Below are 55384 nucleotides of genomic sequence, written 5' to 3' on the forward strand. Positions count from 1 at the left end.
GCCTGGACGGCCTGCTGATCTTCCGGCAGGAGTCGATGTACTACCTGACCGGCTACGATACCTTCGGCTACGTCTTCTTCCAGTGTCTGGTTCTGGAGGCGGATGGCCGTACCACCTTGCTGACCCGCGCGCCCGATCTGCGTCAAGCAGAGCAGACCAGCGATATAACCGACATCCGCATCTGGGTGGACCTGCCCGAGGCGAACCCGGCCGAAGCCCTGCGCGCTCTTCTGGAAGAGCGTGGCTTGAAAAATGCGAAACTGGGTGTTGAATACGAGGCCTACGGGCTGACGGCCGCCAACGGCAAGCGGCTGGAAACAGCACTGGCCGGCTGCGCCGACCTGACCGACACGTCTTTGCTGGTCAGCCGCCAGCGCCTGGTGAAGTCGCCGGCCGAGATCCTTTATCTACGGCGCGGCGCAGAGCTTGCCGACGCCGCCCTTTCCGCGGCCGAGCGGCTGACGGAGCCCGGCGCCTACGAGGGCGACATCCTGGCCGAAATGCAGGGGGCGATCTATCGCGGCGGCGGCGACGATCCGGCCAATGAGTTTATCATCGGGTCCGGTCCACAGGCCCTGCTCTGCCGCTATCACACCGGCCGGCGGCACATTGAGGCGAACGATCAGCTCACGCTGGAATGGGCCGGTGTCTACCGGCACTATCACGCGGCCATGATGCGAACGCTGCTGGTCGGCCGTTGCCCCGAGAAGCAGCGCGAGATGCATGCGGCCGCGCGGGACGCGTTGCTGGCGGTCGAGGAGAAGCTGCGGCCGGGCAACACGGTCGGCGAAGCCTTCGACGCCCATGCCCAAACCCTCGACAAGGCCGGTTACCGGGAAGCTCGAATGAACGCCTGCGGCTATGCCATGGGCACCACCTTCGCGCCGAACTGGATGGACTGGCCGATGCTCTATCACGCCAACCCGGTGATGTTGCGTCCGGGCATGGTCTTTTTCGTCCACATCATTATCTTCGACAGTGAGGCTGGGCTGGCCATGACGCTGGGTCGCAGCTCGCTGATCGGCGAGACCGCTGCGGAACCCTTGTCGCAGGCGTCGCTCGACCTTTCCGTAAACTGACTTTCTGTAAACTGCGGTTTGACGCTGACGAGAGCGTTCCCTACAGCGAGGCCAGAAGCGCCGTGCCCCACATCATCCTCTTCGCCGCTTTCCTCATGCTCGGGATGCTCGCCACCTGCGTGATGCTCTGACGATGCGGCCGCCGCGACTCACCCTGTGCGGGCAGCTGTTGCGCCTGCTGATCGCAATCGCCCTGACAGGCCTGCTGTCGGCCTGCGGACAGCTCCCACGGCCGTTCCAGCCGGAGGGCAAGGCCGTCGACCTCAGGGCTCTGGCGGAGCGACAGACCCTATACGTCCTGCCGGCCAGTGGTGTGGGGCCGAGCGGCGGAGACTTCGCAGAGGCGCTCGCCACCGCGCTCGAAGCCCAAGGTTTGCGCGCAACCACCAGCGGGGCGCCGGGGAACCGGGTGATCAGCACCAGCGGGCGGCTCGATCCGATGGGCGGTCAGGCGCAGTTGGCACTGATCGCCGACGTCAGCGAGCCGGATGGCACGCCGCTGGTCAGCACCTTGAGCGAGCAACGAGTTCCCACAGGCGCTTGGGAGGCAAGTGATCGGGAACTGTTGGCCGCCGTGGCCGACGCCCTGGCAGCGGATCTCGCACGTCAGCTGGCGCCTGCCCCGATCGAACAGGTCGCCCTGCCCGGCTTTCCAGGCGCGCGGGTGGTCGTCTTGCCGATTTCCGGTGCGCCCGGCGACGGCGCCGACAGCCTGCCGACCGCCCTCCGCGCGGAATTGGAGGACCGCGACGTACCGCTCGCGCGCGACCCGGAGCCGCAGGATCTTCTGATCGCGGGGCGCGTCGAGGTACAACCGGACGGCCCCGGCGCAGAGCGCGCCACCATAACATGGCGCCTGTTGGAGGCAGCCGCCCCAGCAGACCGGGGGGCAGCCGCCGGAGCAACGGACAGTGAGACTGAACAGGAAATCGGCCAGGAAATTGGACGTGTCGCCCAGAGCAATCGCATTCCAGCCGGTCAGTTGGACGGGCGCTGGGGCCAGATCGCCCGTCAAGTGGCCGACTATGCGGCCGACGGCCTGCTGCAGTTGATCGAACAGGCCGCCGGCGGGCGACCCTGAGCTTCTGCACCGGCGCGGCGCTTGGGTCAGCCGATAGATTCGGAAAATCGTATCCCGTAACAGCCACAGCTCGTTTACAGCTTCGTGACTGATTGATATTGTCCGCCGCGCACGGGTCGGGGCAGGAAGCCGTGGCGGCCGTGCGGCAAGCGCCCAGCTGGACCGTGGACCCGATGAGAATTCTAACCGGTAACTCCAATCGGCCACTGGCCGAAGCCATTTCCGCGTATCTCAACCTGCCGCTAACCAAGGCCTCGATGAAGCGCTTCTCCGATATGGAGATCTTCGTCGAGATCGAGGAGAACGTGCGCGGCGAGGATGTCTTCGTCATCCAGTCGACGTCTTACCCGGCGAACGACAACTTGATGGAGCTGCTGGTCGCGCTGGACGCGCTGCGGCGCGGCTCGGCCCGGCGCGTGACGGCGGTGATTCCCTACTACGGCTATGCACGGCAGGACCGGAAATCAGGTCCGCGCACGCCGATTTCGGCCAAGCTGGTGGCCAACCTCATCACCACCGCTGGCGCCAACCGGGTTTTGACCCTCGATCTTCACGCCGGACAGATCCAGGGCTTCTTCGACATTCCGACCGACAACCTGTTCGCCGCTCCGGTCTTTACCAACGACATCCTGCGCAAGTACGACGGACAGGCGCTGACCATCGTCTCGCCGGATGTCGGCGGCGTGGTCCGCGCACGGGCGATCGCCCGTCGCCTGGACGCAGATCTGGCGATCATCGACAAGCGGCGCGAGCGCGCCGGCGTCTCCGAAGTGATGAATATCATCGGCGATGTGGAGGGCCGCGCCTGCGTTCTGGTGGACGACATCGTCGATTCCGCCGGCACCCTTTGTAATGCGGCGGTCGCCTTGATGAACGCCGGAGCCAGTTCGGTCTCAGCCTACGTTACCCATGGCGTTCTCTCGGGCGGCGCGGTGGCGCGCGTTTCGGCTTCGCCCTTGACCGAATTGGTGACCACCGACAGCATTCCGGCGACGGAGGCCGTTCGCGTAGCTCAGAACATCCGACAGCTCACCATTGCACCGCTGTTGGGAGAGGCGATGCGCCGAATCAGCGACGAACGCTCGGTGTCGAGCCTGTTCGACGAACCGCCGGCACGCAAGTTCGCTTGAAATCGCGGCTCAGCCGCTTATACACACCCTCTTTCACCGCGTCAGGCACCCCTGGAGGCCGGGCGCAATTCCTGCGGTGGGCTGGAGCCTGCCGAACAGCTTGCAAAGCTATCTGAGGAGACAAAGCGATGAGCGACGCGCATACGATGCCGGCTCAGCCGCGCGACCGGGCCGGAAAGGGGACCGCCCGAGCCGCCCGGCGTGACGGGATGGTACCGGCCGTGATCTACGGCGGCAAAAAGACCCCCGCGATGATCCTGATCGAGGATCGGGTGTTGAGAAAGCAGGCCTCGCGTGCCGCCTTCTTCGGCACGGTTTACGATATCAAGGTCGAAGGCGGCGGCACCGAGAAGGTGCTGCCCCGTGATCTGCAGCTCGATCCGATCACCGACGTCCCGGTCCACGCGGACTTTCTGCGCGTCACCGGCGCCTCTCGCGTCGCCGTCGCCGTGCCCGTCAACTTCGTCAACGAGGACGCCTCTCCCGGACTGAAGCAGGGCGGTGTGCTTAACGTGGTGCGCCACGAGGTCGAGCTGAGCTGCCGGGCGGACACCATCCCCGACACCATCGAGGTCGACCTGACCGGCAAGGAGATCAACGACTCCCTGCATATCAGCGAAGTCACGCTGCCGGAGGGCGTCGAGCCGACCATAACCGACCGCGACTTCACCATCGCCACGATCGCCGCTCCCAACGTGGTTGAGGAGCAGCCGGCGGAGGAGCAGGCCGAAGGCGGAGGCGAGAGCGGCGAGGCGGAAGAGGCGAAGGCCGAGGAGTAGGACCCTCGCTCCGCTCCGACCGCACGGACGGAACGGCACGCGGGGACAGGAGGCACCATGCTGCTACTAGTCGGCCTGGGCAATCCCGGTCCCCGCTATGCCGGCAATCGCCACAATATCGGCTTCATGGCGCTGGACGAGATCGTCCGGCGCCATGGCTTTTCCGGCTGGCGCAAAGGCTTCCAAGGTGAAGTTGCCGAGGGCCGGCTGGGCGGCGAGAAGGTGCTGGCGCTCAAGCCTCTCACCTACATGAACGAGTCCGGTCGGGCCGTGGGCGAAGCCCTGCGCTTCTACAAGCTGACACCGGCCGCCGTGACGGTTCTGCACGACGAACTGGACCTCGCGCCGGGCAAGGTGCGGGTGAAGCTGGGCGGCGGCGCGGCGGGCCACAACGGCTTGCGCTCGATCACCCAGCACATCGGGCCCGACTTCAAGCGCGTGCGCCTGGGGATCGGCCATCCCGGACGCAAGGAGGCGGTTCACGGCTGGGTCCTCAGCGACTTTCCCAAAACCGACGGCGACTGGCTGGAACCTTTGCTAGAGGCGCTCGTGCGGCATGCCGAGTTGCTGGTCGCCGGCGAGGACGGCCCCTTCATGAGCCGGGTGAACCAAGAGGTGGGCCCACAGAAGCCGAAGGCTGAGGTCATCAAGCCGGAGCCGAAGGCCGAGCTTACCAAGCAGAGGCCGAAGGCCGAGCTTACCAAGCAGAGGCCGAAGGCCGAGACGACGGAGCTGAAGCAGCCGACGAAGCAGGCAGAACCGCAACTCGAAAAGCCGGAGCAGGTGGCCGCACCAGAGAGCAACCCGAAGCGCGACGGCTTGCTCGCCCAGGCGCTGAAACGTGCCCTGGGTCAGCTCGGCGGCAAGACCAAGACTTAACGACGGGACAGGACAGAGCGAGAGTATGGGCTTCAAATGCGGGATCGTCGGCCTGCCGAACGTCGGCAAGTCGACGCTGTTCAATGCACTGACCGAAACGCAGGCAGCCGAGGCCGCCAACTATCCCTTCTGCACCATCGAGCCGAACATTGGCCGAGTCGCCGTGCCGGACCCGCGGCTGGACGAACTGGCCAAGCTGGCCAAGTCGGCCAAGACGATCCACACACAACTGGAATTCGTCGATATCGCCGGTTTGGTCGCGGGCGCCAGCAAAGGCGAGGGTCTTGGCAATCAGTTTCTCGCCAACATCCGCGAGGTCGACGCCATCGTCCAGGTGCTGCGCTGCTTCGGCGGCGAGACGACCCATGTCGCGGGCTCCGTCGACCCGATCCGCGATGCCGAAACCGTTGAGACGGAGCTGTTGCTGGCAGATCTGGACTCATGCGAGCGTCAGCGCGACGCGGCCGTCAAACGAGCACGAGGTGGAGACAAAGAGGCCAAGGATCGACTGGCCGTCCTGGAGCCGACCATCGCCGCCCTTTCCGAGGGTGAGCCGGCACGGCGCGTCTCGGTTCCGCAGGAGCTGCAACCGGTTTTCAAACAGCTTCAGCTCCTGACCGCCAAGCCGTTGCTCTACATCGCCAACGTCGACGAGGAGGCTGCCGCGACCGGCAATGCCGAAGCCGAGCGGGTCCGCGACCGAGCGGCGGCGGAGGGTGCCGGCTTCGTGATCGTTTCGGCCGCGATCGAGGCCGAAGTCGCCGGACTGAGCGACGCCGAGGAAAAACAGGAGTTCCTCGAGACGCTCGGGCTGGAGACCACGGGTCTGGCCCGCGTCATCCGCGCGGGCTACGCGCTGCTGGACCTCATCACCTTCTTCACCGTGGGACCGAAGGAAGCGCGCGCTTGGACGGTAGCGCGCGGAGCATCAGCGCCGGAGGCAGCCGGTGCGATTCATACGGATTTTCAGCGCGGCTTCATCCGCGCCGAAACCATCGCCTATGCGGACTTCGTCGCCTTGGGAGGCGAGGCTGCCGCCAAGGAGGCCGGCAAGATGCGGGCCGAGGGCAAGGACTACGGCGTTCACGATGGCGATGTATTCCACTTTCGTTTCAACGTTTAAGCGAATCTCTGAGCTGGCCTCTCGATCCGACCGCGTCTTCACCGCAGCTTAAGCTACCCCGCCTAAGCTCTCCCTGCTTCGGGACCTGGGGACGACGCCGGATCTAAAGGGATGCCGCAAACTACCGCTATCGACGCCGTAAAGCTGCAGCGGCACCGTTTTCTGGGCTTCAGTTTCGCCCTGGCAGATCTGTTGATCGAGCTTGACGCGGAGGGCCGCGTCACTTTTGCGGCAGGGGCCTCTCAGCACCTGTTCGGCCAGAACGACGCCAGCCTGATCGGCGAAGTTTTCCTTGAGCGCATCGCCCCGGAGCATCGGCCGCTGGTCAAACAGCTTCTCCGGCAACTCGACGTCAGCCCCCGCATTCCACCCGTCGAAATTGCCGTCGAACGGGTCGACGGCGCCAGTGAAGAGGTGGTTTTCTGCGGCTATGCGCTTCCGCATGAGCCGAGCAGATATCTCGTCCTGAGCGCCTTGGAACGCTTTCGCGCCCTGATCGAACAAGGCGAAGGCCGAGATCCTGAAACAGGACTGCACACAGCGACCGGTTTCGCAGACAGGCTCCGTGATCTGATCCACTCCGAAGAGGAGTCGGCGGGTGAGCTGACCATGACGATCATGGAACTCGAAGGCATTGATCAACTCGAGAACTCTGCAAAACCAGGCGCTTACCAGGATGTCATAAACGGGGTGGCAGCCTTTCTTCGTCTCAGATCCTTCGGTGGCGACTCCGCAGGGGTTCTCGAGGAAGGCCGCTTCGGCGTCGTCACGGCCGCTGACATCGACCATGCCGAACTCACCAACGGCTTGCTGGAGGCGGTACCTGAAACACGAGGTCTCACGACGAATCTCCACAGTCAGACCCTTCGGCCGGTCGGGATGTCGCCGGATACCTCGGCCCGCACGCTGATCTACGCGCTGCAACGCTTTCAGAGGGAGGGCCTGAACGCCGAGGTGCGGGCCGACCCTGGCACGCAGTTCCGCAATCTGTTGAAGGAAACACTGGAGGCGATCGAGCGTTTCCAGGGAATCATCGACACCGATCAGATCGCGCTCGCCTATCAGCCCATCGTCGAGTTGGAAAGCGGCCGGATCCATCACTACGAGGTTCTGGCACGGCTGCCGGAGGGGGAGTCGCCCTTCGAAAGCGTTTCGCTGGGCGAATCGATCGGTCTGATCCCCGCGTTCGACCTGACGGTCTGCCGCAAGGCCTTGGCTGATCTCGATACCGAGGGCGTTGACGAGAATCTGCAGCTTGCCGTGAATCTGTCAGCTGAATCGCTGCAGGAGGAAGTCTTCGTCGACGCGCTGGATCTACTGCTTCGACGCTACGACAAACTGCGACGGCGACTGTCCTTCGAAGTCACCGAGTCGGCGGAAATCAAGGATTTCACAGCCGTCAACGCTGCCATTCAAAGGTTGCGCGGCCTGGGCTGCGGAGTCGCCTTGGACGACTTCGGCGCCGGCCATGCCACCTTTCGCTATCTCCAGGCCTTCGAGGTCGACTATGTCAAGATGGATGGCGCCTATGTGCACGCCATGGCCGACTCTCCACGCGACTACGCCGTCATCAAGGGCATGGCAAATATCTGTCGCGAACTGGATCTGGTCATGATCGCGGAAATGATCGAGACGGAACAGCAGGTCGAACTCTTGAAAGCGCTGGGAGTCAAGCTGGGGCAGGGTTACCTCTTCGGAGGTCCGGCGATCGGGCGGCCTGAGATCGCAATGCAAAGTCGTCAGCTCCCTGGTGTCGGCTCCTCCTCTCCGACCCTCGCCCTTCTGCGCAGCCGCAGACAAGGCGTCCGCGAGACCTGGATGTAGCTCTCACATCGGTAAAGGGGATCGCAAAGTGCCGGCCGAGTCCCCGGCGAGGCTCCCTTGCGTTGCTTTTGACCGAATTGGGGCGAAGGCGTCAGAATTCGAACATACGCAGCCGGCAAACTACCGAAGGCGCCTGTCGGCCGGAAATCCGGCTGATCGCAAGTGGCGGTTCTGACGTAAACTCTGACGAGCGTGGGCTACCCGGCTTTTGGGGACACGAGATTCATGACGGTGTTAGGACGGCTTCGTTCGGGCAGCAACAGTTCGCTCGACCGTCGGGTCAAAGCGGCGATCGCCCGAGAAGAACAGGCGGGCTGGCGTTTCGCACTCTTCGTGCGGCTGGGCGCACTGGCTCTGGTTTTCGCATGGCTGGCCTATTCGGTTCCTTTTCCGCGGGTCGGCTGGTGGTTGGGCTTGGTCGCGCTCTTCGCTCTGTCGGGCCTTGTACCCTACTGGCTTCGACACCGCCGGCGCTGGCGATTCTGGGTCGCGGCTTTCATTGGCGTCGACGCGATCCTTTTGACGCTCGCGCTGCTGGCACCCAACCCCCTCGCCAGCGAAACCTGGCCGATCCAGATGACGCTGAGGCTCCACAACAACCTGTATCTCTTCGTCTTCTTGGCCGGTGCGGCCCTCAGCTATGCACCTTCGATGGTGCTCTGGACCGGACTCGCAGCCGCCAGCGCCTGGAGCGTCGGCGTCTATCTGATCCTGACGCTACCGGCAACGCAGCAGGAATTCGTGGTCACGGCGCCCCCGAACACACCGGAGGCACTGGACCAGGCGCTGGCAGGCTTCCTCGATCCCTTCTTCGTTAACGTCAGCGGCTGGCTGAACGAAGTTGTCTTGCTGAGCATCACCGCTTTGATCGTCGCAGCGGCCGTCTGGCGTTCGCGCCGGTTGCTCGCCCGGCAAGTATCGGCCGAACGCGCAAGGGCAAGCTTGGCGCGCTACTTTTCCCCGGACGTTGTCGAACGCCTGGCTGTCGAGAGCGGAGCCTTCGACAAACCGAATCAGCGTCAAGCCGCTGTCTTGTTCGTCGACGTCGTCGGCTTCACTAGGATCTGCGAGCGGATTTCACCGGAGAGCTGCATCTCGCTGCTGCGCAGCTTTCATGCCCGCATGGGTCGTTGCGTTTTTGCCCACGGCGGGACCCTGGACAAGTTCATCGGCGACGGCATGATGGCCACCTTCGGCACGCTCGAGTCACGCGATGACGACGCACGGAGGGCGCTTGCCGCAGCACGCGCCATGCTTGAGGAGGTCAAGCGCTGGAATGCGAAGCGGGCGCGCCGCGGCGCCGAACCCATTTCCGTCGGCATCGGGCTGCACTACGGAACGGTAACCGTCGGCAACGTCGGCAGCGACCGCCAACTGGAATTCACGGCCATCGGCGACACAGTCAATATCGCCAGCCGCCTGGAGCGGCTCACACGCGACCTGCAAGTCCGGCTCGTGGCCAGCGGCGCTCTGGTCACGGCGGCCGAGGCGGCAGCCGAGCCCGATGGCGGAAACAGCGGGCTTCTAAAGGACTTGGTACCGGCAGGTGAGACCCACCTGCGCGGACGGGAAACCCCAGTCCCGGTCTTTGCCCTTCGCGAAGAGTCGGCTCCGAGTGAGGTTTCGGATGAGGTTTCTGGTCAATCCGAGCAGGGTGAAGCTGCGTTCCTACCGTCGCACCCGGTCGAGCGGGCCGCCGGAGGATAACCTGATGCGACGACTTTTGCCGCTGACCTTGATGATCGCTCTGACCGGCTGTCTCGACCCTGTACCGCCGACTCCCTATCAAGCCGCCCCTGCGAGCGGGGGATCCGGATACTCGGAGGTTTGGAAGGACGAACGCCGCGCCGAAGTGCGTTTCGCCGGCAACTGGCGGACCGATCGCCAAACGGTGGAAGACGGGCTGCTGTTCCGCGCCGCGGAATTGGCCGACCAACGTGAAGCTCCGCGCTTCGCCGTTCATGACAAGACGATCGAACGCAATGTCTACGAGACCGTCGAGACACCGCCCTTTCCTTCGTGGTGGTATCGGGACCGCTACCGCAGTCGCGGTGCCTACGGCCGCTTCCCACCGCGAGTCAGGAGCTGGACCGTCTACACGGCTGTCATGCAGATAGAAATTCTGCCCGAGGGCGTAGATCAGCCGGAGAACGTCCAGGTCCGAGAGACCGAAGCCGTTCTCGAGGAACTCGATCCCAGAATCCGTCGGCCGTCACAGAGCCCGCAGTCTTAGTTCGCCCGCAGTCTTAAAGCGAACTCACTGCGCGTGGTTGGTCGCGATGTCCTGACGACTCAGGGCCGGGAGCCCCCCAGCTAAGTCGCGGCGCTGCCAGGCTCTTCCACCTTCGTGTCGCCCTTGTCCTGGGCTTCGTCTTTGGCAGCCTCGTCCTGCTGCGCATCCCCGGTGCCCTTCGCCTTGCTCGCTTTGGCTTCTCCGTTTCCGGTAGCCGTGGTGCGGCGGCGGCGCGGTGCCCGGCGCGGGCGGTCGCTGAGGATCTTGCGCAGGCCATCGTCGGCATCCTCTTCGGAGGATGACTGTGCCGGCTCGGCCTTCTTCTGGCTTTCGGTCTCGTCGCCCGCTGTATCGTCGCTCCGCGGCGTCGTCAGCCGATTGGCCGGTTCATCGCTACGCGACACGGTCTCGCGGCTCTGACGGCGCGCTCGACGTTCGCTAAGAGGCGGCGCGGTCTCGAAAGGCTTGCCAGCGCTCTCTCCGCTGGACATCTCAGGCAGTTCTGTCTGCGGATCGCGACCTTCGTCACCGGTTTCAACAGCCTCAGCGGGTTCAGACGAACGGTCGCCCCTGGCGCCACGGCGGTCCTGTGCGCGCGGACGCTCGTCCCGGCGCTGCTCGCGGGAGCGTTGCTCATCCGGGCGCTGCTGGTCATCTCGGCGCTGCTGATCCCGGCGCTGCGGCCGTTCACGCACACCGCCATTGGCCGGCGCGGACTGGTCGTCGCCGTAGGAGGCCTCGTCCTCCTCCTCGGACTCTCCGATGTCGCCTTCGTCATACCCCCGGGCCTGACGACCGTCGCCGTTCTGACGTTGACGATCACGGTTTTCGTCCGGATCCGTCGAGTCGTTCAGGACACGGAAATAGTGCTCCGCGAATTGCAGGAAATTCTCCGCCAGAATGCGGTCGCCGGAGACCTGAGCGTCACGAGCCAGCGCCAGGTACTTGTCGTAGACCTGCTGCGCCGTTCCGCGCACGCGCCCCTCGGGCCCGTTGCTGTCGAAGGTTTGGTTGCGGTTGGGCACATTAGGTCTGCGCCCGGAGCGACCGCGGCCACGCCGTTGATTATTACCTTGTCTCATCCGTCGCTTACGTCATGAAGCCAATTGTTGACGGTGTCGCCTCACAAGACCATCGGCCCTTGCCGCTGGCTTATACGCTCACACTCCCAACCCTTCGGGAAAAGCGCTTTTGCTGTGAGACTTGATCGGCGTCCGGACCTTTTGCCCCCACGGACGCTCTGTGGCCGCGCACGGCTCACACCGACGAAGGTAGAGACAGACGCGGCGTATTCCAACAGTTTTTTTATCGCGACAATGCAAGGCAACGCGGCGTTCCCGACAGGTCGGCCCTGATTTCGGCCTTCGGGAAGCCCGCGGCCCTGCCAAGAGCCGTCACGGCGGCTGCCTGACCGGCACCCAGTTCCAGCAGCACGCAGCCATCCGGCGCCAGCAGCGACGGCAAACTCGGTATCAGCCGGCGGTAGGCCGCAAGTCCGTCCGATCCCGCGTAAAGGGCATCAGGCGGATCGTAGATCGCGACTTCAGGGGCCAGAACAGCGTCCTCCTCGACATAAGGCGGGTTGCAGAGAATGAGGTCGAAGGGTCCGGCGACGCCGGCCGTCCAGTCGGCCACGTCAAAGACCGCTCGAGACGCTAGCCCCAACTCTGTCGCGTTGGCGCGCGCGGTGGCGATGGCCTCCGTCGACAGATCGACTCCAACCCCTCGCGCAGCGGACAGCTCGCTCAGCAGAGCCAGCAAGAGGCAACCGCTGCCGGTTCCCAGATCGAGCAACCGCCAGGAGGCCCGACGGTCGGTCAGGTGGGCCAATGCCGCCTCGATCAAGGTTTCGCTGTCAGGGCGCGGATCCAGGGTTTGGGCGGAGAGGCGAAAGGTCAGCCCCCAAAACTCCCGCCGGCCTAGAATGCGCGACACCGGCTCGCGCATGGCGCGGCGCGTCACGAAGGCCTCGAAGGCCGTCGCTTCTCCCCTCTTGATCATCCGCTCCGGCTCGACGAGCAGGCGCTCCGGCGCAAGCCCCACGACCTCGCTCAGCAGCAAACGCGCGTCCCGCCGTGGCTGCTCCACACCGGCCGCCTTGAGACGACGCGTCGCGGCCGAGAGCGCCAGATCGACTGTCTGCGCCTGCAGGCCTGCGCTCACTGCATCACCGCAAGCCGCGCCGCCTGGTCTTCGGAGACCAGCGCGTCGATCACCTCACCCAGCGCCTCACCGGCGATCACCTTGTCAAGCTTGTAGAGCGTCAGGTTGATGCGATGATCGGTGACACGCCCCTGCGGGAAGTTGTAGGTCCGAATTCGCTCGGAACGGTCGCCGGAGCCGACCTGGCTCTTCCGTGCGGCGGCGTATTCGGCCTCGCGGCGCTGGCGTTCGGCGTCGTAGATGCGGGCCCGCAGCATCTTCATCGCTTTGGCCTTGTTCTTGTGCTGGGACTTCTCGTCCTGGCACTGTGCGACGATCCCGGTCGGCAAGTGGGTGATCCGCACCGCCGAATCGGTGGTGTTGACGTGCTGACCACCAGCGCCTTGAGAACGGTAGGTGTCGATTCGAAGGTCCTTGTCCTCGACTTGCAGATCCACCTCCTCGGCCTCGGGCAGGACGGCCACGGTCGCCGCCGAGGTGTGAATCCGGCCTCCCGACTCGGTGACCGGTACGCGCTGTACCCGGTGCACACCGGATTCGTACTTCAGCTTGGCAAAAACATCCTGGCCCGCGATCTCGGCACTGCCGTTCTTGAGGCCGCCCAGGTCGGTTTCCTCGATATCCAACGGATTGAATCGGAAGCCCGTGAGTTCGGCCCAGCGCTGGTACATACCGAACAGCTCCATGGCGAAAAGCGCCGCCTCCTCGCCGCCCGTACCGGCGCGCACCTCCAGGATCGCATTGCGCGCGTCGGCTTCGTCCTTGGGCAGCAACAGGATTTTAACCTGCTGCTCCAGCTCGGGAAGGCGTTGCTTGACGTCGCGGTACTCCTGATCCGCCAAATCTCGCAAGGCCGCGTCGCCTTCTGCGTCGTGGCGCAAGGCATCGAGATCGTCCAGCTCGTCGCAGATGCTGCGATAGGCCCTGATGCCTTCCACGACCGGCGTCAGGCTGGAGTACTCCTTCAGCTTCTCGGTGTAGTCCGCCGAGCCAGGATCAGCATGTTCGGCGATCAGGGCCTGCAGTTCCTCGAAACGCGAGACCACCCGCGCCAACTTCTCGTCCAAACTCACGTTTTATCCTCATTTTCAGGCGTGCCGAGCCGAAACAGCCGGGCCAGCAACGCCTCCAACTCGCTGGTATCTCGCCCCTCGGCCGCGGCCTGGCGCAGGGCCTCGCTCGGACCGTGCAACAGCCGTTTGACCAACAGCCGCGTCGCCTCGTCGGAATCGCGCGGCCCGCTGCTAAGCACTTCGGCGCGAAGGCTTTCGAAACGCTCGCGCAAGGCCGTCACCGCCGGCACGGCGGCCCGCTCCGCATACTGGCGCAGAAAAGCGCCGAGTTCCCCCTCCAGAATCGACCAGGCAGCCCCGGCGACGGCCTCCCGCTCCTCCTTGCCACGCAGGGCTAGTCCTTCCAGGTCATGGAGATCGTAAAGGAAGACGTCGTCCAACTCCGCCGCATCGGGCGCGACATCCCCCGGGATCGCGGCATCGACTAGGAAAATCGGTCGGCGCCGCCGTGCCTTCAAGGCGGCGGCAAGGTGGTTGCGATCCAGAACGTAGTCGCTGCCGCCGAAAGCCGAAATCACGATGTCAGCGCCGGCCAGCGCGGGCGCCAACTCCGTCCAGCTCCGGCGGTGGCAGCCGATGCGTTGTGCCGCCCGCTTGGCACGCCGCTCGATCGGATGGGTCACCGCCAGCTCCGCCACGCCGGCAAGCTGCAGTTCCTCGGCCAACAGCTCTCCCATCTCTCCAAAGCCCAGCAAGAGCGCGCGACAGCGCTTGAGATCGCCGTGAATCTGCCTGGCAACCTGTAAGGCCGACGCCGCAAGCGTGACTGGCCGCTCGCCGATATCGGTTTCGCTGCGCACCCGCTTGGCGGACGCATAGGCGGCCTGGAGCGTACGCTCCAGAATACCGCCAAACTGGCCGCCGGCGACGGCGCGTTTGTGTGCCGCCTTGACCTGCCCCAGGACTTGAGGCTCCCCCACGATCTGGCTGTCGAGCGAGGCTGCGACCGCAAAAAGATGGCGAACCGCCGCAGCACCGCGTCGCGTGGCAACCAAGTCGCTCAAGGCCTCCGGGCTGGTATCGCCCCAGTCGGCGAGTCGCGCGATCAGAGCCTCTGGGTCCGCAGCGGGCCGAGAGGTGGCGATCTCCACACGATCGCAGGTACAGAGCAGAAGCGCCGGCGCGACTCCGGCTGCAGCCAACTCGGCCAGACGCGCCGCTTGATCCTCCTCGTCAACGTAAAGGCGGTGGCGCAGATCGGCAGAGGCCGTCCGGTGATTGACGCTGACGATCAGGAGGTCATCGAGCGGCGATACGGAAACGACGGTCGAGGATGGCGGCGGAGCAGACGCGGAGGCGGCCACGACACGACCTCCCCGCTAAGCGCGGGGGGCGTGCCGGTCGTGCCCTTGTGATGCCTTGGCAGACCCTGGCGCGCGCCCCATGGCAAAGATCGCGAAAGACGACACCGCGAAAGACGGCAAACGTCTCACTCGGCCGCCTCAGCTTCCGAGCTGGCCTTTTCGGCTTCGATCGCGGCGGCCTTTTCCTCGACCAGCCCGACCAGGTGATCGACGATGCTCTCGTCCTTCAGTCGATGGTTCGGAAGGCCCCCGATGTAGACTTGGTGGGTCCCCTTGCCGCCACCTGTGAAACCGATATCGGTCATGGTCGCTTCACCTGGCCCATTGACCACACACCCGATCACGGAGACCGTCAAAGGCGTGGAAATGTGGGCCAATCGCTGCTCGAGCACCTTCACCGTCTCGATCACGTCGAACTGTTGGCGCGCGCAGGAGGGACAGGAGATCACGTTGACGCCGCGGTGACGCAGGCCCAGCGTCTTCAGCATCTCGAAGCCGACGCGAATTTCCTCTTCCGGCTCGGCCGAAAGCGAGACACGGACGGTATCGCCGATGCCCGACCAGAGCAGCATCCCCAGACCGATCGAGGATTTGACCGTACCGGAGCGCAACCCTCCCGCTTCGGTAATCCCGATGTGCAAAGGATAGTCGCAGGCTTCGGCCAGAGCTTGGTAAGCCGCCACCGAGAGGAACACGTCAGACGCCTTGACGGAGATTTTGAACTCGAAGAAATCCTCATCTTCCAGATACTTGGCATGATTGAGCGCACTCTCGACCATGGCCTCTGGACAGGGCTCCCCATAGCGCTCCAACAACTCGCGCTCCAGCGAACCGCCATTGACTCCGATGCGAATGGCGCAATTGTGGTCGCGCGCCGCCTTGACCACTTCGCGCACACGGTCGCGGCTGCCGATGTTACCCGGATTGATCCGCAGACAGGCGGCACCAGCTTCGGCCGCCTCGATCGCGCGCTTATAGTGGAAGTGGATGTCGGCCACGATCGGCACGGTCACTTCCGGGACGATTTCCTTGAGCGCCGCGCTCGATTCGGGATCAGGTACGGAAACGCGAACAATATCGGCGCCGGCGACCTCCAGACGACGAATTTGGGCGATGGTCGCGGCAACGTCCGTGGTCAGCGTATTGGTCATCGACTGCACCGTGATCGGCGCGTCGCCGCCAACCGGTACAGAGCCGACATGGATCTGACGCGACTTGCGCCGAAGGACTTCCCGGTAGGGCCGGACCGCGGACATCGCCTGCTCCTCGATAGTCGCGCGGTTCCAAATCCGCGCCGTTCCTGTGCAAAATGCCGTTCTCCGCGACATTCTTCAAGGCGCGATGGTCGTAGAGTGATTTGCGAAAATCCGACGACGGTTACGGGCGACTGGGCCTGACGATGGCGGCGCCCCCTCGCGGAACGTGGAAAACGCTAGAGCAGACAGCGATCAGTTGGAACTGCTTGGCGACTCCGGCGCTGGCGCGAAATCTGCTCTACAAACGAGTCATCGGAGCGAATTCATTGCGATCGGAGGAACCACCTTGCGATTCCAGGCTATCGCAATTCGCTCTAGGGTGCGGCACGCCCGGACAGTAAAGCCTGAGGTTCGAGCGAAACGCCGCGCAAGACGTCACCCGACCGGCCCAGCGCCGGTGCCGTCCGGCCGTCCACGGTAATGGTCAAGCCTCCGGCATTACCGGTCTCGAGAGTCAGACCCTGCTGATCGGGAACACGATAGACGTCACCGGCACGCAACACCCGGGTGATCAAGAGGTTGTCGTCGGCGCTTCGAACCTGGACCCAGGAATCCGACGTCGCGGTGACGACGACCCGAGATTCGCCGTTGGCCACACCGTAAACCCGGCCGCTGCCCTCGCTTACCTCCGTGGGTAGATCGGGAGCCGCCGGAATGTCGGCCTCCATCGTCTCCGTCGCGGCCGTCGCGATCCCAGTCTCCACCTCGGCAGCATCCGTCGCCTCGGCCGCCGAAAGATCGGACTCAGAAAGATCTTCCGCGGCAACCGGCTCTGCCGCGGCACTCTGGGCAGCGACTTCCGGCTCCACAGAACCCGCTTGCACACCCGGAGCCTGAAGGGCTTGCTCCGGCGCGGTCTCCGCGGCCGGCTCAGCCGAGGTGCCCGTTGTTGGTTCCGGCGAGGCATCCGCTGCCGGTTCCGGTGGCGGCAATAAGGTGGCCGTCTCCGCCGGCGGGACGTCAGCTCTCCCGGCCTCCGGTCTGCTGTCCGGCTGCGGAGAACTTCCGAGAGTTCCGCCAAGCGGCGGGCGCGGTGTGCGAACGGTCGGCTGATCTTCGGCCTCGGCCTCATCTGCGGCAGGGGACTCGGCGCCGGCATTCGCTGCCGGAGTCGCAGTGTCTGCCGACCCATCGACGGCAGGAGCCGCTGTGTCGGCTTCATCCTCCGGCGCATCGGGGACCGCAGCCGTTAAGCTGTCGGTTTCCTGCCGTAAGAGATCATCGAGAAGATTGTTTTGATTCGCATAGTACCAACCGCCATAGGTCAGCGCGATTAGCAGGACGGAGATCACCACCAGTGCACCGCCGGGAACCCTGCCCTCCGGCTTGGGGGCCGGAAAATGCAGGCTTGGCTTTCCCTCAAGGCCGGCAATCTCCGACTTGAAGCGCTCGACGAGAAACTCAGAGTCCAGATGAAGGTATTCCGCGTAAGAGCGGACAAAGCCGACGGCGTAGGTCGTGCCCGGCAGTTCGGCGTAGCGTCCATCTTCGATGGCTTGAAGGTAGACCCGGCGAATACGGAGGTTGGCCGCAACGTCGGCGACCTCCTGACCAAGGTCGCGACGCGCACGCGCCAACAGGACGCCGACGCTGTCCCGCTCCGCCTTCAGCTCATTGACGTCGCCTTCGCGGATCTCCTCCTCGCGAATACGTTGGGCCATGATCATTTCCTTTGCCGCGACGTCGCCGACATCTGCGCATGCCCTGCAAATCCGACAGGAGCGTTGCCGGCCACCCCTTCACTTAGCGCATTGGCGTGCAAGCTACTTCTCTCCAACCCTTGGTGGGGCCTGAGCGGACCCGCCTATTAAAATCTTGCGCTAGTGTCGCGTGCAAAGGGTTAGCAAATTCTACGCCTTTGCAAGAAATCACGCGAAATCGCATTATTTTTCTTCTCGCGAGGCGATTTTCTCGGCTCAGAGGTCGTTGGGGACCGGTCGTAGAACCCAGCCATCGGCCTTCAGACCGTCTCACGGAGACCCGAATGGCCCGCAATAGACACGCAAAAGTTGGTTAACTTCTTCGGTCTACAACACCGCGACAATGCTTGCAAGACGGCGGTCCGGTCTAGGTCACGACGCCACGGTCGCGGGCATAGGCGCGCAGCGAACCGCGAACACTGGCGTGCGGCAAACGGCACAGATGCTGCAGATAGGCCTGCAAGGGCGCCAACTCGAGCGATCGCAGCATTAATTTGACCGGCCCAATACCCGTCGGCGGCATGGACAGAATGCGAAAACCGGCGGCGATCAGGGCCATGGCTTCCAGGGGATGGCCCGCGGCTTCGCCGCAGAGTGACAGACGCACCCCCGCCTGATCGGCCTGGCGCGCCAAGCTTAGGAGGAATGAAAGCGCCGGCGGCGACAGGATATCGTAGCGCCGGGCCAAGCGCGGATTCCCTCGGTCGGAGGCGAAGAGAAACTGCAGAAGATCGTTGGAGCCGACGGAGACGAAGTCGACGAGATCGAACAGGGTCGGAAGCTGCCAGGCCAGCGCCGGAACCTCAAGCATCACCCCGGTCTCGACGCTTGTCGGAGCTTCGCCGCCCTCTGCCAGGTGACGTGCGACCTCGCGCTCGAGCAAATGCTTTGCGCGAACGAACTCGCTAACCTCCGCGATCATCGGGAACATAACCCGCAGCTGGCGGCCCGCCGCGGACCGCACCAGGGCGCGGAGCTGTTGGCGCAGCATCGCCGGGCGGTCCAGGCCGATGCGGATCGCCCGCCAGCCCATCGAGGGATTGTCATCTTTGGTATCGGCCCAGTAGGGCAAGGACTTATCGCCACCGACATCCAACGTACGGAAGGTAACGGGTTTGCCCTCGGCCTGATCGAGCACCCGCTGATAAAGCTCCACCTGCGCCGCAACGTCAGGGAAGGAGTCGCGCACCATGAAGGGAACCTCGGTGCGGTAGAGCCCGATGCCGTCGGCACCGCTGGCATGCAGCTGCGGGAGATCGACCAGCAGTCCGGCATTCACCTGCAGGCTGATCTTCACTCCGTCTCGCGTGACGGCCGGAAGGTCGCGGGTCGCCGCGAAGAGCTGACGCCGCTCTTCACCGGCGCGAATCGCCTCGACAAAGGACTCGCGGATGCCCGAGCGTGGGCGAAGCAAGACCTGTCCGGTCACGCCATCGACCACCACGATGTCGTCCGCACGCGCCCGCGCGAGGACATCGCGACAGCGTCCCACCATGGGAATCCCAAGAGCTCGCGCCACGATCGCGACATGGGCCGTGGGCGACCCCTCCTCGAGAACGACCGCCTTCAACTTGGCTGCGTCGTAGTCGAGCAGATCGGCGGGACCGAGACTGCGCGCCAGCAGGACGGTATTGTCCGGAAGTCCGCGGTCCTCAGCGGAACCGGCACTGCCGAGAAGATGATGCAGCAGTCGGTTGCCGAGGTCTTCGAAATCGGCGTAGCGCTCACGCAGATAGGGGTCCTTGACCCGGTTCATGCGGTTGCGCAGGTCGATTTGCACGCGCTGAACCGCCGCCTCGGCCGAGAGGCCGCCCCGCAGCTGCTCGCGAATGCGCTCAACCCAGCCACGGTCTTCGGCGAACATGCGGAAGGTTTCCAGCACCTCCTGGTGCTCGCCGCCGTCAGACAACTCGTCGCGCGCCATGAGGTTGTCGAGCTGACCGAGCATGGCCTTCAGAGCCAGATCCAAACGCTGGAGCTCGACGGCGGGATCCTCCGCCACGACTTGGCGAATGACGATGCCACGGTCGTGCATGACGGCTTGGCCGATGGCCAAGCCTTCGTTCAGCACGATGCCGCCGAAACGTGCCGGCATGGCGTCCGACGTGTTGAACGACCCGCTACCCATGGTGCCGGCCAGTTCGCCGGAGCTGAGCAACTCCGCCAGTACCATGGCGACGGTTTCCAGCGTTTCCACCTCTTCATCGCCGTAGTGACGGGAGGCCCGGTTCTGGACCGCCAACACGCCTTGAACGCGGCCGTCGCGCATCACCGGCACGCCGAGCATGGAATGGTAGACCTCTTCACCGGTTTCCGGCCGGTAGGCGAAGTTCGGATGCACCTGGGCATCGGGGAGATTGAGCGGACGTGCGTGGGCGGCGATGTCGCCGACGATGCCTTCGCCGAGCCGCAGACGGGTGCGATGGACAGCTTCGGGGCTAAGGCCTTTGGTGGCGAAGAGTTCCAGCATCTCGCCGGCGCGTAACAGGTAAAAAGAGCAGACCTCCGCGACCATGTCGTCGGCGATCAGCGCAACCGTGTGATTCAAACGGTCCTGCACCGAACCGCCACCCTTCATGAGGTCGCGCAACTGGCGCAACAGGCGGCGCGAGCCAACCCAACCGAGGGTCTGCGGCGGCGTCATTCCCAAACTCGCTCCTTCACGGCCCAGCCCCGTCGAACGGCTCCGTCAATCGACGCCGGTGGTCGGCACCCGCGATGGGCACTGGCGATCGGCCACCATCCGACCGCCGCAGCCCCGGCATACCCTCAGGCGGCGTCCAGGCCGTAAGCGGTATGCAGACTTCGCAACGCCAGCTCGGTGTAGGCTTCGGAAATCAACACGCTGACCTTGATCTCGGAGGTCGAGATCACCTGGATGTTGATGCCTTTCTCGGCAAGCGTCTTGAACATCTTCTGCGCGACGCCGGCATGGCTTCGCATACCAACACCGATCACCGAGACCTTAACGACGTCCGAAGCCTGCCGCAGGTCGCCGAACCCGAGTTCGGCCTCCCGTTCGGTCAGAAGATGAACGGCACGCGCCAAGTCCTGTTTGGTCACGGTGAAAGTCATATCGGTGCGCTCGCCGTCGCCGGACACGGACTGCACGATCATATCGACGTTGATGGCAGCCTCCGCCAAGGGGCCAAAGATGGAGGCCGCGAAGCCAGGTCGATCGGGAACGCCCATCAAGGTGATCTTCGCCTCGTCGCGACTGTAGGTGACGCCGCTCACCACTGCCTGTTCCACAATTTCGTCCTCGTCTACAACCAGCGTTCCGGGCGTGTCCGCGAAGGAGGAGCGGACCTGCACTCTGACCCGGTGTTTCATGGCCATCTCGACCGAGCGGGTCTGAAGCACCTTCGCTCCGAGAGACGCCATTTCCAGCATTTCTTCGTAAGTGATCTTGTCGAGTTTACGCGCCTTTGCGACGATTCGCGGATCGCTTGTGTAGACGCCGTCGACGTCAGTGTAGATATCGCAACGCTCGGCGCCCAGCGCCGCGGCCAAGGCCACACCCGACGTGTCGGTACCGCCGCGACCAAGCGTGGTGACGCGGTTGCGCTCAGGCTCCAAGCCCTGGAAACCGGCCATCACCGCAACTTGCCCTTCGGCCAGACGCCGTTCCAACTCTTCCGTCTCGATACGCTGGATACGGGCGGACCCATGCGCGGCATCGGTGATCACCGGCACCTGCCAGCCCTGCCAGGAGCGGGCGGGGACACCATCCGCCTGGAGCACAAGCGCCAGCAGGCCAGCCGTGACATTTTCACCTGAAGAGACCACCGCGTCATATTCGCGCAAGTCAGCCAGCGCCGCGGCCTCGCGAACCCAGCCCACCAGCTTGTTGGTCTCCCCCGCCATGGCGGAGACTGCGACGGCGACTTGGTGGCCAGCTTCCACCTCGCAGCGGACGCGACGCGCCACATTGCGAATGCAGTCCAAGTCGGCAACCGAAGTGCCGCCGAATTTCATGACGATCCGAGCCATCGCGAAGTCCGACCAGCGGTTCAGGAAACGCCCCGCCGCCCCGGCAGTTCGCGCGCCGAACCCGGACAGGCGGCAGGTTGCCGCGAAGAGGCACGCTATCCATACTTGGGAAGTTGCCGAGAAAGCAAGCATACCCCAAGGCCGATGTGTCTATTTGCACAGCAGCTGCGCCTTGCAGAGGGCAGTTTCATCTCCTTCCCGACACCCACCACGACAGGACAACGGATGGCAAGCAACAGTCCGAAGGCGCAAGACGCAAAGCCGCAGGCGGGCAGCAGCTCCGTGCTCGCGGAGGAAGTGGAGAAGTTCGGGCAACTGGCTGCCACCTGGTGGGATCCGGAGGGCGAGATGCGCCCCTTGCATCGCCTTAACCCGACTCGCCTAGCCTACCTGCGCGACACGGCATGCCGCAGGTTCGGACGCGATCCACGCAGCGACAAACCGTTGAAGGAATTGAAGGTCCTCGACATCGGTTGCGGCGGCGGTTTGATCAGCGAACCGCTCGTCCGCCTCGGCGCCGACGTGCTGGGCATCGACGCGACGGCACAGTCGTTGGAAGTCGCCCGCCGGCATGCCGTCGATGCAGGCTTGATTGGGAACGGCGAAGCAATCGGTGGCCATAGGCTTTCCTACCGGCAGACAACGGCGGAAGACCTTTTGGCTCAGGGCGCGACCTTCGATCTCGTGGTGACGCTCGAAGTCGTCGAGCACGTGGCCGATTCAACGGCTTTTCTCGAAACCTGCGGCCACCTGGTGGACGAGGGCGGGCTCTTGGTGCTCTCGACTCTGAGCCGCACGCTCAAAGCCCTCGCGCTTGCCAAGATCGGCGCCGAGTACCTTCTGCGCTGGCTGCCCGCCGGCACCCACGATTGGCGCAAGTTCGTGCGCCCCCATGAAGCCGCTGGGGCGCTGCGCCGCGCCGGCCTGACGGTGAGCGACGCAACCGGTCTCGCCTACAATCCCTTGACTGACGGCTGGCGCCTCGCCAAGCGCGACCTCGACGTGAACTACATGATGACCGCCGTACGGGACTAGAAGCCGTCTCCGCCGTAGATGGCCAACCGCAAATAGCTAAACGTGAAGGCCCAATCGGACTTTCCGTAAGATCGCTTGCCCAATCAGACGAGAATCCATAGCTTCCGATACGCGGATAGGACGTAGCGATAGGTCGTTTTTCTTGGATACGCTCGGGCCCAACACAATCGGCGACGAAAAATTGCACTGGCTTTACCGGCACTGGCGAGCCAAGGGCCGAGAACGCGCCGCAACCCTGGCGGAAACGCCCTCCGCAGAGACAGACGAAACAGGCAGTTCGATCGAGGCATCCGCAGCCAGCGGTTCGCAGCCGGCTTGGCTTTTGCCACGGCGCAATCAAATCGACCCTTTGGAATTAAGGCCCGGCATCCTTCCCCACATTCTACTGGCCGAGTTGGTCGCTGTCGGAGCTTCGAGTGACGGCGGTTTCACAACGGAGTCGACGGCAGCGGAGATCGGCCGAAGCCAGATCGACCGGCCGCAGCCAGACGTCACCGCTGCATATTCCCGGTGGCGCTTTCGCTTGGTCGGGACAACGGTGGCCCAAGCTGCCGGCTTCGACCCGACGTGGCATTACCTGGACGAAGCGCTACTCGGCACCTACGGCGACTACGTGCTCGGGCTCTACGAGACGCTGCGACGCAATCGCAAACCTGTCTACTCGGAGAGCACCTATCGGGCTCCGCACAACGCCAAGTCCGTCGAACGCGCCACCTTTCGTCTGATGCTGCCTCTGGCGGGTGTCGCGGGAACGCCAGAAGCGGAAGGCTTACAGCGCCTCGAGGCAAAAAGCGCGGACCTCTACGAAATCATCGTCGACGATGACCCAACACCTGCCCGAAGCGAGCACCTGCTGACTGGGGCTGGCGATCTGACTGGAGTGGGCGATCCGGTCCGCTTCGTGCTATCAGGTCAGGTCTTCATCGACCATACGACCAGCGAGAAGCGCGGCGTCCTCGATGAAGGCCCCTTCGATCAAGGCCTAAGCGTCTTCATTGAAGGGGATTGAAGCGGAGTTGCCCGGACCGACGTCTATGATGTTCGGACCGGACCGGTCGATCCGGCTCCAGATCTCAGCCGACGGGATCAACGGCGCGATCGTAGTCGGCGCTCGGATCTCTGTCGTCGCCGTCGCTGGGAAACTCGCCACCTGTACCTGGAACGATGCGTCGGAGCGGCAGGCGAACGACCACGTCCGTTCCCTGCCCAACTTCAGAACTCATGACGAAGCTGGCGCCATGCAACTCCGCCAGCGACTTGGCTAGGGGCAAACCCAGCCCGGTACCCTGGTCCGTTTTGCGAGTCCGGCTATCGACCTGCACGAAGGGCTCCAAGGCTTGACGGATCTGCTCGCGGGACATCCCGATGCCGCTGTCCCGCACCGAAACGGCCACGCGCCCGTCGGGCTCCCAACCCGCGGATATTGTCACTTCACCGCCGGTGTCGGTGAACTTGCAGGCGTTCGACAGGAGGTTCAGCAGAATCTGACGCAACGCCCGTTCGTCGGCCAAAAGCAACGGCAAGGCCTTAGGGCCGTCCGGATCGGGCAACGCGACCTTCAGGGTCAAGCCTTTGCGTTCGGCCAGCGGCTGGACCAAGCGAAGCGCGGCTTCGACCGTTTCGCTGAGATCCAATTCCTCCTCGCAGAGCTGATATTTGTTGGCCTCGATCTTTGAGAGGTCGAGCAGATCGTTGATCAGGCTCAAGAGATGATTCGCACTCCCGTGGATGTCGCCGATGTACTCGCGGTAGCGCTGATTGCCGAGCGGGCCGAAGGTTTGCTCGCGCATGACTTCGGAGAATCCGATAACGGCGTTGAGCGGCGTCCGTAATTCATGGCTCATGGACGCCAGGAAATTGGACTTCGCCGCATTTGCGCTCTCGGCCTGCTCTTTGGCCTTATGGACGGCGCGCACGGCCTGCTCGCGCTTCGCCGTCTCGGTGCGGAACTTCTCCAGCACCATGTTGTACTGAGCTGCGATCTCGCCGGCTTCAGTTCCCTCGTCCACCGGTACGTTGCGCGCGAAGTCGCCCGAGGTCGACTGCCGATGCATTTGCGCCAGAAGCGTTGTCAGCGTCGAACTGGCTCCATGCTCCGCAACGTTCAGGCCGACCAGTTCGTCTTCGCGGGAAACCCGCAGCGGTCGAACCCGGTCGATCAGCAAGAGCAGCGCGAATGCCAGGCCGAAAGCAAAGACGCCGGCCACGGTCACGCCCAAGACCTGGCTACCGAACTGCTCGAAGCGCGTCGCGCCGTCGAAATCCGCCGAATCACCGAACAGGGCCACGGCCAAAGTGCCCCAGATTCCGGCGGCCAGATGCACCGGCACGGCGTGCACCGCATCATCGATCCGCAGCCGTTCAAGCAAGGCTACGGCGGCCATGCAGGCCGCGCTGCCCAGCGCACCGACCAGCAGAGCATCGAGCGGCGAGAAGCTATGGGCTCCGCCCGTCACCGCCACCAGACCAGCGAGGATTCCCTCCATCATGACCTGAACATCGGGACGTCCACGACGATGCCAGGACCAGGCCATTGCGATCAGGCAACCGCCCACTGGCCCCAGCATGGTGTTCACCGCGATGCCGGCAATCGAGGGTTCGAGCGCCAAGGTAGAGCCGCCGTTGAAGCCGAACCACCCGACCCAGAGAAGCAGCACGCCAAGCATGGAGAGAGGGAGATTGTGGCCCTCGATCGGCCGCCCACCCGGGCCGTAGCGACCGATGCGCGGACCTATCACCAATACGGCGGCCAAAGCGACCCAGCCGCCGATCGAATGCACCACGGTGGAGCCGGCAAAGTCGATGAAACCGGCTTCCGCCAGCCAGCCGCGACCCTCGGCAACCATGCCACCCCAGGCCCAATGGCCGTAGATGGGGTAGATCAGACCGGCAACCAGCGCCGCGACGATCAGATAGCCGGCGAAGCGCATGCGTTCGGCTACGGCGCCCGAGACGATCGTCACGGCGGTGCCGCAAAAAACCAGTTGAAAGAAGAAGAAGGCGAGCAGCCAGGCGCCAACACCTTCGCCCGGCACGAAACCTCCGAAGCCCATCCAACCACCCAGGCTCGGCCCGAACATCAGCGCAAAACCGAACAGCCAGAAGAGAATGCCCGTCAGGGAGATATCGACAACGTTCTTCACCACCACGTTGATGGTGTTCTTGGCCCGTACGAGTCCGCTTTCCAGACAAGCGAAGCCGCCCTGCATCATCAACACGAGCACCGCGCTAATGATCAGCCAGAGGATGTCCTGGATGTCACCTTCGCCGTGAATAGCAGGCCCCCGGTCTAAACCATTGTCGCCGAGATGCGGCAGACTGGCCGTCTCGAGCGAAGAGCACGACCAAGGCTTGCATCTGACGTCCGCACTGTAGCTTTGGATTTCACCCAGTCAGGCCTCGATATCAAAGCGCGAAAGCACGCCGAGTTACACAAGCCGAACGTGAAGAATTTACTCTATCGCTGAAAGCGAGAGAACTGGATACAGCGGATTCGCTATAAACGATAGCAGGCTCAGGCGTCGCCGCGAGAAATCCAGGGAATCCGCGCCACCTCAATCCCTTCTTCGCTCAGAGCCTCCGCTTCCTCGCGGCTGGTCTCACCGTAGATTCCACGCGGTTCCGTCTCGCCATAGTGGATTTTGCGCGCTTCTTCGGCAAAGTCGGAGCCGACATGACTGCAGGAGGCCTCAACGATCTCGCGGAGTTCGAGCAGTTTGCCGCGGAGCTTCGCTTCGTCAGGACCCGCCTTGGAGACGGCTTGGACCTCGCCCCTGTCGGTGGCCAGAACATCGGGTTCGCCGGGGGATGTTTTGCCATCCGCCGGCATGACCTCTCGGGACGCGCCGATTCTCGGGGCCATCACCGCCTTGCGCACGCTCGCCGAACCGCAAAATGGGCAGACAAGCTCCCCGTTGCCAGCCTGCGCATCGAAGGCAGCGCTGTTCTGAAACCAACCCTCGAACCCGTGGTCCCGGTCGCACTGAAGGGCATACTTGATCATTGAACCGAACCCGATTGGCGCTTGCAACTCTTGGCTGCTAAAGCATAGATGCTGCCATCGGTGCAATCGACAAGTCCAAAGACGTCAGGCCCGTCGGCGGCAGAGCTGGGCTCAAAACCACCAATATAGGATAGGAAGATACTCTCTCCGCATCACTCCGGCCTTTCACCATCGGCCTGGATCTGCCGCTTCGCTTCCTCCGTGCCACGCGGCGGCCCCGTGCTCGACCTCGCCTGCGGTGGCGGCCGGCATGTCCGTCTTTTTCTGGCACGCGGTCACGCCGTCACGGCAGTCGACAAGGACCTTTCGGGTCTATCGGATCTTCGGCAGGCGACGGCCCTGGAGATGCTGGAGATCGATCTGGAAGATGGCCGTCCCTTTCCACTGGCCGGCCGGCACTTCGCGGCCGTTGTGGTCACGAACTATCTTCACCGTCCGCTGTTGCCCACCCTGGTCGAGGCCGTCTCTCCCGGTGGTCTGCTCCTCTACGAAACCTTCACGGCCGGCAACGAGCGCTTCGGCCGGCCGAGTAATCCTGACTTTCTCCTGGAGCCCGGCGAACTACTCCGGATCGCCCGAGGCCGTCTGCGGGTTCTATCCTACGAAGACTTGGAGGTCACCGCACCGAAGCCGGCTTGCATACAAAGGATTGCGGCGCTTCGAGAGGTGTGACACGAGGCTCAAGCGTGCGTACCACGGTGCCTGTCTACTCCCCCGCCTGCCGTAGCAGTCGCGCATCCGGCAGCGCGAAGTCGCGGTCGTGGTCGAGAGAAGGAACCATGCCGCGCGCCTCGACCACCTTGGCCAGGTCGACCTCGGCCGTCACAACACCCGGTGCGTCACCGCCATCCGCGAGAACTTCGCCCCAGGGCGCGACGATCAGGCTGTGGCCGTAGGTACGGCGCCCGCCTGCGTGCTCGCCGCATTGGGCGGGCGCGATCACGAAGCAGCCGGTCTCGATCGCCCGGGCGCGCAACAAAACGTGCCAGTGAGCCCGACCGGTGAAGTCGGTGAAGGCGGCAGGGACGGTCAGGACCCCGGCTCCGGCCTGAGCCAATCCGCGGTAGAGCCGTGCGAAGCGCAGATCGTAGCAGACTGTCATACCCAGCTTGCCCCAGGGCAGATCGGCCAGAACTGCCTGTGCACCAGGACGGAAGGTCGCCGACTCCCGGTAACTCTGGCCATCCGGGATATCGACATCGAACATATGGATTTTGTCGTAGCGTGCCGCGATCTCGCCCGATGGCGCGAAAAGCAGGGAGCGATTGGCGCAGAGGCTGTCGGTCAGTTTGACGGTCAGCGAACCGATCAGCAGCCAGATCCCCTGCTTGACGGCGATCTCGGCGAAGGCGGGGATGGCCGGGTGGCTCGCCTCAGGGCGAGCCTCCGCCAGCACACGCGCCTTGTCCGGCTCGATCTGGGTCGTATTCTCGGGCGTCGCGACGAAGCTCGCGCCTTCGCCGGCAGCCTGGGCGATCAGCGCACCGGCATCCGCGATATTCGAGTGCAGGTCCCGGCCGGACGTCATCTGCACGCAGGCGGCGCGAAAAACCGCGGTCATGTGGCCTGCCCGAGCAGAAGCGGGTCGAGCTTACCCTCGGCCTCCAAAGCATAGAGCTCGTCGCAACCGCCGACATGATGGCCGTCGATAAAGATCTGCGGCACGGAGGTACGCCCGCCGGCGCGCTCGACCATCTCGGCCTTACGCTTGGGATGAGTCAGCACGTCGATCTCGTTGAACTGCTGCTCCTTCTGCTTCAGCAGCTTCTTGGCCCGATAGCAGAAGGGGCAGAAGAGATTGGAGTAGACCTCGATTTTCGCCATGGGACCTCCAAAATTCCCGGAAGCACCATGATATGGGTAATCGACGGCAATTGTCAGGGCGCTGTGGGTCAAAGGTGAATTTCACCGGCCTTGTGAGGTGAATCACCCCTGTTGCGGGCGCACCGCCCGCGCCAAGGTCAGCACCTCGACACGCGCCGCGCCGGCCCGCTTGAGGGCACGGGCACAGGCCTCGAGCGTGGCGCCGGTGGTCAGCACATCGTCGATCAGCAGGATACTGGCACCCACCACCTGACCGGAGCGGCGCGGTGCGACCGCGAAGGCACCGCGCACGTTGAGACGCCGCTGCCCACGGCTGAGCCGGCCCTGGCTTGGCGTGTTGCGCCGGCGCAGCAGCAGATCGGGCACCACCGCTTTACCGCTCAGCCGCCCGAGCTGGTGCGCCAGAAGAGCGGCCTGATTGTAGCGGCGGCGCAACAGCCGCCAGCGGTGCAGCGGAACCGGAGCGATCACATCGCAAGCTTCGAGTTGTACCGCCCCGGCCCGCGCCATCCAGCGTGCGAAGGCCGGTGTCGCTTCGGTTCGATCCGCATGTTTGAAGCGCAGCACCAACGAGCGCGACCCCTCGTCGTAGCGCATCACCGCGCGGGCACGGTCGTAAGCCGGCTGTTTCCGAGCGCAGGCGCCGCAGACTGCATCCGGTCCCGGGTCAACTTCGAAAGGCAATCCGCAACTAGCACAGAGCGGCGGCGCGATGAAATCTACTGCCCGCCAAGCCGCAGGGCTCAGTTGACCGGGCCGGTCGACCGCTTCGTTGGTGACCAGGCAGCGTGGCGGCAGCAGGGCATCCAATACCAGCCGGCCCAAGGCCTTCGCAGGGATCGCCGCCGCCTGCACCAGCCGGGACAAGCGCTCCCCGCCTTTCACGCTTGGCCTCCGGCACATCCTGAGCCATATCCGGTTCCATGACAGACACGATGCAGGTCTTCGACCGGGCGGCGGTGCGGGCCCACCGCGAACGCAGTGCGGCGCGCTGGCCAGACCATGACTTCCTGAAGCGTGAAGTCGCCACGCGGCTGCTCGACCGGCTGCGCGACGTCAACCGTGACTTCGCCTCCGCGCTGGATCTCGGTTGTCACGGTGGCACCTTGGCGGAACTTCTGCCCAGTATCGGCAAGGTGGAGCGGCTGGTGCAATGCGACGTCGCACCGGCGATGGCGCGACGCGCGTCGACCGCTGGCTGGCCGGCCCTGGCAGCCGACGAGGAAGCCTTGCCCTTTGCGCCGCGAAGCTTCGACTTGGCGCTTTCGGTTCTGAATCTGCACTGGGTCAACGATCTGCCCGGCAGCTTGCTTCAGCTCAATCGCTGCCTCAAGCCGGACGGTCTCTTTCTCGGCGCCTTGCTGGGTGGAGAGAGCCTGCACGAGTTGCGGGTTGCGCTGATGGAGGCGGAACTGGAGCTGACCGGCGGCCTCTCGCCGCGGATCAGCCCCTTTGCCGAAGTGCGTGATTGCGGCGGCTTGCTGCAGCGCGCCGGCTTCGCTTTGCCGGTGGTCGATCAGGACGAGATCACGGTGACCTATGCCGACCCTTTCTCCTTGCTGCGCGAACTGCGCGGCATGGCCGAAACCAATGCCGTTCGCGAGCGGCGGCGTGGTCTTGCGAGTCGAGCGCTCTTTGCTCGCATGGCGGAGGTCTACGCTGAACGCTTCGCTCGGCCGGACGGCCGTATCCCGATCACGTTCCAGGTTCTCTATCTGACCGCCTGGGCACCGCATGAGACCCAGCAGCAGCCGCTGCGCCCGGGAAGCGCCAAGACACGTCTGGCAGAGGCCTTGAACACCGTCGAAAAACCGGCCGGCGACAAGGCAAATCCCGGAACCAAAGCAGGATCTTAGCCGCTTCGGCGTGCAGACAGTCAACGATGCGGCCAACTGGGAGGCGGCCGACTAGAAGGACGAGGAGGCATGGCTGGCCTCGCGATGTCCCTGTTCGGTGGCAGCTTCCCGAAAGTAGGCAAGCAGGAAGACGCGAACCGCGGCGGTCAGAGAGCCCTCGGGACGGCGCGTGCGATCGATTTCGCTGCAGAGGACAGACGGGGTCATCGTCTCGCGGTTGCAAACCTCCGCGAAGGCGTCCCACATCGCCGGCTCAAGCCGCAGCGAAGTGCGCCGACCGCGCACCGTCACGTTACGGCTGACCAACGTGCTGTCGGTTCGTGGCTCTGTGCGCGTTTCATCGCGGTACCGTTGCATGCACGCCTACCGCCCTCTGCTATCCGAGATAGCGTTAGCCTTGCGCGCTCGTCCTATGCGAGCAAGCGACCGATAGCTGCATAAAGTTAAATATTTTTCACTTAAAGCGATAACACGAAAACAGTCTCACAAGAGGTCGCGCAACAGCGGAATCAGCGGTAGATCGGCAGGCGGCATCGGGTAATCCGCGAGCCGTACCGGGACGACCCAGGCAAGCTGCTGTCCCTCGCGCGCCTCTGGCCGCCCCTTCCAGACCCGGCAAGCGAACAGCGGCATAAGCAAATGAAAGTCGTCGTAGCCGTGGCTGGCGAAGGCAACCGGAGCAAGACAGGAGTTTTGCGTCTCGATCGCCAATTCTTCCCGGAGTTCGCGCACCAGCGCAGCTTCCGGAGTTTCGCCAGGATCGACCTTGCCGCCGGGGAATTCCCACAGCCCGGCCATCGACTTGCCGGGGGGGCGCCGGGCGATCAGCACCCGGCCATCCGGATCGACCAAGGCGGCCGCAGCGACCAGAATGATCGGTTTGCCTACGGACTGCGGCGTCTGCGCCTGCCAGCAGCCGACCAGGTCCTCCTGCGCCTCCATCGCCTTCAGCTCCGATAGTCGGCGTTGATGTCGATGTAGCCATGGGTGAGATCGCAGGTCCAAACCCGCGCCGCGCCCTCGCCAAGGCCGATCTCGATCCCGATCTCGATTTCCCGGCCCTTCATGTGGTCGGCGACGGGTGCTTCGTCGTAGTCGGGTACGCGCTCCCCTTCGCGGGCAATGGTGATACCGCCGATGGAGATTGCCAAGCGGTCGCGATCGACCGCCTCGCCCGACTTGCCCAGAGCCATGACGATACGCCCCCAGTTGGCGTCCTCTCCCGCGATGGCGGTCTTGACCAGAGGCGAATTGGCAACCGCCAGGCCGATACGCCGGGCCGCGGCATCGTCCGTCGCGCCCTGCAGGGAAATAGTGATGAACTTCTGCGCACCCTCGCCGTCCCGGGCGACGAGCTGGGCCAACTCGGTCATGAGAGCCTCCAGCGCCACGGCGAAGCCGGCAAGACGCGGGTCGTCGGCGTCGGTCGCGTCGCAAGCACCGGCCGCGCCGGTGGCGAAGAGCAGAACGGTATCGCTGGTCGAAGTGTCACCATCGACGGTGACGCAGTTGAAGGAGCGATCCGTCGCGCGAACCAGCAGAGACTGCAGGACGTCCGGCCGCAGACCCGCATCGGTCGCGACGAAAGACAGCATAGTCGCCATGTCCGGTGCGATCATGCCGGATCCCTTTGCGATCCCGACCAGAGCGATCGGGTGGCCGTCGATCTCGCAGCGCCGCGTCGCCGCTTTGGGAAAGGTGTCGGTGGTCGTGATGGCGCCGGCCGCTCTGGCCCAGTCCAGCTTGCCCAAATCGGCCGCCGCCGTGCCGATGGCCGCGACCAGACGGTCGTCCTGCATGGGCTCGCCGATCACCCCGGTCGAGGCGAGAAAGACCTCGCCTGGAGGGCAGTTCAAGGCTTGGGCAACCGCTTCGGCGGCGCGCTCGACACTGACCCGGCCGCGACGCCCTGTGAAGGCATTGGCATTGCCGGCGTTGACCAGCAGCGCCGTCGCGCGTCCCGCCGGGAGATGAGCCTTGCACCACTCGACGGGCGCGCCCGGAGTCTTCGAACGCGTCAGCACGCCGGCGACGCTGGCGCCTTGCGGAAAGTGAAGCAGCAGAAGGTCGTCCCGCCCCCGATAGCGCAGCCCGGCAGCCTGGGCGACGCCACGCACCCCGGCAACGGACGGAAGCTCAGGCAGACGGTCCGGCGCGAGCGGAGATCGGGCCAGCTTCATCGGCCTTCTCTTGGACGCCGACTACTCAGCAGGCGGCGTATCGCCGGGCCCGGCCGGCGCCTCCGGCTCGACCACCTCGATCTCGGCGCCACTGCGCAACTCGGCCAGATGCGCCTGGATCGCCTCCTGTTCGAGCTGCTGGCGCAGCTGCGGCTCCAGGTCTTCCATGCTCGGGGGTTCGTTGGTTCTCTTGTCCTCGACCAGAATCACGTGCCAGCCGAACTGAGTCTGGACCGGTTCCGGCGTATAAGCCCCCGACTCCAGGCCGAAAGCGGCATCGGCAAAGGGGGCCACCATCTGCCCGCGCTGGAAGTAGCCGAGATCGCCGCCGTTCTCGCCGGTCGGACCAGTCGACTTCTCACGCGCCAATTCAGCAAAATCGGCACCGCCGTCCAGCTGGCCGATGATCTCTTCGGCCTCGGTCTCGCTCTCGACCAGAATGTGGCGCGCCCGCAATTCCTCCGGCGGATTTTCTTCCAGGTAGGTATCGTAAGCCTGCTGGAGTTCTGTCTCGGTCACGGCGTCTGCGGCCAGCCGTTCGAGGTAGGTCTGACGCATCACGTCACGCGCGATGACTTCGACCTGCTGCTCCACCTCTGGATCCTCACGGAGCCCCGCCTGCTCCGACGCCTCGAGAATCAGCTCCAGGTCGATGGTGCGCTCGATCATCGCGGGCATGTTGGAATAGGCCTGCATCTGCACGTTCTGCGGCAAGCGGCCGATCATCTCCAACACATCGGAGACCCGGATCTCGGCGCCGTTTACCACGGCAACGACCTGATTTTCATCGTCGCCGGACTGCGCCTGCGCAGCCGAAGTAAGGGCAAGCTGAGCGGTAGCGGCGAGAAGCACGGCAATGGCGGAGACCGCGACGCAGCGAAAGACAGACATTCGGAACTCCCGATTCGGGTCGATTGAGCCTCCCTAGCGAGGCCCAAGTCTGGCAATGCCGGCAAAATGGCCCCTTTAAGGGAGTGCGGCACCATACAGCAGCGCCTTTGCGGCGCAAGTGCGGCCGTTCGCCGAGGCCTCGGGGCATGCCCAGCGCCGCCTGTTACCCTGGGCCTTTCGTTGACAGGCCAAGCGGTGGCGCATATCTGTCAGCAGCGGACAGCCGCGCCAGTGCCAGGGCCTTTTCACGCGCGCCTTGCCGGACCGGCGGCCCGTTTGTTGCGCGTAATCAAGGACCCCCGACCGAATGCTCCAATCGTTCGCCAAGCGGCTCTTCGGGTCCGCCAACGACCGCCTCGTCAAGTCTTTGCGGAAAGAGGTCGAGCGGATCAACGCGCTCGAGCCCGAGTACGAGGGACTCAACGACGAACAGCTCGCCGCCAAAACCGTCGAGTTTCGCTCGCGTCTGGAAAAGGGCGAAAGCCTGGATGCCCTGCTGAGCGAAGCCTTCGCGGCCGTGCGCGAGGCTGCCAAGCGTACCCTCGGTCAGCGTCATTTCGATGTGCAGCTGATCGGCGGCATGGTGTTGCACCAGGGTGACATCGCCGAGATGAAAACCGGCGAGGGCAAGACCCTGGTCGCCACTCTGGCGGTCTATCTGAATGCGCTGGCCGGCAAGGGTGTTCATGTCGTCACGGTCAACGACTACCTAGCTCAACGCGACAGCCAGTGGATGGGAGCGATCTATCGTTTCCTTGGCCTCGACGTCGGCTGCATCGTGCATGGCCTGACCGACGTGGAACGCCGCGCCGCCTACGCGGCCGACGTAACCTACGGCACCAACAACGAATTCGGCTTCGACTACCTGCGCGACAACATGAAGTTCAGGCTGGAGGACATGGTCCAGCGCGACTTCAATTTCGCCATCGTCGACGAAGTCGACTCCATTCTGATCGACGAGGCGCGCACGCCGCTGATCATCTCCGGCCCGGCCGAGGACTCGAGCGAGCTCTACCGGGCGACCGACAAAGTCGTACCGCGACTTGAGGAAGAGCACTGGGAAAAGGATGAGAAGGCGCGCTCCGTGACGCTGACGGACAGCGGGACCGAGCGAGTCGAGGAGATTCTGACCGAGCTCGGGATGATGGAAAGCGGCTCGCTCTACGATGTTCACAACATCGGCTTGCTGCACCACGTCAATCAGGCGCTGCGCGCGCACAAGCTCTTCAGCCGCGATACCGACTACATCGTCAAGAACGACAAAGTCGTGATCATCGATGAATTCACCGGCCGCATGATGGAGGGCCGACGCTACTCCGACGGTCTTCACCAAGCCCTGGAGGCCAAGGAAGGTGTCACGGTTCAGATGGAGAACCAGACGCTGGCCTCCATCACCTTCCAGAATCTGTTCCGGGCCTATCCCAAGCTGGCCGGCATGACCGGCACGGCCATGACCGAGGCCGACGAGTTCCGCGAAATCTATGACCTCGAGGTGATCGAGATCCCGACCAACAGGGCCGTCGCACGGCTGGACAACGACGACGAGGTCTATCGCTCGGCCCGCGAAAAGTACGAGGCAATCTCCAAGCAGATCGAGGAGTGCCGCGCCCGCAAACAGCCGGTGCTGGTGGGAACCGTCTCGATCGAGAAGTCGGAGTATCTGGCCGACCTGCTGAAGAAGAAGCGCATTCCGCACAATGTCCTGAATGCCCGCTACCACGAGCAGGAGGCTTTTATCATCGCCCAGGCCGGCGCGCCCGGCGCGGTGACCATCGCGACCAACATGGCGGGCCGCGGCACCGACATCCAGCTGGGCGGCAACGTCGAGATGAGGATTCGGCAGGAAGCCGAACCCATCGAAGACGAAGCCAAGCGGCAGAAGAAAATCAAGGAGATCGAGGCCGAAGTCGAAGCCAATCGCGAGGTCGTCAAGCAGGGCGGTGGACTGTTCGTGCTGGCCACCGAGCGGCACGAAAGCCGACGTATCGACAACCAGCTGCGCGGCCGTTCCGGCCGCCAGGGCGATCCCGGCGCCTCCAGCTTCTTTCTGTCCCTGGAAGACGACCTGATGCGCATCTTCGGTTCGGAGCGCATGGAATCGATGCTCAAGCGCCTGGGGCTTGAGGAAGGCGAGGCCATCACTCACACCTGGGTGAACAAGGCACTGGAAAAAGCGCAGTCGAAGGTCGAGGCGCGGAACTTCGAGATTCGCAAGAACCTGCTCAAGTTCGACAACGTGATGAACGACCAGCGCAAGGTCGTCTTCGAACAGCGCCGCGACCTGATGCGCGCCGAGGATGTTCAGGAAGCCGTCTCGGAAATGCGCCAGCAGGTGGTCGACGACCTGGTAAAGCGCTGTATCCCCAAGGAAGCCTACGCCGAGCAGTGGGATATCAACCTGCTGCATGAGGAGGGTCTGCGCCTATTCGGTCTGGACCTTCCGGTGCACGACTGGGCCGCCGAAGAAGGTATCGCCGATCAGGAAATCCGGGAACGTCTGAGCAGAACGGTCGACGAGAAGATGGCGGCCAAGACCGCCAACCTGGGACCGCAGATCATGCGTACTGCGGAGAAGCACGTTCTCCTGACCGTGCTGGACAAACAGTGGAAAGACCACTTGCTGTCGCTCGACCATCTGCGTCAGGCCGTCGGACTGCGCGCCTACGCACAGCGCGATCCGCTCAACGAATACAAACGCGAAGCCTTCGAACTGTTCGAAGAGATGCTCTCGCAAGTTCGCGAGGAGACGGTATCCCTTCTCGCACGTATCGAAATTCGTCCGCAAACGGCCATCGAGCAGCTTACGCCGCCGCGCCCTTCGACCAAGATGGTCGAGGGACGGCAAGATCCGGCACTGGCGGGTACGGCACCGGGTGCCGAAGCGGAGATGGCGCTCGCCGGCAATGCGCCTGGCGGCAGGGCCGCAGACGTGGCTGAAGCGCCGCGCCCGCAACAGGCCGCGACCCGCTCGGATCCGAACGACCCCGGGACCTGGGGCAAGGTACAGCGCAACGCGCCCTGCCCCTGCGGATCCGGCAGGAAGTACAAGCACTGCCACGGCAAGATTTCCTAGTGTGCGTCACGCTTCGCCTCTCGGAGCAAGAGAGACCCAAGGCACTGAAAAGACGTCCCGAAGACAACTCCAGCGCTTGCCCTTCGCCGGTCGGCCGGGGGATGATACGACTGGGAACGTCATAGAGACGCCCAAGCGCACGGCGTTCGGCGAGACGGGGCAGCGAACCGCAAAGTATGTCGATCTGGGGTAAGATTATCGGGGCTGGAGCCGGTTTCGCGGTCGGTGGCCCCTTAGGCGCGCTGATCGGCGGGTTGGCCGGTCATGCCGTCGACGTGATGCGAAACCAGACAGCCGAACAGGCCGAGGGGCAGCCACCAGTCGACGGCACCAAATCGATCGCCTTCACGATGGGCGTGATCGTCCTCGGCGCGAAGATGGCCAAGGCCGACGGCCGTGTCACACCCGACGAGGTCGCAGCCTTCAAGGAAGTCTTCCGAGTACCCGCCGACGAGATGAAGAACGTGGGCCGGATCTTCAATCGCGCGCGCAAGGACTCGGGCGGCTTCGAACCCTACGCCCGGCAATTGGGCGGCATGTTCCGCGAGAATCCGGCCGTGCTGGAGGAACTGCTCGACGGACTGTTCCACATTGCCCGAGCCGACGGACAGGTCTCAACCGAGGAGGTCAGCTATCTCGCGGCGGTTTCCCGCGAGTTCGGCCTTTCCGAAACGACCTGGAACCGCATCCGCGAAGCCAACATGGGCCCGGATCAGGGCGATCCCTATACCATTCTGGGCGTCGCGCACGAGGCCGGCGAGGACGAGATCAAGGCCGCCTATCGACAGTTGGTGCGCGAGAATCACCCCGACCGCCTGGTTGCCCAGGGCTTGCCCGCCGAGTTCGTGGAGCTGGCGAACGAGAAGCTGGCCACCATCAATCAGGCCTACGAAAAGATTCGGAAGGCCAGAGGCTTCTAGACCGGAGAGTGATCAGTCGGACCGACGTTGTGGGTCCGGGGCTTGCGTGAGGTCTGGTCTCGAGTCCGTTAATGAGAGTGTATCGACCGCGATCGCCGGAGTCGCTCGGCGATTCCAGACGATCGCAATTCGCTCTAGAAAAACCCGGCGCAACCGCGCCATGCGGAAAGCCGACTGGCCGAAGATGCGGCCAGGTTGCTATCTCTGCGGACGATGGCCGTACAACCTCCTCTCATTGCCCTGAAAGGTGCCCGCCTGGGATTCGGCGGGCGACCCTTGTTCGAGGGCCTGGACTTGGCGTTGGCGCGGGGCGAGCGCGCAGCGCTGGTCGGGCGTAACGGCAGCGGTAAGTCGACGCTTCTGAAGGTCCTCGCCGGGCTGGTCGAGCTGGACCGCGGCGGGCGCAGCCTGCAGGCGGGCACGCGCATCGGCTATTTGCCCCAGGCTCCCGCACTGCCGGCCGAGGAGAGTCTTCTCGACTACGTCGCGGGAGGCTTGTCACAGGACGATCCGGCCGGCCGCGCGCTTGCCGAGGCGGCGTTGGACCGTCTGTCTCTGGATGGCGCAGCCAGGCTGGGAACCCTGTCGGGCGGCGAAGGCCGGCGGGCAGCTTTGGCCCGCGCTCTGGTAACCGAGCCGGACCTGCTGCTGCTGGATGAGCCGACCAACCATCTCGACCTGCCGACGATCGCCTGGCTGGAAGGTGAGTTGGCTCGTTTTCGCGGCGCACTGCTGGTCATCAGCCACGACCGCACCTTCCTGGCGAACCTCTCCAATCGCACGCTTTGGCTGGACCGCGGCAAGGCACATCGGCTGGACAAGGGTTTCGCGGCCTTCGAAGCCTGGGCCGACGAGATCCGCGAGGCGGAGGCCCGGGATCTGGCCCGTCTGGGCAAGAGCATCGAGCGTGAGGAGCATTGGCTCCATCGCGGCGTGACCGCCCGCCGCAAGCGCAACATGGGCCGCCTCGCGCGCCTGAAGGATCTGCGCGCGAACCGCGCCAGCCTGTTGAAGGCGCAAACCGGTCAGGTGGCGATGGCCGCCGCGCAAGCCGGCAGCAGCGGCAAGCTGGTGATCGAAGCCGCGCATCTCGGCAAGGCCTACAGCCAGCCGGACGGCACGGTCCGTCCGATCCTCCGTGATTTCTCGACCCGCATCCTGCGCGGCGACCGAATCGGCGTGGTCGGCCGCAACGGCGCCGGCAAGACCACCCTGATCAACTTGCTGCTCGGCCGTCTCGATCCCGATAGCGGAAGCCTGCGCCTGGGTACCAACCTGGAGATCGCGATCTTCGACCAGCGCCGTCAGAGCCTCGACCCCGAGAAGACGCTCTGGCAGACGCTGGCGCCCGATGGCGGCGACTCTCTGATGGTCGGCGGGCGGCAACGTCACGTCGTCGCTTACCTGCGCGATTTCCTGTTCGAGGAAAGCCAGGTCAAACAACCGGTCAAGGCGCTTTCCGGCGGGGAAGCCAACCGTCTGCTACTGGCGCGCCTGCTGGCCCGGCCGTCCAATCTGCTGGTCTTGGACGAGCCGACTAACGACCTGGACATGGACACGCTCGACCTGCTCGAGGAGGTGCTGAGCGACTACCAGGGCACGCTGATCCTCGTCAGCCACGACCGGGATTTCCTGGATCGGCTTTGCACCTCAGTGATTCTGTTGGATGGCGCCGGCGGCGCCGGAGAATATCCCGGGGGGTTCAGCGACGCCGTCCGTCAGGCCGGCGGTCTGCCGGATGCGCGCCCTGGAGCGCAGATCGGGTCAGGGGCACCGGCCAAAACCGCCAAGCCTAAACCCTCAAGCAAACCGAAAAGCAGTGCCGGCGGAAAGCTTTCCTATAAGGAGCAACGCGAGCTCGACGGCTTGCCGACCCGCATCGCGGCCTTGGAAACCGAAATCGCCCGGCTCCAGACGGCCCTGGCCGATCCGGAGCTCTACGGCCGCGACCCCGAGGGCTTTCGCAAGGCCAGCGATGCGCTGGCGACGACAAGCGAGGACTTGGCCAGCGCTGAAGAACGGTGGTTGGAGCTGGAGCACAAGCGCGAAGTCTTGGCGGCGGGCCCGGCATGATCCACTTTGCCATCGCGCCGCGCGATGTGGCGGCCTTCGTGTTGGTCATGGCGATCTGGGGCTTCAACTTCGCCGTCGTCAAAACGGCGCTGGAGACTTTCCCGCCGATCTTCATGACGGCCCTGCGCTTCGCCATGGTGGCCGCCGTGCTGCTGCCCTTCGTCGCGATACCGCGCGGTCACTTCCTCGGCGTCTTCCTGGTTTCGGTAACCCTCGGCTTTCTGCACTTCTCGCTGATGTTCACGGGACTGGACGGCATCGACGCCTCGACAGCAGCCATCGCGATCCAGTTGCAGGTTCCTTTTGCAGCCTTGTTGGCCGCCTTCGTATTCGGCGACAAGCTCGGCTGGCGGCGGGCTCTCGGGATGGCAACCGCCTTCGCGGGAGTCGCCGTGATCGCCGGCGAACCGCGGATGGCGGGAAGCTACCTGTCGCTCGGCCTGGTCGTCACGGCCGCCATGATCTTCGCCATCTCCAACATTCAGGTTAAGAAGCTCGGTACCCTGAACGGCTGGACCGTCGCCGGATGGATGAGCTTTTTCGCGGTACCTCAGCTGTTCGCCGCTTCCCTCCTGTTGGAGGACGGCCAGATCGAAGCCTTGCGAGCAGCCGACTGGTTAGCCTGGGGCTGCATCGTCTACAATGCCATTGTGGTCATGGTCATCGGCTACGGCCTTTGGTACCGGCTGCTGCGCCGCTACGAAGTCAACACAGCCATGCCCTTTACCCTGCTGGTGCCGCTGTTCGGCGTGATGACCGGGGTGCTGGTGCTTGGCGAGACGCTGGACCTGAGCTTGATCCTTGGCGGGCTGCTGACGATCGTCGGTGTCGGTATCATCATTCTGCGCCGACCGAAGGTCGTCGCACCGGAAGCGGATCGCGTTTGATGGTCGCGCTGATCGACCGCCCCTCACCCAACCACGATGCCCGCCCGGAGCGTGGTGGGGAGCCCTGCCCGCCCGACTTGCTGCTGCTCCACTACACCGGCATGCAGACGGGGGAGGCGGCGCTGGAGCGGCTCTGCGACCCGGCTGCCAAGGTCTCCGCCCACTACCTTGTCGAGGAGGACGGGCGCGTTTTCCGCTTGGTCCCCGAACATCGCAGAGCCTGGCATGCCGGCCTGGCAGCCTGGGCCGGCGAGACCGATGTCAACGGCCTCTCTCTGGGCATCGAACTTGTCAATCCCGGCCACGAGTTCGGCTACCGCCCCTTCCCGGAACGACAGATGGCGGCCCTGATCGAGCTTCTTCACGTGCTGAAGGCAAAGTACAGCATTTCCCCTGCCCGCGTGATCGGGCACTCCGACGTCGCGCCGCGGCGCAAGACCGATCCGGGCGAGCTGTTCGATTGGCCCCGGTTGGCGAAGGAAGGCCTGGCCCGGCCGGTTCCAGCGCCACATCAGGTAAGACCGGACCCAGCCGTGGCTCAGATACAGTTCACGGAATTGGGCTACGGCTTCCTGGACGAAGACTTCGAAGCCGTGGTGACGGCGTTCCAGCGGCGCTTTCGTCCTGCCGCGGTGACCGGCGCGTTCGACAGCGAAACCGCCGGAATCCTGGCAGCCCTGGCCGACAGCTAAGGCCGGACCTCTCTGCTGCATCGCAACATGCTTATATGCTGATTTGCTGCGCCGCTTGCCTTAGATTGTACGCAATCCGGGAGCCAAGGGCAGTGTAGAGCGGTGAACGAGACCCTCAATCTCGAAGGCATGATGCGCGAAGCGCGGGCGCTGGCGGACTCGACCCGTCTGCGCATCGCAAACCTGCTGGCCCGCGCTCAACTCAACGTCACCGAGCTCTGTTCGATCGTCGGGCAGTCCCAACCGGGCATCTCCCGCCATCTCAAGATTCTCGTCGAAGCCGGCTTGATCAGTCGCCAACGCGACGGAAACTGGGCTCTCTATCACCTACCGCCACAGCAACTCCGGCGCACCCTGGCCGGCGACCTGATCGCGCGGCTCGATCCGGCGGACACGCAGATCGCGCTCGACCTCGCGCGGCTGGCTGAGGTGCAAAGTCAGCGGGCGGCGCAGGCACAGGCTTACTTCCGCCGGGCCGCTGGCGAATGGGATTCAATTCGTCGACTCTACATCGACGAGGCCAAGGTCGAGGCGGCGTTGCAGAGGCAACTCCCAGCCGGCCCCCTAGGCGAGATCGTGGACATCGGAACCGGGACCGGTCGCATCCTCGGGCTCTTGGCCGAACGCGCCGAGCGCGGGATCGGTATCGACACCAGTCGCGAGATGCTGTCGGTCGCTCGTGCCAACCTGGAACGCCAAGGACTGCGCAACGTCGAAGTTCGGCACGGGGACATGGCACAGCTGCCGCTGCCGAGCAACGCCTTCGATCTGGCAACCCTGCACATGGTACTTCACTACGCCGCCGACCCGGCCCGGGCTATCTCGGAAGCCGCCCGCGTCCTACGGCCAGGCGGTCGCCTGCTGATCGTGGATTTCGCTCCTCACAAGGAAGAACGGCTGCGCGCCGAGCATGCACACCGTTGGCTCGGCTTCGCCGACGGCGCAATTTCCGAATGGCTGGCTGGCGCACATCTCGGAGGGACCCGGAGCGAACAGCTACCAGCCGATCCCCTCACGGTGATCGTCTATCTCGCGACCAAAGACAGTGTCGCCATGGCGCAAGCTTCCTGACGCTCGCAAGACCGCTCAAAAACGAGTCAAAAGCGAACGGTTTTAGCTCGCAACACGCAGATCGTTGCGCTCACCAGCCCACCAGTGGACGAGGTAAATCGCTTCATCCGCCGCCAGATCCGGATGCGCGCGCAACAAGGCATCCGTCATACGACGCAAGCGCGTCCGGACGTCAGGCGCATTTGCCAGCCTTGCATCGAGTTCGCCCAACTCGGCCGCGTAGTCGGTCATCCGTACCATCAGCCTATCCCCATTCAGTGACCCGCATCCCTGCGCTTCATGCGCCGGACCGAAACTCCCCGACATAAAGTTATCTTACGAAAGCACTAAAGCTTACCAATAAAAACATCGACATACCTCATAAGCTGCAGCGCCCGCCGATGGAACTAACATTTTTGAGGTATTAACCTGCAATCCAGACAAGGCTCTGATTCCAGACGAAAAAAAGATCCACAGGCTGATAACGCCGCGCAGACATACGGGAAAGCTTCCGGGCGACCCGGCCCTCAGGTCGGCGCAGAAAAGCGGCACGATCCCCCGCCTCACAGCCGACGCAGTGCCGGATCAAAGCCGATTTGGTCGGTTGCAGCCGAGTCGCGCGCGCCACCGCGACCGCCCACGGACTGCCCATTTTCCCGTCTTTCGCCCTATCCGGTCCAATGCCGGATGGACGGGACTGTCGTTGCCGCTGATGTAAATCCGCTTTACATGAAGCGACAATCGCAAGCTCGGAGTCGGAAGGGCGCATGCCACGTCGGAGCTATCACCACGGCAACCTGCGGGAAGCGCTGGTTCAGGCGGCGCTCGGCTTGATCGCGTCCAAAGGGCCGGCCGGCTTTACCTTCGCCGAAGCGGCCCGCTCCGCCGGCGTCAGCCCGGCCGCTCCCTACCGTCATTTTCGCGACCGGGACGCCTTGCTCGCGGATGTCGCACATCAGGGCTTCGAACGCTTCGAAGCCTTTCTCGCGACTGCCTGGAACGACGGGCGACCCGACGTGCGCACGGCCTTCAGCAATCTGGGCAAGGCTTACCTGGCTTTTGCGCGCACGGAGCCCGCTTACTACTCGGCGATGTTCGAAGCCGGCATTTCGACCGCCGAGCATCCCGAGTTGCGCAAGGCGTCGGATCATGCCTTCGCCATCGTTCGCACAGCCTCCGAGGCCCTCTGTGCCAGCCTGCCCAGGGAGAGCCGTCCGCCGGCATTGATGATGGCGCTGCACGTCTGGGCCACGTCGCATGGCATCGCCTCGCTGTTCGCGCGCGGCGATACGAGCCGACGCAGCCTGCCGATGACCCCGGAAGACCTGCTCGAGGCCGCGATGCTGATCTACTTGCAGGGTCTCGGTCTCGATAGCGCTGCCTCTTGAGGCACCCGCCGCGGGTTTAGCCCTGAGCGAAAAAAGCCGGGCAAAAGGAAAAACCGAAGCGCTGATCTCTTGAAACGTTTGCGCGCCCCTCCAATCTATGTGAATGTCAATAACATTAACATTAACTCTACCTGGAGCATGCGGCATGGATATCGCAGCGAAGCTCGACGGCTTCGGGAAGCCCGCTTGGATCGCCGTAATGGTGCTGGGCTTCATTCTTTTCTGGCCAATCGGATTGGCCCTTCTCGCATATATGATCTGGAGCGGACGCATGGGCTGTTGGAAACGAAACGGGTTTGGGGAATTCGGCAAGGCCCGCGGCCGCTGGTATGGACTCGACAGCCGCAAGGGTTCGAGCGGCAATAGAGCCTTCGACGAATACCGCGAAGAGACTCTGCGGCGGCTCGAAGACGAGCAGCAGGAGTTCCAAGACTTCCTCGAACGCCTGCGTCATGCGCGCGACAAGGCGGAATTCGATCAGTTCATGGCCGACCGCCGCAGCCAAGGCGACCAAGGCTCCGGAGAGGCGCGGCCGCAAGAGGGCTGAGCAGGAGACTGCAAATCGGAGCGGCGACAGAAAAAGGGGCCGAGCGGCACTGCCGCCCGGCCCCAGGTCATTGCCGCAACGGTCTGCCGGACCCGCTGCGAAAAAGGCTAAAAGACGCTACTGACTGCTGGCGTCCTGCCAGGACTTGACCAGTTCGTCGTAGTTGATGGTGATCGGCTCGGGATCTTCGTTCTCGAGCTGCGGCTTGGGCGCACCGGCTTCGGCGAACCACTCCTCGGGGTCGCGCGGCTCGTTCATCCGCGGACCGAGATCGCCCAAGACCCCGGAGCGCTCTAGGCGCTCCAGCACCCGCTCCTGTTCGGCACAAAGCCGATCCATGGCTTCCTGCGCCGTGGCGGAACCGGAAGAAGCATCGCCGATGGACTGCCACCAGAGCTGCGCCAAACGCGGATAGTCAGGCACATTGGTACCGGTCGGAGTCCACTGCACGCGCGCCGGCGAACGATAGAACTCGACCAGACCGCCGAGCCTCGGAGCACGCTCGGTGAAGCTCTCGTGCCTGATGGTCGATTCACGCACGAAGGTCAGTCCGACGTGCGACTTCTTCACATCGACGGTCTTCGCAGCGATGAACTGGGCGTAAAGCCAGGCGGCCTGGGCCCGGTCGACCGGGGTCGACTGCAGCAGGGTGATGGAGCCGGCGTCCTGATAGCCCAGCTTCATGCCGTCTTCCCAGTAGGCGCCCCGCGGAGAAGGAGCCATGCGCCAGCGCGGCGTGCCGTCCTCGTTCACCACCGGCAAACCCTCGGCGACCATGTCGGCCGTGAAGGCGGTGTACCAGAAGATCTGTTGAGCGACGTTGCCCTGGGCCGGAACCGGTCCCGCTTCGGAGAAGGTCATGCCTGCCGCTTCGGGCGGTGCGAAGTTACGCAGCCACTCGACGTACTTATCGACGGAATAGACCGCCGCCGGGCCGTTTGTCGCACCGCCGCGCTCGACACAGGAACCGACCGGGCGCGACTGCTCGTCGACGCGCAGACCCCACTCGTCAACCGGCAGGCCGTTGGGAATGCCCTGGTCCCCGGCTCCGGCCATCGAGAGCCAGGCGTCGGTGAAGCGCCAGCCCAGGGACGGGTCGCGCCGGCCGTAATCCATGTGGCCGTAGACTTCCTCCCCTTCGATCTCGCGACCGGTGAAGAACTCGGCGATATCCTCGTAGGCCGACCAATTGACCGGCACGCCCAGTTCGTAGCCGTACTGCTCACGGAAATCGGCCATGATCTCGGGATCGGTGAACCAGTCGTAGCGGAACCAGTAAAGGTTCGCGAACTGCTGGATCGGCAGTTGGTAGATCTTCCCGTCCGGGGCGGTGGTGAAGCTGATTCCGACGAAATCCTCGATGTCGAGGTCTGGGTTCGTCACCTCGGCGCCGTCTTCCATCATCCAGTCGGTCAGGTTGCGAACCTGCTGGTAGCGCCAGTGCGTTCCGATCAAGTCGGAATCGTTGACGTACATGTCGTAGATGTTTTCGCCGGTCTGCATCTGCGTCTGCAGCCGCTCGATCACATCGCCTTCACCAATCAGGTCATGGGTGACCCGGATCCCGGTAATAGCGCTGAAAGCCGGAGCCAGAACCTCGGCCTCGTACTTGTGCGTGGTAATGGTTTCGGACACCACGCTGATCTCCATCCCGCGGAAGGGGGATGCAGCGTCGATGAACCACTGCATCTCCGCTTCCTGTTCCGCCCGCGACAGAGTGGAGAGATCGCCGATCTCGGCATCGAGAAAGGCGCGTGCCGCCTCCATATCGGCATGGCCGGGCGTGGCCAGCGCCATCAGCGCCGCCGCGGCAGCCGCCGTGGTCAGATGTCGTCTCATCACTGTTCCTCCCAAGTTGAACGCTTCTTTGCATTCCCTCCGTGGCCCCAGCGCCTACGGAAAGGTTCCGGACCCGATCAGGCGAAGCGGAAGACTGCCCCCGCGTAGATCAGGCAAACGATCAGCGCACCCCAGACGGGTGGGCCGAAAAGTCCCAGCCATGCCAGCGAGATGACGGCCGAGCCGAGTAGACTGATGAACAACCGGTCGCCGCGCGTCGTCTCGAAACCCAGGACGCCGACGCGCGGACCGCCACCCGGCCGCACGCACTCCCAGGCGCCCATGCCGAGCAACAGCAGAGCGATCGTCACGAAGAAAATTGCCGTTGGCCAGGTCCAGGCCATCCAGGAGAGATCCATCGGCGCAGCCCCCTTGTCGTTCGCCTAGACCCGCCCCAGGGCGAAACCTTTGGCGATGTAGTTGCGTACGAAGTAGATGACGAGCGCACCGGGCACGATGGTGAGGATGCCCGCCGCGGCGAGCACACCCCAGTCCATACCGGCGGCACTGACGGTTCGAGTCATGGTCGCGGCGATCGGCTTGGCGTCGACCGAAGTCAAGGTGCGGCTCAGCAGAAGTTCGACCCAGGAAAACATGAAGCAGAAGAAGGCTGCGACGCCGATCCCGCTGGCGATCAGCGGCATGAAGATCTTCACGAAAAACTTTGGAAAGGAGTAGCCGTCGATATAGGCCGTCTCATCGATCTCTTTTGGGACACTCGACATGAAGCCTTCGAGAATCCAGACCGCCAGAGGCACGTTGAAGAGACAGTGAGCCAGCGCCACCGCGATGTGAGTATCGAACAGGCCGACCGAGGAGTAGAGCTGGAAGAACGGCAGGGCAAAGACCGCGGGCGGCGCCATGCGGTTGGTCAAGAGCCAGAAGAAGAGATGTTTGTCGCCGAGGAAGCGATAGCGCGAGAAGGCGTAGGCCGCCGGCAACGCCACCGCGACCGAAATGGCCGTGTTCATCACCACGTAGGTGATAGAGTTGATATAGCCCGTGTACCAGGCGGGATTGGTGAAGATCTCTATATAGTTCTCGAGCGTCGGCTCCTGCGGCCACAAGGTGAAGGAAGAGAGAATCTCCGCGTTCGTCTGGAGCGACATGTTGAACAGCCAGTAGATCGGCAGCAGCAGGAAGACGATGTAAAGCGTCGGCACCAGCCAGCTGAGCGGGATCATGCGGCGCTGAGGCAGCGCGGCGAAACGGGCGCCGGCGTTGACTGACGTGCCCGTGGCTCGCCGCGCGGCGGCTGGAGACGTGGTTTCGGCCATCCGTCCTACCGCTCCCGATCTATGTTGGTCATGACGGTGTAGAAGACGTAGGACAGCGCCAGGATAATCAGGAAATAGATGATCGACATGGCGGCTGCCGGGCCAAGATCGAACTGTCCGATCGCCATCTTCACCAGGTCGATCGACAGGAAGCTGGTCGCGCTGCCCGGACCGCCTCCGGTCACCACGAAGGGTTCGGTATAGATCATAAAGCTGTCCATGAAGCGCAACAGGATGGCGATCAGCAGCACCCGATGCATCTTCGGCAATTGGATGTAGCGGAACACGGCCCAGCGCGAGGCTCCGTCGATCTTGGCGGCCTGATAGTAGGCATCGGGAATCGACACCAGGCCGGCGTAGCACAGCAGCACGACAAGACTGGTCCAGTGCCAGACATCCATGACCACCACGGTGATCCAGGCGTCCAGCGGGTCCTGGGTGTAGTTGTAGTCGATCCCCAGATTGAACAGCGTGTGACCGAGCAAGCCGATGTCGACGCGTCCGAAGATCTGCCAGATCGTACCGACCACGTTCCAGGGTATCAGCAGCGGCAGTGCCATCAGCACCAAGCAGACCGGTACGCCCCAGCCCTTGCGCGGCATGGCCAGCGCCACGGCGATCCCCAGCGGGATCTGAATCGCGAGAATCGTGCCGGTGAAGAGGAACTGCCGCCAGAGCGCGGCATGAAAGCGCTCGGATTCCAGAACCTGCACATACCATTCCAGGCCAGCCCAGAAGAAGACGTTGTTCCCGAAGGTGTCCTGGAACGAGTAGTTGACCACGGTCATCAGCGGAATGACGGCCGAGAAGGCGACCAGCACCAGCACCGGTAGGACGAAAAGCCAGGCCTTGTTGTTCTGCGTCTTCTCCATGGCGCCGCTCAGACCTCCCCCTCGACGCGGTGGCCGTCCGCGTAGACGTTGACCCGCTGAGGATCGAAGACGATATGCAGACCGTCGGCCGGGATCTCATCCTGCTCACCGCACATCACCGCGACCTCACGGTCGCCCAGACGCGCGCGCGCAATCCGGTAGCGGCCGACATCCTCCACCGACTGCAGGGAGGCGGGTACGCCGCCTGGTTCGCCGGCGCGCGCGATCCGCAGAAACTCCGGACGGATCCCAATCTCGAGCTTGGCCGCGACGGCCGGGCGCGCGAAGCGGCCGGCCAATGCAATTTCATGGCCTGCGATGCGGGCGCGATCGCCCTCTATCTCAGCCGGCAGAATGTTCATGCCCGGCGAGCCGATGAAGTAGCCGACGAACGTATGAGCCGGCCGCTCGAACAGCTCCTCCGGCGTGCCGACCTGCACCACTTCGCCCTCGTACATCACCACGACCTTGTCGGCGAAGGTGAGAGCCTCCGTCTGATCGTGGGTCACGTAGATCATGGTGAAATCGAAACGCCGATGCAGATGCTTCAATTGGGAGCGCAGCAGCCACTTGAGATGAGGATCGATCACCGTCAGCGGTTCGTCGAACAGGATCGCCGACGTATCGGCGCGCACGAGGCCACGGCCGAGCGAGATCTTCTGCTTGGCGTCGGCTGTCAGCCTTCGCGCCTTGCGGGTCAGGGACTGGCTCAAATCCAGCATCTCGGCGATCTCGCGCACCCGCGCATCGATCTCGGCCTCGGGCAACTTCCGGTTCTTCAAGGGGAAGGCCAGATTCTCATAGACCGTCATGGTGTCGTATATGACGGGAAACTGAAAAACCTGGGCGATGTTGCGCTGTTGAGTCGGCAGCGTCGTCACGTCCTCACCGTCGAAGAGGATGCGTCCCTCGGTCGGTGTAATCAGACCGGAGATGATGTTGAGCAACGTGGTCTTGCCGCAGCCGGACGGCCCGAGCAGCGCATAGGCGCCGCCATCCTGCCAAACGTGATCGAGCCGCTTGAGGGCGAAGTCCTGCCCGCCTTTCGGGTTCGGCTTGTAAGCGTGGGCAAGACCCTGGAGATCGATACGTGCCATCTTGCCCTCAGGCTGCCTCTGCGCGTGTCGGCGCGACGATCAAGCGCTCGTCGAGACCGAAGACGAAAACCCGCGCCGGATCGATCCAGACCTCGACCTCGCTGTCGACGGGCAACTCGTGGACGCCATGCCAGATCGCCACCCATCGCTCCGCCCCGAAGTCGACGTGAACGAAGCTCTCCGACCCGGTGATCTCGGAAACGGCGACGGACGCGGTGACCGACACCGCGTCGGCGTGCGGTGCGTCGATGTGGAGATGATGGGGGCGGAAGCCGAGACTGTAGGTGCCGTCCGGCAGATCGGCCAACCCCTGAGCCGCCGCGAAGTCCAGCAGGCCGTCCGGCGAGCACACCCGGCCATCGCGTTTCTGGACCCGTACCACGTTCAGCGGCGGGTCGGAGAAGGCGCGCGCCGTGGTCAAGTCGCGGGGTTGGCGGTAGACCTCGGCCGTCGGTCCGAACTGGGTAACGCGACCCTCGTGAAGGGCGGCCGTCTTGCCGCCCAAGAGCAGAGCCTCGCTCGGCTCGGTCGTGGCATAGACGAAGACGGCACCGGACTCGCGGAAGATCCGCGGCAGCTCCGCGCGCAGTTCCTCACGCAACTTGTAGTCCAGGTTGGCCAGAGGTTCGTCGAGCAGGACCAGCTCGGCGCCCTTGACGAGGGCGCGGGCAATCGCAGTGCGCTGCTGCTGACCGCCGGACAGCTCCAAGGGCTTACGCTCCAGCATCGGGGTCAGGCGCAGCAACTCGGCCGCTTCCTGCACCTTGCGATCGATCGTCTTTTTGTCGGTGCCGGCCACCTTCAGGGGCGAGGCGATGTTTTCGTAGACGCTCAAAGTCGGGTAATTGATGAACTGCTGGTAGACCATGGCAACGTTGCGCCGGCGTACCGGCACGCCCGTCAGGTCGCGCCCTTCCATCATCAGCTTGCCGCCGGTCGGCTTATCGAGCCCAGCCATCAAGCGCATGAGACTCGTTTTGCCGGACAGTGTCGGGCCGAGCAGCACATTGAGACTGCCCCGCTCCAGCCGTAGAGAAACGTCCGTGATATGCGGCTGCCCTGCGACGGTCTTGCCAATCTCAATGAGTTCCAGCGCCATGACCGCTTTCTCTCTAACCTGCCGCCTGCAGGCCGCGGTTCAGATCCCGCGCCCGCTCGGCCATCCAATCGTCGAGGGCCGCGATCTCCGGTTGCGTCATGCGCAGACCCAGCTTACTGCGGCGCCAGACCACATCGGCCGCGCGGCGTGCCCATTCCGCGCGCATCAGATACTCCACCTCCATCTCCGTCAGATCGGCACCGAAGGTCCGTCCTAGATCGGAACTCGAACTCGCCTGACCGAGAATCTGCCAACTGCGCGTGCCATATGCGCGCACAAGGCGCTGGGCCGTCTTCGGCTCGAGGAAAGGGTAGTCGCTTGCCAGACGCCCGGCCAGCGCTTCGAAGCCCTCGACCGCAAAGTCACCGCCCGGCAGGGTCGTACCAGCCGTCCAGGGCCGACCCTTGGCCGGAAGCGCTTCCTGAAGTTTGGTCAGGGCCGCCTCGGCGAGCCGCCGATAGGTGGTGATCTTGCCGCCGAAGACATTCAGCAGCGCCGGCCCGGACCCGCCGTCGGGACCACGCTCGAGAGTCAGCACGTAGTCGCGAGTCGCTTCTTGAGCCTTGGATGCGCCGTCGTCGTAGAGCGGCCGGACCCCGGAATAGGTCCAGACCACCTGCTCCGGCGTGACCGCTTCGCGCAGATAGTCGCTCACCGCCGCGCAGAGGTAGGCCACCTCCTCGGCGCTGATCTCGACCTCGCCGGGGTCACCGTCCCAGTCCCGGTCCGTAGTGCCGACCAAGGTGAAGTCGCGCTCGTAGGGAATGGCAAAGACGATGCGGCCGTCGGCGTTCTGGAAGATATAGGCCTTATCGTGCGCGAACAGGCGGGGCAGCACGATATGGCTGCCCTGAACCAGGCGGACCTTGCGCGGCGCGTTCGACCCCAGTGCGACGCTGAGTACCTTATCGACCCATGGGCCAGCGGCATTCACCAGCAGACGCGTGGCAACCGTCTCGCGCCTGCCCTCGGTGTCCTGCAGGACGACATGCCAGAGCGCATCCTCGCGCCGCGCTTCGGCACAGCGGCTGCCGACCCGGATCTCCGCACCCCGCTCGGCCGCATCCATGGCATTGAGGACCACAAGGCGCGAGTCCTCGACCCAACAATCCGAATACTCGAACCCCTTGCTGTAGGCGGCCGCCAAGGGCTCGCCTTCAGGATCGCGACGGAGATCGCGCACCTCGGTCGGCGGCAACAGCTTTCGGCCGCCCAGATGATCGTAGAGGAACAGTCCCAGCCGCAAGAGCCAGGCCGGACGCAGACCCTGGTGGTGAGGCAGCACGAAGCGGAGCGGCCAAATGATGTGCGGCGCCATGCGCAGCAGCACCTCCCGCTCGATCAGAGATTCGCGCACCAGGCGAAATTCATAATGCTCGAGATAGCGCAGGCCGCCGTGAACCAGCTTGGTCGAAGCCGCCGACGTCCCCCCGCCAAGATCGCTTTGTTCGCAAAGCAGCACGGAGTAGCCGCGCCCGGCGGCATCGCGCGCGATGCCGCAGCCGTTCACACCGCCACCGACGACAAGGATATCGTAGGTCTTCAAGCGTCCATTCCCCGGCCCATGAGTCTTACACGCGCTGTCGTTTCACAGGCGCAGCGGGTTTCGCTTCATGCGCAAACATTAGCCTATGTTTTCGAAAACCGAAAATCAATTGGCGAAATAACTTTCGATTTTTTACGAAACGAAAGTAAATTCGCAATCATCCAACCCACGACTCTTGACTTTCGAGCAGCGGGACGCCTAGGGCTAAACTACTTTAGCGCGTTGATAGAGAATGGTTATTTTCTCACTCAAAGGCCGCTAGTCGCTGATGGCGGCGACCGGAGCCCGGGCCTCGATCAGCGTCACCCCGGCTTCGGCGAGACTTGCGCGTATCGCGGGCCCGGGCAGGTAATCCGTAACGAAGACGTCGACGGCTGAAATCGGCGCGATGCGGACCGGCGCGGTACGCTCGAACTTACTGGCATCGGCAACCAGGATGACCTTTCGGGCGTTCTCCATGATGGTGCGGGCGACACTGACCTCCCGGTAGTCGTAGTCCATCAGATCTCCGTTCGTCTCAATCGCCGAGACACCGATGACCGCATAGTCGACCTTGAAGCGACGGATGAATTCCACCGCGGCGTCGCCTACAATACCTCCGTCGGAGTGTCGTACGACCCCCGATGCAATGATCACTTCGTGTTTCGGATGAGCACGCAGAATGTTCGCGACATTGATGTTGTTGGTGATCGCCAAGATCCCGACATGCTCTCTCAAGGACTTCGCCACCTCTTCGGTGGTGGTGCCGATGTTGATCAGAATCGAGGACTCGTCGGGAATCAACTTGGCGGCAGCTTGGCCGATCGCGCGTTTGGCGTCGCGTGCGATCAGACGTCTGGCTTCGTAGCCGACGTTTTCGACGGTCGAACCGATGATGGCGCCGCCGTGCACGCGGTCGAGCAGGCCGCGTTCGCAAAGTTCGTTGAGATCCTTGCGGATGGTTTGGGCCGACACGCCGAACTGGGCGGAGAGTCCTTCTACGCTGACCCGGCCGCTGTGCTTGGCGATCTCGAGAATCTGGTTCTGCCGCTCGATGAGCATAAGCCCTTTGCCGGTATGGGCGGGGTCCAGCCCCCGTCCCGTTCGATTCCCCTTTAGCATAGGACGACCGACCTGTTTGAAAACGAAAAAGGAAGATGCCCCCATGACTCTGCCGTTCCGCAAGGACCTTTTCTCCGAGCACCGGGCTCTGGTGACCGGCGCCGGCCGCGGAATCGGCCAGGCCGTGGCGCGCGCTCTTCTCGCCTGCGGTGCTACGGTGCTGGCACATTCCGGCGTCACGGCACGCAAGGTGGAGGAGGTCTTTCCCGATCTCAGTCCGGACGAAGCCGGACGCGTCACGCTCGTCTCAGCTGACCTGACGCGACCTGAGAGCGCCGCCGAACTGATCGGAGCGGCTGGCGCGACACTGGGCGGATTGGACCTGCTGATCAACAACGCCGGGACCATGCTGGGTCGGATGCCGGCGGTGGAGACGACGGCAGCGCACTACGACGCCGTCACCGACCTCAACGCGCGATCGGTCGTGCTGCTCTCGGCAGCGGCCATTCCGCTGCTGCGTGCCTCCACAGCCGCCGCGATCGTCAATACGGTATCGATCTCCGCACGCACGGGGGGCAGCCCCGGCTCGTCCGTCTACTCGGCTGCCAAGGCCTTCGTCTCGACGCATACCCGAGCTCTGGCACGCGAGCTCGCCGCTGACGGCATCCGGGTCAACGCGGTCTCACCCGGCACGATCATGACCGACTTCCACCGCCGCTACTCCAGTCCGGAGAAACTCGAGGCCACGGCTGCGGCAATCCCCGTGAAACGGTTGGGCACGGCAGCCGACTGCGTCGGGACCTATCTGTTTCTCGCGTCACCTGAGACGTCGGCTTACATCACCGGCCAGATCATCGAAGTGAATGGCGGACAGCTTATGGCATAGCATGCAATCGGCCTTGGCCCACGTGACCTCGGAACGCTTCGCGCGGCTCACAGCTACTTGCTGACGACGAGATCGCTGCGTCCATAGAGGTCGGCGAGCCGGACGATGTCATCCTCTCCAAGGTAGGTGCCGCACTGAACCTCGATAATGACGAGCGGGGCGCGGCCCGGGTTGTAGAGTTGGTGGCGAGTGCCCTGCGGCACATAGGTGGAGCGGTCGGCACCGAGCGCAAAAACCTCCTCGCCCAGCGTCACCTCGGCCTCGCCGGAGACCACAACCCAATGCTCCGAGCGGTGATGGTGGTATTGCAGCGACAATCGTCCGGCTGGCCGCACCACGATTCTTTTGACCTTGAAACCCTCGGCCTCCACCAGCGTCTCGTAGCTGCCCCAGGGCCGCCGGATCACCTTCGGATCCGTCGCTTCCGGGCGCCCAGCTGCGGTCAGCGTCTTCGCCAAATCGCCGATTTCCGCTGCCCGCGCCCGCGGCGCCACGAGCAGCGCGTCGTGGGTGGAGACCACGATCATATCCTCCAGTCCCAGTGCCGCGATCAGACGCCCGTCGTCCGCCCTCAGGTAGCTGTCGCGGACCTCGGTCAAGTGAGCTTCGCCCACCACCGCGTTGCCGTTACGGTCCTTCGCCGCCACCGACCAGAGCGCCGGCCAGGCGCCCAGGTCGTGCCAGCCCACCTCGGCAGGAATCACCGCCGCCCGGTCCGTGCGCTCCATCACCGCATAGTCCAGCGAGATCGAGGGCGCCGCCGCGAAAGCCGAAGCCTCCAGCCGCAGGAAATCGAGATCCTCCCGCGCCCCCGCCAGCGCCGCCTCGGCCGCCGCCAGCACCTTCGGGCAGTGACGTGTCATCTCCGCCAGCAGCTGCCCAGCGCCGACCACGAACATGCCGCTGTTCCAGAGGTAGTCGCCACTGGCCAGATAGTCCGCAGCCGTTTCCGAATCGGGCTTTTCGACGAAGGCCGAAACCTCGCAAGCTCCGGCCGCGCGAGCCGAGTCACCCGACAGCGCCTGCCCCACCCGAATGTAGCCGTACCCCGTCTCGGGACGGTGTGGCACGATCCCAAAAGTGACGAGATGACCACCCGACGCCCCATCTCCTAGCGTCCCATCTCCGGCTGCAACGACCGCCGCGCGCTGCAGCAGACCAGCCAAAGCCGAGGCTTCGGCCACCAGATGATCGGCTGGCAAGAGGGCCAGAACCGCCGCTGGGTCGCGCTGCAACGCCACCAGTGCAGCGATCGCCGCGGCGGGAGCCGTATTGCGACCCTCGGGCTCCAGGAGGATCGCGGAGGCTTCCAACCCGGCCTGACGCAGTTCCTCAGCCACCAGGAAGCGGTGCTCGAGATTACAGACGACCAGCGGGGGGGCGAAAATCCCGGCATCCGAAACCCGCCGAAGCGTTCTGCGGAACAAAGGCTCGCCACCGAGCAGATCAGCGAACTGCTTCGGGAAACTGCGACGCGACAGCGGCCACAAGCGCGTCCCCGAACCGCCCGACAAAACGACCGGAACGATTTTGGGCGGCGTGTGAACGGGCATGGCGTCCAAGGTCCTTCAACCCGCGAGGCGTGAGGAAACGACGGTCAGATTGGCCGGCGCGGTAGGGACGCTCTTGCCCCGTCCGATACCGGAGTATTGGAATCCGGCTTTTTGGAGGCGTTCGGGGTCGTAGACGTT

At 64.1% G+C, this 55384-nt stretch carries 49 protein-coding genes (1 of these 49 running past the window's edge); 22 read left to right on the forward strand and 27 right to left on the reverse strand.

The annotated features are described in order from the left end of the window. The 9 genes from DBZ32_RS09790 to DBZ32_RS09830 form a co-directional block, all read left to right on the forward strand. Nucleotides 1-1079 carry the 3' portion of a M24 family metallopeptidase gene (locus tag DBZ32_RS09790; protein ID WP_119166934.1) on the forward strand. It extends 73 nt beyond the left edge of the window, so only the last 1079 of its 1152 coding nucleotides appear in the window; the start codon falls outside the window, past its left edge; it ends in the stop codon at nucleotides 1077-1079. 133 nt (nucleotides 1080-1212) lie between these two features. Beyond that, entirely contained in the window at nucleotides 1213-2160 is a 948-nt protein-coding gene (locus DBZ32_RS09795; protein ID WP_119166935.1) for a hypothetical protein, read from the forward strand. A 173-nt stretch (nucleotides 2161-2333) separates the two neighbouring features. Next, nucleotides 2334-3290: a ribose-phosphate pyrophosphokinase gene (locus DBZ32_RS09800; RefSeq protein WP_119167037.1), complete on the forward strand. Its 957-nt coding sequence runs from the start codon at nucleotides 2334-2336 to the stop codon at nucleotides 3288-3290. Nucleotides 3291-3418: 128 nt separating this feature from the next. Beyond that, the gene (locus tag DBZ32_RS09805; protein ID WP_119166936.1) at nucleotides 3419-4069 is read left to right on the forward strand and encodes a 50S ribosomal protein L25/general stress protein Ctc; all 651 of its coding nucleotides are present in this window, start codon (nucleotides 3419-3421) and stop codon (nucleotides 4067-4069) included. 57 nt (nucleotides 4070-4126) lie between these two features. Beyond that, entirely contained in the window at nucleotides 4127-4948 is an 822-nt protein-coding gene (pth, locus tag DBZ32_RS09810; RefSeq protein WP_119166937.1) for an aminoacyl-tRNA hydrolase, read from the forward strand. A gap of 25 nt (nucleotides 4949-4973) precedes the next feature. After that, nucleotides 4974-6071 carry a redox-regulated ATPase YchF gene (gene ychF / locus DBZ32_RS09815; protein ID WP_119166938.1) on the forward strand — a complete coding sequence of 366 codons (1098 nt, stop codon included), beginning with the start codon at nucleotides 4974-4976 and terminating at the stop codon, nucleotides 6069-6071. A 111-nt stretch (nucleotides 6072-6182) separates the two neighbouring features. After that, nucleotides 6183-7895 (forward strand): EAL domain-containing protein, encoded by a 1713-nt coding sequence (locus DBZ32_RS09820; RefSeq protein ID WP_119166939.1) that lies wholly within the window; start codon nucleotides 6183-6185, stop codon nucleotides 7893-7895. A 225-nt stretch (nucleotides 7896-8120) separates the two neighbouring features. Beyond that, nucleotides 8121-9602, forward strand: a complete 1482-nt coding sequence (locus tag DBZ32_RS09825; RefSeq protein ID WP_119166940.1) for an adenylate/guanylate cyclase domain-containing protein — start codon at nucleotides 8121-8123, stop codon at nucleotides 9600-9602. Between the two features lie 4 nt (nucleotides 9603-9606). Then, a complete protein-coding gene (locus tag DBZ32_RS09830; RefSeq protein WP_119166941.1) occupies nucleotides 9607-10128 on the forward strand; it encodes a CC0125/CC1285 family lipoprotein in 522 nt (173 codons plus the stop codon). Nucleotides 10129-10208: 80 nt separating this feature from the next. Here DBZ32_RS09830 and DBZ32_RS22725 read toward each other — a convergent pair whose 3' ends face one another. From DBZ32_RS22725 to DBZ32_RS09870, 8 genes are all read right to left on the reverse strand, one after another. After that, nucleotides 10209-11210: a DUF4167 domain-containing protein gene (locus DBZ32_RS22725; RefSeq protein WP_119166942.1), complete on the reverse strand. Its 1002-nt coding sequence runs from the start codon at nucleotides 11208-11210 to the stop codon at nucleotides 10209-10211. Between the two features lie 223 nt (nucleotides 11211-11433). Next, a complete protein-coding gene (gene prmC, locus DBZ32_RS09840; RefSeq protein ID WP_235830122.1) occupies nucleotides 11434-12291 on the reverse strand; it encodes a peptide chain release factor N(5)-glutamine methyltransferase in 858 nt (285 codons plus the stop codon). Continuing rightward, on the reverse strand, nucleotides 12288-13364 hold the full coding sequence (gene prfA / locus DBZ32_RS09845) for a peptide chain release factor 1 (protein ID WP_119166943.1): 1077 nt from the start codon (nucleotides 13362-13364) through the stop codon (nucleotides 12288-12290). Before prfA ends, prmC begins: the two co-directional genes overlap by 4 nt. Beyond that, complete coding sequence (hemA, locus tag DBZ32_RS09850; RefSeq protein ID WP_119166944.1) at nucleotides 13361-14668, reverse strand: glutamyl-tRNA reductase; 1308 nt, start codon at nucleotides 14666-14668, stop codon at nucleotides 13361-13363. The genes prfA and hemA overlap by 4 nt, the downstream gene beginning before the upstream one ends. 125 nt (nucleotides 14669-14793) lie before the next feature. After that, nucleotides 14794-15924 (reverse strand): flavodoxin-dependent (E)-4-hydroxy-3-methylbut-2-enyl-diphosphate synthase, encoded by a 1131-nt coding sequence (ispG, locus tag DBZ32_RS09855; RefSeq protein ID WP_119166945.1) that lies wholly within the window; start codon nucleotides 15922-15924, stop codon nucleotides 14794-14796. A 314-nt stretch (nucleotides 15925-16238) separates the two neighbouring features. Further along, entirely contained in the window at nucleotides 16239-17585 is a 1347-nt protein-coding gene (locus tag DBZ32_RS09860; protein ID WP_162906688.1) for a helix-turn-helix domain-containing protein, read from the reverse strand. A gap of 406 nt (nucleotides 17586-17991) precedes the next feature. After that, nucleotides 17992-20268 (reverse strand): phosphoenolpyruvate--protein phosphotransferase, encoded by a 2277-nt coding sequence (ptsP, locus tag DBZ32_RS09865; RefSeq protein ID WP_235830123.1) that lies wholly within the window; start codon nucleotides 20266-20268, stop codon nucleotides 17992-17994. A gap of 125 nt (nucleotides 20269-20393) precedes the next feature. After that, nucleotides 20394-21617, reverse strand: coding sequence for an aspartate kinase (locus tag DBZ32_RS09870; RefSeq protein WP_119166947.1), 1224 nt, complete (start codon nucleotides 21615-21617; stop codon nucleotides 20394-20396). 225 nt (nucleotides 21618-21842) lie between these two features. Between DBZ32_RS09870 and ubiG the strand changes: the two genes are divergently transcribed. Together ubiG and DBZ32_RS22080 are read left to right on the forward strand one after the other, a co-directional pair. Next, complete coding sequence (ubiG, locus tag DBZ32_RS09875) at nucleotides 21843-22652, forward strand: bifunctional 2-polyprenyl-6-hydroxyphenol methylase/3-demethylubiquinol 3-O-methyltransferase UbiG (protein ID WP_119166948.1); 810 nt, start codon at nucleotides 21843-21845, stop codon at nucleotides 22650-22652. A 538-nt stretch (nucleotides 22653-23190) separates the two neighbouring features. After that, nucleotides 23191-23661 (forward strand): hypothetical protein, encoded by a 471-nt coding sequence (locus DBZ32_RS22080; protein ID WP_162906689.1) that lies wholly within the window; start codon nucleotides 23191-23193, stop codon nucleotides 23659-23661. Nucleotides 23662-23725: 64 nt separating this feature from the next. Here the strand turns inward: DBZ32_RS22080 and amt are convergent, their stop codons facing one another. Together amt and DBZ32_RS09890 are read right to left on the reverse strand one after the other, a co-directional pair. Continuing rightward, nucleotides 23726-26044 (reverse strand): ammonium transporter, encoded by a 2319-nt coding sequence (gene amt / locus DBZ32_RS09885; RefSeq protein ID WP_328587482.1) that lies wholly within the window; start codon nucleotides 26042-26044, stop codon nucleotides 23726-23728. A gap of 122 nt (nucleotides 26045-26166) precedes the next feature. Then, a complete protein-coding gene (locus tag DBZ32_RS09890; protein ID WP_119166951.1) occupies nucleotides 26167-26655 on the reverse strand; it encodes a DUF1178 family protein in 489 nt (162 codons plus the stop codon). 219 nt (nucleotides 26656-26874) lie between these two features. On the opposite strand from DBZ32_RS09890, the gene DBZ32_RS09895 reads away from it, so the two are divergent. Further along, nucleotides 26875-27327 carry a class I SAM-dependent methyltransferase gene (locus DBZ32_RS09895; RefSeq protein ID WP_235830124.1) on the forward strand — a complete coding sequence of 151 codons (453 nt, stop codon included), beginning with the start codon at nucleotides 26875-26877 and terminating at the stop codon, nucleotides 27325-27327. A gap of 34 nt (nucleotides 27328-27361) precedes the next feature. Here DBZ32_RS09895 and DBZ32_RS09900 read toward each other — a convergent pair whose 3' ends face one another. The 3 genes from DBZ32_RS09900 to DBZ32_RS09910 form a co-directional block, all read right to left on the reverse strand. After that, nucleotides 27362-28216: a carbon-nitrogen hydrolase family protein gene (locus tag DBZ32_RS09900; protein ID WP_119166953.1), complete on the reverse strand. Its 855-nt coding sequence runs from the start codon at nucleotides 28214-28216 to the stop codon at nucleotides 27362-27364. Continuing rightward, nucleotides 28213-28479 (reverse strand): glutaredoxin 3, encoded by a 267-nt coding sequence (gene grxC, locus DBZ32_RS09905; RefSeq protein ID WP_119166954.1) that lies wholly within the window; start codon nucleotides 28477-28479, stop codon nucleotides 28213-28215. Before grxC ends, DBZ32_RS09900 begins: the two co-directional genes overlap by 4 nt. A gap of 102 nt (nucleotides 28480-28581) precedes the next feature. Then, nucleotides 28582-29364: a ComF family protein gene (locus DBZ32_RS09910; protein WP_235830125.1), complete on the reverse strand. Its 783-nt coding sequence runs from the start codon at nucleotides 29362-29364 to the stop codon at nucleotides 28582-28584. 38 nt (nucleotides 29365-29402) lie between these two features. Here DBZ32_RS09910 and DBZ32_RS09915 point away from each other — a divergent pair, with 38 nt between their 5' ends. Next, a complete protein-coding gene (locus DBZ32_RS09915; RefSeq protein ID WP_119166956.1) occupies nucleotides 29403-30335 on the forward strand; it encodes a methyltransferase domain-containing protein in 933 nt (310 codons plus the stop codon). A 51-nt stretch (nucleotides 30336-30386) separates the two neighbouring features. Here the strand turns inward: DBZ32_RS09915 and DBZ32_RS09920 are convergent, their stop codons facing one another. The 4 genes from DBZ32_RS09920 to DBZ32_RS09935 form a co-directional block, all read right to left on the reverse strand. Further along, a complete protein-coding gene (locus DBZ32_RS09920) occupies nucleotides 30387-30692 on the reverse strand; it encodes a ribbon-helix-helix domain-containing protein (RefSeq protein ID WP_119166957.1) in 306 nt (101 codons plus the stop codon). A gap of 126 nt (nucleotides 30693-30818) precedes the next feature. Continuing rightward, nucleotides 30819-31277 carry an 8-oxo-dGTP diphosphatase MutT gene (gene mutT, locus DBZ32_RS09925; RefSeq protein WP_119166958.1) on the reverse strand — a complete coding sequence of 153 codons (459 nt, stop codon included), beginning with the start codon at nucleotides 31275-31277 and terminating at the stop codon, nucleotides 30819-30821. A gap of 5 nt (nucleotides 31278-31282) precedes the next feature. Further along, the gene (argJ, locus tag DBZ32_RS09930; protein ID WP_119166959.1) at nucleotides 31283-32515 is read right to left on the reverse strand and encodes a bifunctional glutamate N-acetyltransferase/amino-acid acetyltransferase ArgJ; all 1233 of its coding nucleotides are present in this window, start codon (nucleotides 32513-32515) and stop codon (nucleotides 31283-31285) included. A 21-nt stretch (nucleotides 32516-32536) separates the two neighbouring features. Next, nucleotides 32537-33406, reverse strand: coding sequence for a peptidylprolyl isomerase (locus tag DBZ32_RS09935; RefSeq protein ID WP_119166960.1), 870 nt, complete (start codon nucleotides 33404-33406; stop codon nucleotides 32537-32539). Nucleotides 33407-33713: 307 nt separating this feature from the next. On the opposite strand from DBZ32_RS09935, the gene secA reads away from it, so the two are divergent. From secA to DBZ32_RS09965, 6 genes are all read left to right on the forward strand, one after another. Continuing rightward, nucleotides 33714-36479 carry a preprotein translocase subunit SecA gene (gene secA, locus DBZ32_RS09940; protein ID WP_119166961.1) on the forward strand — a complete coding sequence of 922 codons (2766 nt, stop codon included), beginning with the start codon at nucleotides 33714-33716 and terminating at the stop codon, nucleotides 36477-36479. A 176-nt stretch (nucleotides 36480-36655) separates the two neighbouring features. Then, entirely contained in the window at nucleotides 36656-37399 is a 744-nt protein-coding gene (locus tag DBZ32_RS09945; protein WP_119166962.1) for a TerB family tellurite resistance protein, read from the forward strand. Between the two features lie 213 nt (nucleotides 37400-37612). Beyond that, entirely contained in the window at nucleotides 37613-39472 is a 1860-nt protein-coding gene (locus DBZ32_RS09950; protein ID WP_119166963.1) for an ATP-binding cassette domain-containing protein, read from the forward strand. Continuing rightward, the gene (locus DBZ32_RS09955; protein WP_119166964.1) at nucleotides 39469-40359 is read left to right on the forward strand and encodes a DMT family transporter; all 891 of its coding nucleotides are present in this window, start codon (nucleotides 39469-39471) and stop codon (nucleotides 40357-40359) included. The genes DBZ32_RS09950 and DBZ32_RS09955 overlap by 4 nt, the downstream gene beginning before the upstream one ends. Further along, nucleotides 40359-41051, forward strand: coding sequence for an N-acetylmuramoyl-L-alanine amidase (locus tag DBZ32_RS09960; protein ID WP_119166965.1), 693 nt, complete (start codon nucleotides 40359-40361; stop codon nucleotides 41049-41051). Before DBZ32_RS09955 ends, DBZ32_RS09960 begins: the two co-directional genes overlap by 1 nt. 102 nt (nucleotides 41052-41153) lie before the next feature. Continuing rightward, the gene (locus tag DBZ32_RS09965) at nucleotides 41154-42122 is read left to right on the forward strand and encodes an ArsR/SmtB family transcription factor (RefSeq protein ID WP_235830126.1); all 969 of its coding nucleotides are present in this window, start codon (nucleotides 41154-41156) and stop codon (nucleotides 42120-42122) included. A 42-nt stretch (nucleotides 42123-42164) separates the two neighbouring features. Here the strand turns inward: DBZ32_RS09965 and DBZ32_RS09970 are convergent, their stop codons facing one another. Next, entirely contained in the window at nucleotides 42165-42362 is a 198-nt protein-coding gene (locus tag DBZ32_RS09970; RefSeq protein WP_119166966.1) for a hypothetical protein, read from the reverse strand. 506 nt (nucleotides 42363-42868) lie between these two features. Between DBZ32_RS09970 and DBZ32_RS09975 the strand changes: the two genes are divergently transcribed. Together DBZ32_RS09975 and DBZ32_RS09980 are read left to right on the forward strand one after the other, a co-directional pair. After that, entirely contained in the window at nucleotides 42869-43489 is a 621-nt protein-coding gene (locus DBZ32_RS09975; RefSeq protein ID WP_119166967.1) for a TetR/AcrR family transcriptional regulator, read from the forward strand. Nucleotides 43490-43634: 145 nt separating this feature from the next. Continuing rightward, complete coding sequence (locus DBZ32_RS09980; protein ID WP_119166968.1) at nucleotides 43635-44036, forward strand: DUF2852 domain-containing protein; 402 nt, start codon at nucleotides 43635-43637, stop codon at nucleotides 44034-44036. A gap of 117 nt (nucleotides 44037-44153) precedes the next feature. Here the strand turns inward: DBZ32_RS09980 and DBZ32_RS09985 are convergent, their stop codons facing one another. From DBZ32_RS09985 to DBZ32_RS10020, 8 genes are all read right to left on the reverse strand, one after another. Next, nucleotides 44154-45875 (reverse strand): ABC transporter substrate-binding protein, encoded by a 1722-nt coding sequence (locus tag DBZ32_RS09985; protein WP_119166969.1) that lies wholly within the window; start codon nucleotides 45873-45875, stop codon nucleotides 44154-44156. Between the two features lie 77 nt (nucleotides 45876-45952). Continuing rightward, nucleotides 45953-46234 carry a DUF2160 domain-containing protein gene (locus DBZ32_RS09990; RefSeq protein WP_119166970.1) on the reverse strand — a complete coding sequence of 94 codons (282 nt, stop codon included), beginning with the start codon at nucleotides 46232-46234 and terminating at the stop codon, nucleotides 45953-45955. Nucleotides 46235-46258: 24 nt separating this feature from the next. Then, a complete protein-coding gene (locus DBZ32_RS09995) occupies nucleotides 46259-47059 on the reverse strand; it encodes a carbohydrate ABC transporter permease (protein ID WP_119167041.1) in 801 nt (266 codons plus the stop codon). A 98-nt stretch (nucleotides 47060-47157) separates the two neighbouring features. Further along, nucleotides 47158-48024: a carbohydrate ABC transporter permease gene (locus DBZ32_RS10000; protein ID WP_119166971.1), complete on the reverse strand. Its 867-nt coding sequence runs from the start codon at nucleotides 48022-48024 to the stop codon at nucleotides 47158-47160. 8 nt (nucleotides 48025-48032) lie between these two features. Beyond that, the gene (locus DBZ32_RS10005; protein ID WP_119166972.1) at nucleotides 48033-49121 is read right to left on the reverse strand and encodes an ABC transporter ATP-binding protein; all 1089 of its coding nucleotides are present in this window, start codon (nucleotides 49119-49121) and stop codon (nucleotides 48033-48035) included. Nucleotides 49122-49128: 7 nt separating this feature from the next. Continuing rightward, entirely contained in the window at nucleotides 49129-50220 is a 1092-nt protein-coding gene (locus DBZ32_RS10010) for an ABC transporter ATP-binding protein (RefSeq protein ID WP_119166973.1), read from the reverse strand. A 13-nt stretch (nucleotides 50221-50233) separates the two neighbouring features. Further along, entirely contained in the window at nucleotides 50234-51766 is a 1533-nt protein-coding gene (gene glpD, locus DBZ32_RS10015; protein WP_119166974.1) for a glycerol-3-phosphate dehydrogenase, read from the reverse strand. A gap of 258 nt (nucleotides 51767-52024) precedes the next feature. Next, nucleotides 52025-52807 carry a DeoR/GlpR family DNA-binding transcription regulator gene (locus DBZ32_RS10020; protein WP_119166975.1) on the reverse strand — a complete coding sequence of 261 codons (783 nt, stop codon included), beginning with the start codon at nucleotides 52805-52807 and terminating at the stop codon, nucleotides 52025-52027. Between the two features lie 103 nt (nucleotides 52808-52910). Between DBZ32_RS10020 and DBZ32_RS10025 the strand changes: the two genes are divergently transcribed. Next, nucleotides 52911-53693 (forward strand): SDR family NAD(P)-dependent oxidoreductase, encoded by a 783-nt coding sequence (locus DBZ32_RS10025; protein ID WP_119166976.1) that lies wholly within the window; start codon nucleotides 52911-52913, stop codon nucleotides 53691-53693. A gap of 53 nt (nucleotides 53694-53746) precedes the next feature. Here DBZ32_RS10025 and DBZ32_RS10030 read toward each other — a convergent pair whose 3' ends face one another. Then, nucleotides 53747-55246 (reverse strand): mannose-1-phosphate guanylyltransferase/mannose-6-phosphate isomerase, encoded by a 1500-nt coding sequence (locus DBZ32_RS10030; RefSeq protein ID WP_119166977.1) that lies wholly within the window; start codon nucleotides 55244-55246, stop codon nucleotides 53747-53749. Nucleotides 55247-55384 lie beyond the last annotated feature (138 nt).

Origin of the sequence: Algihabitans albus, assembly GCF_003572205.1 — a bacterium.
GTDB classification, from domain to species: Bacteria; Pseudomonadota; Alphaproteobacteria; order Kiloniellales; family DSM-21159; genus Algihabitans; species Algihabitans albus.

Bases quoted from the DNA above. Each gene is read 5' to 3' on its own strand.
- argJ (WP_119166959.1), bottom strand. From the start codon at position 32,515: ATGAAGCTGGCCCGATCTCCGCTCGCGCCGGACCGTCTGCCTGAGCTT.
- DBZ32_RS09980 (WP_119166968.1), top strand. From the start codon at position 43,635: ATGGATATCGCAGCGAAGCTCGACGGCTTCGGGAAGCCCGCTTGGATC.
- DBZ32_RS09870 (WP_119166947.1), bottom strand. From the start codon at position 21,617: ATGGCTCGGATCGTCATGAAATTCGGCGGCACTTCGGTTGCCGACTTG.
- DBZ32_RS09920 (WP_119166957.1), bottom strand. From the start codon at position 30,692: ATGCAACGGTACCGCGATGAAACGCGCACAGAGCCACGAACCGACAGC.
- mutT (WP_119166958.1), bottom strand. From the start codon at position 31,277: ATGGAGGCGCAGGAGGACCTGGTCGGCTGCTGGCAGGCGCAGACGCCG.
- DBZ32_RS09995 (WP_119167041.1), bottom strand. From the start codon at position 47,059: ATGATCCCGCTCAGCTGGCTGGTGCCGACGCTTTACATCGTCTTCCTG.
- DBZ32_RS09950 (WP_119166963.1), top strand. From the start codon at position 37,613: ATGGCCGTACAACCTCCTCTCATTGCCCTGAAAGGTGCCCGCCTGGGA.
- DBZ32_RS10020 (WP_119166975.1), bottom strand. From the start codon at position 52,807: ATGCTCATCGAGCGGCAGAACCAGATTCTCGAGATCGCCAAGCACAGC.
- DBZ32_RS22725 (WP_119166942.1), bottom strand. From the start codon at position 11,210: ATGAGACAAGGTAATAATCAACGGCGTGGCCGCGGTCGCTCCGGGCGC.
- DBZ32_RS09945 (WP_119166962.1), top strand. From the start codon at position 36,656: ATGTCGATCTGGGGTAAGATTATCGGGGCTGGAGCCGGTTTCGCGGTC.
- ubiG (WP_119166948.1), top strand. From the start codon at position 21,843: ATGGCAAGCAACAGTCCGAAGGCGCAAGACGCAAAGCCGCAGGCGGGC.
- DBZ32_RS09985 (WP_119166969.1), bottom strand. From the start codon at position 45,875: ATGAGACGACATCTGACCACGGCGGCTGCCGCGGCGGCGCTGATGGCG.
- DBZ32_RS09860 (WP_162906688.1), bottom strand. From the start codon at position 17,585: ATGGCCCAACGTATTCGCGAGGAGGAGATCCGCGAAGGCGACGTCAAT.
- DBZ32_RS09975 (WP_119166967.1), top strand. From the start codon at position 42,869: ATGCCACGTCGGAGCTATCACCACGGCAACCTGCGGGAAGCGCTGGTT.
- ychF (WP_119166938.1), top strand. From the start codon at position 4,974: ATGGGCTTCAAATGCGGGATCGTCGGCCTGCCGAACGTCGGCAAGTCG.
- DBZ32_RS09825 (WP_119166940.1), top strand. From the start codon at position 8,121: ATGACGGTGTTAGGACGGCTTCGTTCGGGCAGCAACAGTTCGCTCGAC.
- DBZ32_RS10010 (WP_119166973.1), bottom strand. From the start codon at position 50,220: ATGGCGCTGGAACTCATTGAGATTGGCAAGACCGTCGCAGGGCAGCCG.
- ptsP (WP_235830123.1), bottom strand. From the start codon at position 20,268: ATGACGCCGCCGCAGACCCTCGGTTGGGTTGGCTCGCGCCGCCTGTTG.
- DBZ32_RS10000 (WP_119166971.1), bottom strand. From the start codon at position 48,024: ATGGAGAAGACGCAGAACAACAAGGCCTGGCTTTTCGTCCTACCGGTG.
- grxC (WP_119166954.1), bottom strand. From the start codon at position 28,479: ATGGCGAAAATCGAGGTCTACTCCAATCTCTTCTGCCCCTTCTGCTAT.
- DBZ32_RS09960 (WP_119166965.1), top strand. From the start codon at position 40,359: ATGGTCGCGCTGATCGACCGCCCCTCACCCAACCACGATGCCCGCCCG.
- DBZ32_RS09795 (WP_119166935.1), top strand. From the start codon at position 1,213: ATGCGGCCGCCGCGACTCACCCTGTGCGGGCAGCTGTTGCGCCTGCTG.
- DBZ32_RS09830 (WP_119166941.1), top strand. From the start codon at position 9,607: ATGCGACGACTTTTGCCGCTGACCTTGATGATCGCTCTGACCGGCTGT.
- DBZ32_RS09955 (WP_119166964.1), top strand. From the start codon at position 39,469: ATGATCCACTTTGCCATCGCGCCGCGCGATGTGGCGGCCTTCGTGTTG.
- DBZ32_RS10030 (WP_119166977.1), bottom strand. From the start codon at position 55,246: ATGCCCGTTCACACGCCGCCCAAAATCGTTCCGGTCGTTTTGTCGGGC.
- pth (WP_119166937.1), top strand. From the start codon at position 4,127: ATGCTGCTACTAGTCGGCCTGGGCAATCCCGGTCCCCGCTATGCCGGC.
- secA (WP_119166961.1), top strand. From the start codon at position 33,714: ATGCTCCAATCGTTCGCCAAGCGGCTCTTCGGGTCCGCCAACGACCGC.
- DBZ32_RS09900 (WP_119166953.1), bottom strand. From the start codon at position 28,216: ATGACCGCGGTTTTTCGCGCCGCCTGCGTGCAGATGACGTCCGGCCGG.
- DBZ32_RS09890 (WP_119166951.1), bottom strand. From the start codon at position 26,655: ATGATCAAGTATGCCCTTCAGTGCGACCGGGACCACGGGTTCGAGGGT.
- DBZ32_RS10025 (WP_119166976.1), top strand. From the start codon at position 52,911: ATGACTCTGCCGTTCCGCAAGGACCTTTTCTCCGAGCACCGGGCTCTG.
- DBZ32_RS09970 (WP_119166966.1), bottom strand. From the start codon at position 42,362: ATGGTACGGATGACCGACTACGCGGCCGAGTTGGGCGAACTCGATGCA.
- DBZ32_RS09800 (WP_119167037.1), top strand. From the start codon at position 2,334: ATGAGAATTCTAACCGGTAACTCCAATCGGCCACTGGCCGAAGCCATT.
- DBZ32_RS09935 (WP_119166960.1), bottom strand. From the start codon at position 33,406: ATGTCTGTCTTTCGCTGCGTCGCGGTCTCCGCCATTGCCGTGCTTCTC.
- DBZ32_RS10005 (WP_119166972.1), bottom strand. From the start codon at position 49,121: ATGGCACGTATCGATCTCCAGGGTCTTGCCCACGCTTACAAGCCGAAC.
- DBZ32_RS09805 (WP_119166936.1), top strand. From the start codon at position 3,419: ATGAGCGACGCGCATACGATGCCGGCTCAGCCGCGCGACCGGGCCGGA.
- DBZ32_RS09820 (WP_119166939.1), top strand. From the start codon at position 6,183: ATGCCGCAAACTACCGCTATCGACGCCGTAAAGCTGCAGCGGCACCGT.
- DBZ32_RS09990 (WP_119166970.1), bottom strand. From the start codon at position 46,234: ATGGATCTCTCCTGGATGGCCTGGACCTGGCCAACGGCAATTTTCTTC.
- ispG (WP_119166945.1), bottom strand. From the start codon at position 15,924: ATGTCCGCGGTCCGGCCCTACCGGGAAGTCCTTCGGCGCAAGTCGCGT.
- DBZ32_RS09915 (WP_119166956.1), top strand. From the start codon at position 29,403: ATGACAGACACGATGCAGGTCTTCGACCGGGCGGCGGTGCGGGCCCAC.